General features: G+C 62.5%; 51 protein-coding genes and 1 tRNA gene (1 of these 52 only partly in view). 35 read left to right on the top strand and 17 right to left on the bottom strand.

What is annotated here, in order from left to right:
- The 7 genes from ACTQZK_RS05630 to ACTQZK_RS05600 all read right to left on the bottom strand — a co-directional run.
- Positions 1–121, bottom strand: the 5' end (the start) of a protein-coding gene (locus ACTQZK_RS05630) for an Abi family protein (RefSeq protein WP_441898806.1). 782 nt of this gene lie to the left of the window's left edge; 121 of the gene's 903 nt are visible here — the first part of the coding sequence; the start codon lies at positions 119–121; its stop codon lies beyond the left edge, outside the window.
- A gap of 625 nt (positions 122–746) precedes the next feature.
- Positions 747–1730 carry a glutamine-hydrolyzing GMP synthase gene (guaA, locus tag ACTQZK_RS05625; protein WP_216528470.1) on the bottom strand — a complete coding sequence of 328 codons (984 nt, stop codon included), beginning with the start codon at positions 1728–1730 and terminating at the stop codon, positions 747–749.
- Positions 1731–1989: 259 nt separating this feature from the next.
- The gene (locus tag ACTQZK_RS05620) at positions 1990–2367 is read right to left on the bottom strand and encodes a hypothetical protein (protein WP_428420721.1); all 378 of its coding nucleotides are present in this window, start codon (positions 2365–2367) and stop codon (positions 1990–1992) included.
- Between the two features lie 89 nt (positions 2368–2456).
- Positions 2457–2705 (bottom strand): VF530 family DNA-binding protein, encoded by a 249-nt coding sequence (locus ACTQZK_RS05615; protein WP_216528472.1) that lies wholly within the window; start codon positions 2703–2705, stop codon positions 2457–2459.
- 105 nt (positions 2706–2810) lie between these two features.
- Complete coding sequence (locus tag ACTQZK_RS05610) at positions 2811–4742, bottom strand: heavy metal translocating P-type ATPase (RefSeq protein WP_441898803.1); 1932 nt, start codon at positions 4740–4742, stop codon at positions 2811–2813.
- Between the two features lie 81 nt (positions 4743–4823).
- On the bottom strand, positions 4824–5042 hold the full coding sequence (locus ACTQZK_RS05605) for a cation transporter (protein ID WP_114566043.1): 219 nt from the start codon (positions 5040–5042) through the stop codon (positions 4824–4826).
- A gap of 29 nt (positions 5043–5071) precedes the next feature.
- Positions 5072–5452, bottom strand: coding sequence for an ArsR/SmtB family transcription factor (locus ACTQZK_RS05600; protein ID WP_114566044.1), 381 nt, complete (start codon positions 5450–5452; stop codon positions 5072–5074).
- A gap of 188 nt (positions 5453–5640) precedes the next feature.
- Between ACTQZK_RS05600 and ACTQZK_RS05595 the strand changes: the two genes are divergently transcribed.
- The 3 genes from ACTQZK_RS05595 (at position 5641) to ACTQZK_RS05585 (ending at position 8090) form a co-directional block, all read left to right on the top strand.
- Positions 5641–6150 carry a flavin reductase family protein gene (locus ACTQZK_RS05595; RefSeq protein WP_225749121.1) on the top strand — a complete coding sequence of 170 codons (510 nt, stop codon included), beginning with the start codon at positions 5641–5643 and terminating at the stop codon, positions 6148–6150.
- Positions 6151–6316: 166 nt separating this feature from the next.
- Entirely contained in the window at positions 6317–7051 is a 735-nt protein-coding gene (locus ACTQZK_RS05590; RefSeq protein WP_418830680.1) for an ATP-binding protein, read from the top strand.
- A 67-nt stretch (positions 7052–7118) separates the two neighbouring features.
- A complete protein-coding gene (locus ACTQZK_RS05585; RefSeq protein WP_441898801.1) occupies positions 7119–8090 on the top strand; it encodes a DMT family transporter in 972 nt (323 codons plus the stop codon).
- 86 nt (positions 8091–8176) lie between these two features.
- Here ACTQZK_RS05585 and ACTQZK_RS05580 read toward each other — a convergent pair whose 3' ends face one another.
- Together ACTQZK_RS05580 and ACTQZK_RS05575 are read right to left on the bottom strand one after the other, a co-directional pair.
- On the bottom strand, positions 8177–8830 hold the full coding sequence (locus tag ACTQZK_RS05580) for an SOS response-associated peptidase family protein (RefSeq protein ID WP_441898799.1): 654 nt from the start codon (positions 8828–8830) through the stop codon (positions 8177–8179).
- Between the two features lie 43 nt (positions 8831–8873).
- On the bottom strand, positions 8874–9434 hold the full coding sequence (locus ACTQZK_RS05575) for a hypothetical protein (RefSeq protein WP_114566049.1): 561 nt from the start codon (positions 9432–9434) through the stop codon (positions 8874–8876).
- A 283-nt stretch (positions 9435–9717) separates the two neighbouring features.
- Between ACTQZK_RS05575 and ACTQZK_RS05570 the strand changes: the two genes are divergently transcribed.
- Together ACTQZK_RS05570 and ACTQZK_RS05565 are read left to right on the top strand one after the other, a co-directional pair.
- Entirely contained in the window at positions 9718–10059 is a 342-nt protein-coding gene (locus ACTQZK_RS05570) for a metal-sensing transcriptional repressor (RefSeq protein ID WP_216528477.1), read from the top strand.
- Positions 10060–10317: 258 nt separating this feature from the next.
- Complete coding sequence (locus ACTQZK_RS05565; protein ID WP_441898796.1) at positions 10318–12909, top strand: heavy metal translocating P-type ATPase; 2592 nt, start codon at positions 10318–10320, stop codon at positions 12907–12909.
- A 44-nt stretch (positions 12910–12953) separates the two neighbouring features.
- Here ACTQZK_RS05565 and ACTQZK_RS05560 read toward each other — a convergent pair whose 3' ends face one another.
- A complete protein-coding gene (locus tag ACTQZK_RS05560; protein ID WP_114566052.1) occupies positions 12954–14084 on the bottom strand; it encodes a pyridoxal phosphate-dependent aminotransferase in 1131 nt (376 codons plus the stop codon).
- A 238-nt stretch (positions 14085–14322) separates the two neighbouring features.
- Here ACTQZK_RS05560 and dinB point away from each other — a divergent pair, with 238 nt between their 5' ends.
- Positions 14323–15591: a DNA polymerase IV gene (dinB, locus tag ACTQZK_RS05555; protein ID WP_418830672.1), complete on the top strand. Its 1269-nt coding sequence runs from the start codon at positions 14323–14325 to the stop codon at positions 15589–15591.
- Between the two features lie 129 nt (positions 15592–15720).
- On the opposite strand, the gene ACTQZK_RS05550 is transcribed toward dinB, so the two are convergent.
- Entirely contained in the window at positions 15721–16605 is an 885-nt protein-coding gene (locus ACTQZK_RS05550; protein WP_418830670.1) for a DegV family protein, read from the bottom strand.
- A gap of 267 nt (positions 16606–16872) precedes the next feature.
- Between ACTQZK_RS05550 and ileS the strand changes: the two genes are divergently transcribed.
- From ileS to ACTQZK_RS05535, 3 genes are read left to right on the top strand one after another with little or no spacing between them, the layout of a single operon-like run.
- Complete coding sequence (gene ileS, locus ACTQZK_RS05545) at positions 16873–19722, top strand: isoleucine--tRNA ligase (RefSeq protein WP_441898794.1); 2850 nt, start codon at positions 16873–16875, stop codon at positions 19720–19722.
- Positions 19723–19726: 4 nt separating this feature from the next.
- Positions 19727–20320 (top strand): signal peptidase II, encoded by a 594-nt coding sequence (gene lspA, locus ACTQZK_RS05540; protein WP_181792515.1) that lies wholly within the window; start codon positions 19727–19729, stop codon positions 20318–20320.
- Complete coding sequence (locus tag ACTQZK_RS05535) at positions 20317–21333, top strand: RluA family pseudouridine synthase (protein ID WP_114566055.1); 1017 nt, start codon at positions 20317–20319, stop codon at positions 21331–21333. Before lspA ends, ACTQZK_RS05535 begins: the two co-directional genes overlap by 4 nt.
- A 54-nt stretch (positions 21334–21387) precedes the next feature.
- On the opposite strand, the gene ACTQZK_RS05530 is transcribed toward ACTQZK_RS05535, so the two are convergent.
- Positions 21388–22110: a putative ABC transporter permease gene (locus tag ACTQZK_RS05530; protein ID WP_216528481.1), complete on the bottom strand. Its 723-nt coding sequence runs from the start codon at positions 22108–22110 to the stop codon at positions 21388–21390.
- A gap of 95 nt (positions 22111–22205) precedes the next feature.
- On the opposite strand from ACTQZK_RS05530, the gene hemH reads away from it, so the two are divergent.
- The 3 genes from hemH (at position 22206) to ACTQZK_RS05515 (ending at position 24703) form a co-directional block, all read left to right on the top strand.
- A complete protein-coding gene (gene hemH / locus ACTQZK_RS05525; protein ID WP_216528482.1) occupies positions 22206–23237 on the top strand; it encodes a ferrochelatase in 1032 nt (343 codons plus the stop codon).
- Positions 23230–24453 carry a bifunctional phosphopantothenoylcysteine decarboxylase/phosphopantothenate--cysteine ligase CoaBC gene (coaBC, locus tag ACTQZK_RS05520; protein WP_114566058.1) on the top strand — a complete coding sequence of 408 codons (1224 nt, stop codon included), beginning with the start codon at positions 23230–23232 and terminating at the stop codon, positions 24451–24453. The genes hemH and coaBC overlap by 8 nt, the downstream gene beginning before the upstream one ends.
- 173 nt (positions 24454–24626) lie before the next feature.
- Positions 24627–24703 (top strand) — tRNA-Pro (locus ACTQZK_RS05515).
- 299 nt (positions 24704–25002) lie between these two features.
- Here ACTQZK_RS05515 and ACTQZK_RS05510 read toward each other — a convergent pair.
- Positions 25003–25863, bottom strand: a complete 861-nt coding sequence (locus ACTQZK_RS05510) for a GGDEF domain-containing protein (RefSeq protein WP_441898790.1) — start codon at positions 25861–25863, stop codon at positions 25003–25005.
- A gap of 752 nt (positions 25864–26615) precedes the next feature.
- Between ACTQZK_RS05510 and ACTQZK_RS05505 the strand changes: the two genes are divergently transcribed.
- The 4 genes from ACTQZK_RS05505 to ACTQZK_RS05490 all read left to right on the top strand — a co-directional run bounded on the left by ACTQZK_RS05505 (position 26616) and on the right by ACTQZK_RS05490 (position 31518).
- Complete coding sequence (locus ACTQZK_RS05505) at positions 26616–28298, top strand: hypothetical protein (protein WP_441898788.1); 1683 nt, start codon at positions 26616–26618, stop codon at positions 28296–28298.
- 164 nt (positions 28299–28462) lie between these two features.
- Positions 28463–28945 (top strand): peptide-methionine (S)-S-oxide reductase, encoded by a 483-nt coding sequence (locus ACTQZK_RS05500; protein WP_418830645.1) that lies wholly within the window; start codon positions 28463–28465, stop codon positions 28943–28945.
- Positions 28946–29226: 281 nt separating this feature from the next.
- Positions 29227–31134, top strand: coding sequence for a sensor domain-containing diguanylate cyclase (locus ACTQZK_RS05495; RefSeq protein ID WP_441898786.1), 1908 nt, complete (start codon positions 29227–29229; stop codon positions 31132–31134).
- Positions 31135–31266: 132 nt separating this feature from the next.
- Positions 31267–31518: a GlsB/YeaQ/YmgE family stress response membrane protein gene (locus ACTQZK_RS05490; protein ID WP_441898784.1), complete on the top strand. Its 252-nt coding sequence runs from the start codon at positions 31267–31269 to the stop codon at positions 31516–31518.
- A 56-nt stretch (positions 31519–31574) separates the two neighbouring features.
- Here the strand turns inward: ACTQZK_RS05490 and ACTQZK_RS05485 are convergent, their stop codons facing one another.
- The 3 genes from ACTQZK_RS05485 to ACTQZK_RS05475 form a co-directional block, all read right to left on the bottom strand.
- Complete coding sequence (locus tag ACTQZK_RS05485) at positions 31575–32672, bottom strand: DUF4179 domain-containing protein (RefSeq protein WP_441898782.1); 1098 nt, start codon at positions 32670–32672, stop codon at positions 31575–31577.
- Positions 32662–33156: an RNA polymerase sigma factor gene (locus tag ACTQZK_RS05480; RefSeq protein WP_114566065.1), complete on the bottom strand. Its 495-nt coding sequence runs from the start codon at positions 33154–33156 to the stop codon at positions 32662–32664. Before ACTQZK_RS05480 ends, ACTQZK_RS05485 begins: the two co-directional genes overlap by 11 nt.
- A 148-nt stretch (positions 33157–33304) precedes the next feature.
- Positions 33305–34276 carry a helix-turn-helix transcriptional regulator gene (locus tag ACTQZK_RS05475; RefSeq protein WP_114566066.1) on the bottom strand — a complete coding sequence of 324 codons (972 nt, stop codon included), beginning with the start codon at positions 34274–34276 and terminating at the stop codon, positions 33305–33307.
- 230 nt (positions 34277–34506) lie between these two features.
- Here ACTQZK_RS05475 and ACTQZK_RS05470 point away from each other — a divergent pair, with 230 nt between their 5' ends.
- From ACTQZK_RS05470 to gluQRS, 19 genes are all read left to right on the top strand, one after another.
- Complete coding sequence (locus ACTQZK_RS05470) at positions 34507–36090, top strand: YfcC family protein (protein WP_114566067.1); 1584 nt, start codon at positions 34507–34509, stop codon at positions 36088–36090.
- Between the two features lie 306 nt (positions 36091–36396).
- On the top strand, positions 36397–37845 hold the full coding sequence (locus ACTQZK_RS05465; protein ID WP_441898779.1) for an MATE family efflux transporter: 1449 nt from the start codon (positions 36397–36399) through the stop codon (positions 37843–37845).
- A gap of 235 nt (positions 37846–38080) precedes the next feature.
- The gene (locus ACTQZK_RS05460; RefSeq protein ID WP_181792511.1) at positions 38081–39994 is read left to right on the top strand and encodes an NADH-quinone oxidoreductase subunit 5 family protein; all 1914 of its coding nucleotides are present in this window, start codon (positions 38081–38083) and stop codon (positions 39992–39994) included.
- An 18-nt stretch (positions 39995–40012) separates the two neighbouring features.
- The gene (locus tag ACTQZK_RS05455) at positions 40013–40900 is read left to right on the top strand and encodes an NADH-quinone oxidoreductase subunit H (protein ID WP_114566070.1); all 888 of its coding nucleotides are present in this window, start codon (positions 40013–40015) and stop codon (positions 40898–40900) included.
- A gap of 13 nt (positions 40901–40913) precedes the next feature.
- Positions 40914–41357 carry an NADH-quinone oxidoreductase subunit B family protein gene (locus tag ACTQZK_RS05450; RefSeq protein ID WP_114566071.1) on the top strand — a complete coding sequence of 148 codons (444 nt, stop codon included), beginning with the start codon at positions 40914–40916 and terminating at the stop codon, positions 41355–41357.
- A gap of 1 nt (position 41358) precedes the next feature.
- Positions 41359–42042, top strand: coding sequence for an NADH-quinone oxidoreductase subunit C (locus ACTQZK_RS05445; RefSeq protein WP_441898777.1), 684 nt, complete (start codon positions 41359–41361; stop codon positions 42040–42042).
- A gap of 1 nt (position 42043) precedes the next feature.
- Positions 42044–43132, top strand: coding sequence for a hydrogenase large subunit (locus tag ACTQZK_RS05440; RefSeq protein ID WP_114566073.1), 1089 nt, complete (start codon positions 42044–42046; stop codon positions 43130–43132).
- 8 nt (positions 43133–43140) lie between these two features.
- The gene (locus tag ACTQZK_RS05435) at positions 43141–43497 is read left to right on the top strand and encodes a 4Fe-4S dicluster domain-containing protein (protein ID WP_114566074.1); all 357 of its coding nucleotides are present in this window, start codon (positions 43141–43143) and stop codon (positions 43495–43497) included.
- Between the two features lie 440 nt (positions 43498–43937).
- Positions 43938–44597 carry a CDP-alcohol phosphatidyltransferase family protein gene (locus tag ACTQZK_RS05430; protein ID WP_114566134.1) on the top strand — a complete coding sequence of 220 codons (660 nt, stop codon included), beginning with the start codon at positions 43938–43940 and terminating at the stop codon, positions 44595–44597.
- Positions 44598–44885: 288 nt separating this feature from the next.
- A complete protein-coding gene (locus tag ACTQZK_RS05425) occupies positions 44886–46856 on the top strand; it encodes a VanW family protein (protein WP_418831687.1) in 1971 nt (656 codons plus the stop codon).
- A 54-nt stretch (positions 46857–46910) separates the two neighbouring features.
- Positions 46911–48221 carry a phenylacetate--CoA ligase family protein gene (locus ACTQZK_RS05420; protein WP_225749210.1) on the top strand — a complete coding sequence of 437 codons (1311 nt, stop codon included), beginning with the start codon at positions 46911–46913 and terminating at the stop codon, positions 48219–48221.
- Positions 48218–48643 (top strand): amino acid-binding protein, encoded by a 426-nt coding sequence (locus tag ACTQZK_RS05415; protein WP_123191241.1) that lies wholly within the window; start codon positions 48218–48220, stop codon positions 48641–48643. Before ACTQZK_RS05420 ends, ACTQZK_RS05415 begins: the two co-directional genes overlap by 4 nt.
- The gene (locus ACTQZK_RS05410) at positions 48636–50051 is read left to right on the top strand and encodes a D-alanyl-D-alanine carboxypeptidase family protein (protein WP_225749152.1); all 1416 of its coding nucleotides are present in this window, start codon (positions 48636–48638) and stop codon (positions 50049–50051) included. Before ACTQZK_RS05415 ends, ACTQZK_RS05410 begins: the two co-directional genes overlap by 8 nt.
- Before the next feature lie 24 nt (positions 50052–50075).
- Complete coding sequence (locus ACTQZK_RS05405) at positions 50076–50516, top strand: FHA domain-containing protein (protein WP_216528495.1); 441 nt, start codon at positions 50076–50078, stop codon at positions 50514–50516.
- Between the two features lie 193 nt (positions 50517–50709).
- On the top strand, positions 50710–52464 hold the full coding sequence (locus ACTQZK_RS05400; RefSeq protein WP_225749154.1) for a thiamine pyrophosphate-dependent enzyme: 1755 nt from the start codon (positions 50710–50712) through the stop codon (positions 52462–52464).
- Positions 52457–53068: an indolepyruvate oxidoreductase subunit beta gene (locus ACTQZK_RS05395; RefSeq protein WP_216528497.1), complete on the top strand. Its 612-nt coding sequence runs from the start codon at positions 52457–52459 to the stop codon at positions 53066–53068. The genes ACTQZK_RS05400 and ACTQZK_RS05395 overlap by 8 nt, the downstream gene beginning before the upstream one ends.
- Positions 53065–53502, top strand: a complete 438-nt coding sequence (locus ACTQZK_RS05390) for an amino acid-binding protein (protein ID WP_123191246.1) — start codon at positions 53065–53067, stop codon at positions 53500–53502. Before ACTQZK_RS05395 ends, ACTQZK_RS05390 begins: the two co-directional genes overlap by 4 nt.
- A 5-nt stretch (positions 53503–53507) precedes the next feature.
- Positions 53508–54872 (top strand): phenylacetate--CoA ligase family protein, encoded by a 1365-nt coding sequence (locus tag ACTQZK_RS05385; protein WP_441898773.1) that lies wholly within the window; start codon positions 53508–53510, stop codon positions 54870–54872.
- A 95-nt stretch (positions 54873–54967) separates the two neighbouring features.
- A complete protein-coding gene (gluQRS, locus tag ACTQZK_RS05380; protein ID WP_114566083.1) occupies positions 54968–55909 on the top strand; it encodes a tRNA glutamyl-Q(34) synthetase GluQRS in 942 nt (313 codons plus the stop codon).
- A gap of 33 nt (positions 55910–55942) precedes the next feature.
- Here gluQRS and ACTQZK_RS05375 read toward each other — a convergent pair whose 3' ends face one another.
- Positions 55943–56581 (bottom strand): VanZ family protein, encoded by a 639-nt coding sequence (locus ACTQZK_RS05375; RefSeq protein WP_114566084.1) that lies wholly within the window; start codon positions 56579–56581, stop codon positions 55943–55945.
- Between the last annotated feature and the right edge of the window lie 317 nt (positions 56582–56898).

Raw genomic sequence — 56898 nt, 5'->3', positions numbered from 1 at the left:
AGTAGTTCGTTGCTTTGAGAAATTTAGCGAGTTCGTCTGTATCCTCGCATTCGATTTTACGGTCGTAAACAAGCAAGCTAACAAGTTCATCTATGGTTTTGAATGGCTTATCCTGGGACATGGCGAGCCTTCCGCGGATACAAGGAGGCCCACCGCATTTCAGGACGCTAAGCGTAGCCTTGGGTGGGCGCTGATTTACTTAGTTTAAGTTTGTACAACCCATGGGTCAAGTAAAAGTTTGCCGAGTGTAGTGAAAGGGGGCGCGGCCAAGGTGGAGGATTGCGTTTACTCGCTCAACGTACAGAGATTTACTTCATTGACGAAGCTCATCGCGACCATAAGCGAGGTGGAGCGTATTTTAACCAGCATGATGACGTCGGATCGCGAGACAGTTAAGGTTGCTCTTGCTGGCACGCCTCATGTCGAGCAGAAGGGCGGTAGCAACACTAAGGAAGCGTCCAGGGTTGCATGCACATATCTCTCTTGCTGACTAAGCCTTTGTCTCGATTGCACCCTCGCTGCTTCAAGCGGATCGCGGCCCGAGTCGCAAGAGGCTCGGTTCCACTAGCGGCGATGATTAATTCGGCTTCCTGAGGGCAGCGAAGGCTTGCTTCGTTCTGGTCACGATTCGCGAATTTGTAATATCCTGCAGCTTCAACTGCTGCTACTTCGTAATAGTCTTCATTAAGAAAGTGCCCGAAGAAACCTTCGGGCACTAAAGATAATCTATCGAACAAATGTACGTCTTATTCCCACTCAATGGTCCCGATAGGCTTCGGGGTCAGGTCGTAGCACACGCGGCAGATACCGGGGACCTCGGCCAGAATCCGCGCGGTGATCTTCTTGAGCAGCGACCAATCTAGCTCCGGCACCTCGGCGGTCATGGCATCCACCGTGTTGACCGCGCGGATGATCGCCGGCCACTCGAAGGCGCGCACGCCGTCGCGCACGCCGGTCGCGCGGAAGTCGGGCACCGTCACGAAGTACTGCCACACCTTGCCCTCTAAGCCGGCCGCCGCGAACTCGTCGCGCAGGATGGCGTCGGCTTCGCGCAGCGCCTCCAGGCGATCGCGCGTGATGGCGCCCAGGCAGCGCACGCCCAAGCCGGGACCGGGGAACGGCTGGCGCTCAACCATGCCTTCGGGCAGTCCCAGCTCGCGGCCGATGACGCGCACTTCGTCCTTGTACAGCAGCTTGACGGGCTCGCACAGCTCGAACTGCAGATCGTCGGGAAGGCCGCCCACGTTGTGGTGAGCCTTCACGCCGTCGGACTCCAGGATATCGGGGTAGATGGTGCCCTGCGCCAGGAAGCTTACCTCGTCGCCCACCTTGCGCGCCTCTTCTTCGAACACGCGGATGAACTCGGCGCCGATGATCTTGCGCTTGGCCTCGGGCTCTTCCACGCCGTCGAGAAGCGACAGGAAGCGATCGGTCGCGTCCACGTACACCAGGTTCGCATCCAACTGATTCTGGAACACGTCGACAACCTGCTCGCTTTCGCCCTTGCGCATGAGGCCGTGGTTCACGTGCACGCAGATGAGCTGCTTGCCGATAGCCTTGATCAAAAGCGCCGCCACGACCGACGAATCCACGCCGCCGGACAGGGCCAGCAGCACCTTCTGGTCGCCGACTTGCGCCTGAATGGCCTCCACCTGCTCGTCGATGAACGCCTTTGCCAGTTCGGGCGTGGTGATGCGCTCCATGTCGTCGGGACGCTTGTTGGGATCCATGCGGTCTCCTTTTTCTCGTCGGTAAGCCGGGCGCACAGCCGCAGCCTTGGTTTCACTGGTGAGATTATAGCGGACGAACGGACGTCGAGAAACGGCGCATTGGCGGCGACGGCTCGTAACCGCCCTTTCTAAACGAAATCTTCGCTCTAATTCTCGTTGTGGATAAATTTCGCGCCGCGTTCCCGGTTGCGCGTCCGATGCGTCCGTTCCGCTTGAGCCGATCGCGCAAGCGGGGCAGGGTGCCCGACGCGCGCCGGCTTCAACGGCGTGATGCGATGAGGCGGTCGATGCGCTGGATAACGGGGTAGCCCACCAGCACTCCGGCAACAGAGCCGATGACGATGGCGGGCCAAGAAATCGGCGAAAGCGCCAGCAGGTTCAAACCGCATGCCGCAATCGCGCCAACCAAGCATGCCCGCTTGAGCGGCATGTGCTGCCAGAGAGCATTGACCAAAAGGAAGGCGAGCCCTGCGGAGGCAAGAGACTGGGAAACGGCGCGCACGGGATCTTCGGCGCCGGGCTGAACGAGCGCGGAGAAGGCGAACCATCCGGCCACGAGCGCCCAGCGCAGAACGACTATGGCGCACCGGGCAAGGTTGCGCTTCGCGGGAGGCTCGTTGTCTTCGAGGTCGTTCATGGCTTCATGCTACCTTGGGGAAGGCGGCTTCGTGATCTCGAATGAAAGCCGCATCCGTTTCGTTACCGGTAAGGAAACGGACTCTCGTCCTACTCCTTTCTCCAGAGCCCCGATTCCTTGTACAGCTCCTCCACCTTGTTGCGCGCCCAAGGCGTCTTGCGCAGGAAGTTGAGCGAGCTTTTAAGGTTCGGGTTGTTGCTGAAGCAGTTGATGTGGATGCGTCGGGCAAGCTCGTTCCAGCCGTACTCGTCCACCAGCTCCTCGAGCATTGTCTTGAGCGTGATGCCGTGCAGCGGGTCGTTGGGATGCTCGCGCATCTTCGGGTTGTCGGAGGCCATGGGTCGTCCTTCTCGTATTCGGTTTCGCAAGGTTCCATAGTACAAGAAAGGTCGCCCGCGCCAAAGCGCGAGCAACCTTTCGAATCAACGCGATAGGGAAAGCGCCTAGCGCTTCATGCTTCCCACGTTCATGGCGCGCATGGCGTTCAGGATGGCAAGAACCGCCACGCCTACGTCGGCGAATACGGCCAGCCACATGTTGGCGAAGCCTATCGCAGCCAGGATCAGCACAAGGAACTTCACGCCCAGGGCGAACACGATGTTCTGCCGCACGATCCTCATGGTCTTGCGCGCAAGGCGTATGGCTTGCGCGATGCTCGACGGCTTGTCGTCCATGAGCACCACGTCGGCGGCTTCGATGGCCGCATCCGACCCCATGGCTCCCATGGCAATGCCGATGTCGGCGCGCGTGAGCACCGGCGCGTCGTTGATGCCGTCGCCCACGAACGCCAGCTTGCCCCGTCCTCGACCGTGCGCGTGCGTGCGGTCGAGCAGCTTCTCCACCTCGGCCACCTTGTCTTGGGGAAGCAGCTGTGCTCGGTACTCGTCGATTCCCAGCTTGCTGGCCACGGCGGCGGCTACGTCGGCGCGATCGCCCGTGAGCATGACGGTTTCGCGTACGCCCGCCGCGCGCAGATCGGCGACAGCTTGGGCGGCGTCGGGCTTGACGACGTCGGCTATGACGATGTGGCCGATATAGCTTCCGTCCAGCGACACGTGCAGGATGGTCCCCGTCAAGTCGCATTCGCGGAAGTCTACGCCGCACGAGCTCATGAGCTTGTCGTTTCCAACGTACACCACGTGCTCGTCGATGGTCGCGCGCACTCCGTGACCGCTTTGCTCTTCCGTATCCGCGATGCGCTGCCGATCAAGAGTCCCGCTGTATGCTTTCTTGACGGAAAGCGCAATGGGGTGGTCGGAGTACGCTTCGGCATGCGCTGCGATGGACAGCAGGCGGTCGGGGTCGATGTCGGCTTGCGGGTGCACGGCTACGACGTTGAACGATCCGTCGGTCAGCGTTCCCGTTTTGTCGAACACGACGGTTTCTGCGGATGCGAGCGCCTCCAGATAGTTGCTGCCCTTCACCAAGATGCCCAGGCGCGACGCCCCGCCGATGCCGCCGAAAAACGAAAGCGGGACCGATATGACGAGCGCGCACGGGCACGACACGACCAGGAATACCAGGCCGCGCTGCACCCAGTCCGACCAGCTTGCGCCCGTGAGAAGCGGCGGAGCTACAGCCAGGAGCGCCGCGATGATCACCACGGCGGGCGTGTAATAGCGCGCGAATCGGGTGATGAAGTTCTCGGTGCGCGCCTTCTTCTCGGCCGCGTTCTCCACCAGTTCCAGAATGCGCGACACGGTGGACTCGCCGAACGGCTTGCTCACGCGCACGACCAGCTTGCCCGATAGGTTGACGCATCCCGAAATGATCTCGTCGCCGCTTTGCACCTCGCGCGGCACCGATTCTCCGGTAAGCGCCGCGGTGTCAAGCTGGCTTCGGCCGTCGACTACCACGCCGTCGAGCGGCACGCGCTCGCCAGGCTTGATCACGATCTCGTCGCCGACGTTCACTTCGTAGGGGTCCACCTGCGCAAGCGATCCGTCGCGTTCGACATTCGCGTAATCGGGGGCGATGTCCATCATGTCGGCGATCGACTTGCGGCTCTTTCCTACCGCGTAGCTTTGGAACAGCTCTCCTACCTGGTAGAACAGCATAACGGCGGCGCCTTCGGCCATGTGCGGGTCGCTGTCGGGAAACAGCACGAGCGCGAACGCGCCAATGGTCGCTACCGTCATGAGGAAGTTCTCGTCGAACACCTGCCCGCGCCCGATGTTCCTGGCTGCGCGCAGCAGAACGTCGTAGCCGGCGATGAGGTAGGGGACAAGGAACAGGATGAACTCGATCCAAAGGGCGTTCGTTTCGCTGCCGAGCCAGGTGGCTAGCGGAAGCGTTTCGACGGCAGCGTAGACGAGGACGAACAGCACGATGGCTGCAACGATGCGGTTCCTTGTCCGTCTCTGCTTTTTGTTCATAGGGTCCTTCTTTTCGCGTTTCGGGGCGCACGATGCCCGGCGTCGATCGGCGCCGTGGTGCACCTGGGTTGTCTGGAGGGGCTAGCGCACGATCACGCAGTCAGGTTCGTACTTGCTGCAGATGCGCTGGGCTTCGGCAAGGACGGCATCGAAGCGACCTTCGTCTGCTTCGATCACCAGCTTGGAGGTCATGAAGCTGATCGTGGCGCTTTGCACGCCGTCGATTTCCTTGATTCCGTTTTCCATTTTAGCGGCGCAGTTCGCGCATTCGAGGTCTTGGAGTTTGAACGCTTTGCGCATGTCGCTGTCCTTTCGTTCTTGGTTCGGCTTTATTCGCAGATATGGGTCATGCCTTGGGCGAGCATCGTGTGCACGTGATCGTCCGAAAGCGAGTAGATGACGTTCTTGCCGTCGCGCTGGAATTTCACCAGCCGCGCCTGCTTGAGCGTGCGCAGCTGATGCGACACCGCGCTGTGCGTGGCGCCGATCGCGTCGGCGATGTCCGCCACGCACAGTTCCTGGCCCATGAGGGCGTACAGGATCTTGATGCGGGTGGTGTCGCCGAATACCTTGAACAGGTCGGCCAGGTCGTAGAGCAGTTCCTCGTCGGGCATGCAGTCAAGCGTGGCGTCGATTGCATGTTCGGCATTGCCGCAGGCGCAGCCTCCGTCGTGGGAGCTGGCAAGATGCGGAGCTTCTTCCGTGGACATGGTAACCTCTTTTCATGTGAACAACTGTTCATAAGTATACGGACGCATGCGAGGCTGTCAAGCGTTCGTGAAGCAATCTGCAAAACTCGTCCGTTCTTTTCCGGTAACGGCAGCGGCGAGCGGGCTGCAAGCGTCTCGCAAGATGCGGTATCATGGCGGCGACCGCGGACAAGAGAGAAGGAGCTCGCATGGCATTCGAAGAGATCGACGTCGCTCAGCTGCAGATGAACCCGTTCACCATGATCGGCGACCAATGGATGCTCGTGACTGCAGGCGACGAGCGCGGGTGTAACACGATGACTGCAAGTTGGGGCGGTTTCGGCGTGCTGTGGGGGATGAACGCGGCGACCGTCTACCTGCGTCCTCAGCGCTACACCAAAGAGTTCGTCGATGCCAACGACCGCTTCACGCTGTCGTTTCTGGGCGAGGAGCATCGCAAGGCGCTTGCGTACTGCGGCAAGGTGTCGGGACGCGATCAAGCCGACAAGCTTGCGCGCGCCGGGTTGTCGCCCTACTACGTAGATGGCACGACGGGCATTCAAGAGGCCGATCTGGTGCTCGTGTGCCGTAAGCTCTACGCTGCGGACATGCCGCCCGAGAACTTCATCGCGAAGGAGAACGATGAGCAATGGTATTCCCAGCACGACTACCATTGCATGTACGTCGCGCAGGTTGAGCGCGCCCTTGCCAAGCGTTGACGCCGCCGCGCTCCTCTGACGTCCGTTGCGCTGCCGTGAACGTGTGCAGAACGTGAATGAGGCGGCTCAGTGCGCTTTTTGTTGTGAATACAACGGAATAGAGCACAGCGTCCTGGTACGATCGGCGAACGCTAGGCGGATTGTGCATGAGGAGAAAGATGCTGCCATGATAAGACGAGTTATCCATATAGACGAAGCGGCCTGCAACGGCTGCGGAATATGCGTGAGCGCTTGCCACGAGGGCGCCATCGGCCTTGTGGACGGGAAGGCCCGCCTGTTGCGCGACGATTACTGCGACGGTCTGGGCGACTGTCTGCCGGCGTGCCCTACGGGCGCCATCACGTTCGTCGAGCGCGAGGCGGCCCCGTACGATGAAGCGGCCGTCAAAGCGCGGATGGCCGCCGCACCCGCAGGCGGCCGGTCGGGCGGATGCCCGGGGTCGCTCTCTCGGTTCTTCGCAGCCGAGGAGCCTGCTCCGGTTCGGCCTGCGTTGCAGCAGCCCGACGTCGCGCTTGAGGCCGATGCGTCCTCGACGCCCCCTTCGCAGCTGGCTCAATGGCCGGTCGAGATCAAGCTCGTGCCGGTTCGCGCGCCCTATTTCGAGGGGGCTCACGTGCTGGTGGCAGCGGATTGCACGGCCTTTGCCTACGCTGATTTCCATCGAAGGTTCATGCGCGGCCGTACCACGGTTATCGGGTGTCCGAAGCTCGACGCCGTGGATTACACCGAGAAGCTGGCTGCCATATTCGCTGGCAACGACATTGCATCGGTGACCGTTGCGCGCATGGAGGTGCCGTGCTGCGGCGGAATCGAGCATGCGGCGCGCGCGGCGCTGGAGCTCAGCGGCAAGGACGTGCCGTTCGAGGTCGTAACCGTGTCGGTGCGCGGAGAGCTGCTGTAGCGATCGACGTTCTTGCCGCGCGCGGCGCCGGTTCGTGCTATCGTTCGTCTGCGACGAAAGGTGAAGCATGAAGGCTGGCGCGCGCGGTGACGGGACGTCTAGAGGAAAACGGTTGGGAACTGCCGGCGGGTCGGGCGGTTCTCCCATTGCGCGCGGACATGCGGTTGCGCTCGTCACGGTGCTTATATGGGCGGTCACCTTCGTTTCGACGAAGGTGCTGCTGGAGCATTTCGCGCCTGTGGAAATCCTTTTCTTCCGCTTCGTCATGGGCTTTTTAGCGCTTGTTGCCCTAAGGCCTCGGCGGTTGTCGGTTCGCGGTTTCGCCGAGGAGTGCTGGTTTATCGCGGCCGGCGCTACGGGCGTCATGCTGTATTACCTGCTGGAGAATATTGCGCTCACATTTGTCACGGCATCGATCGTCGGCGTCGTGGTGGCGGCAGCGCCCCTGTTCACCGGTTTGCTTTCGGCGGTGGTTTTCAAGGAGCGGTTGCACGCGCCCTTCTTCTTCGGCTTCTTGGTGGCCATGGCGGGCGTGTGCTTGGTCAGTTTCGGCGGCGCGGAGGCGCTTCCAGCGGATGCCGGAGCGAGGGCAGGGCTAGGGGAGGTTGTCGTAGGGGTGGCGCTTGCCCTTACGGCCGCCGCTACATGGGCGGTTTACTCCCTGGTGTCGAAGAAGATCTCGACGTTTGGATACGACAGTGTGCTGGCAACGCGCCGGACGTTCGCCTGGGGCTTGGCGCTTATGGTGCCGACGCTGCCCCTGCTGGGCTTTTCGCCCGACTGGCCTGCGCTCCTTTTGCCGCAATCCTGGGCGAACCTGGCGTTTCTGGGCTTAGGGGCGAGCGCTTTATGTTTCGTGACTTGGAACGTTGCGGTGCGCGAATTGGGGCCGGTGCGCACGAGCCTCTACATCTACCTGGTGCCGGCGTTGACCGTCATGGCGTCGGCGGTCGTACTGGGGGACCCGTTGACGCCGCCTGTTCTGGTGGGCGTCCTTCTTACGGTGGCAGGGCTTTTCTTGTCCGAGCGGGGAAAGTGAGCGCCGCTTGCGAGATCCTTGCGTCTGATCGGGAGGTTCGCCGGAGTTCCGAGCTTCGTCTGCACGTTGGAGCGGCTCGAGCAAGCTCAGTCTTCGGGCTTTGCGCGCAGGGGCACCTGGCTTCGATCGGCCAGGTCGGCGTATCGTCCGTCCAGCCATCGAGCCGCTTCCTGCGTGTTCAGCACGAGCGGCATGCGGTTGTGCACGTCCGCCACGCATGCGCACGGCTTCGCGGTCACAAGGGCGAAGCGACCTTTTTCGTGAACTGCCGCAAGGAAAAGCGGCTCCCCGTCGGCGCGCTCGAACGCGTACTGGCGCTTCGCGCTTTTCCCCGTCGTCTTGTCGAGGGCGGTTTCGCTTCGGTGGGTTTCGAAGAACGCACGCACGGCGACGATGCACCTTCGTCGGGCAGCGGCGTCTGCCCACATGCCATCTTGGCTTTCGAGGATCGATTCGATGCGCGCGTTGTACACGGTGCCCGACGAGGCCCAAGGAGCATCGAATCCCCAGACCATATCGGTGACGGCAAGCTGCGAGCCCCGACCTGTTGCCGCAATCACCGCAACGGTGGACGAGGGGTAGGCTTCCGCTGCATCGACGGGGCGGGAGAGGTGCTGGCGATACGTTTCGAGCGCATCGAGCATGCTGAGGTCGATGCGCTCCCGCGCAAGCTCCGCCGCGATGGACTCGGCGGCTTTCATGATGTCTGCGCGCTTGAGCGTGGCGAATCGGTGGCACATGGCTGCTCCTTGGCGGGTCGAGCTTTCCGGGCGATGGCTGGCTTTACGCCTCGGCTTCCAGCTTGAACTTGCCGTGCTCGCGGTGGACCTTGAAGGGGTAGACGATAAGCTCGAGTCCCAGCAACAGCAGATGATGCTCGATATTGGCGAAGGGGTTGAGGATCAAAAGCACCGCCAGCACCAGCTGGAACACGCACAAGCCGAGCGGCAGAAGATAAGGCTCTTTCGCTTTGATGGACGCTATGATCTGGTCGAACTCGCCGCCTGCTTTGTACAGGCCCAGCAAACCCCAGATGATTCCGATGAACATGGTGGACTTCGAGCCATGGACGATGGTCGTCATTCCCAGAATGCACAGCACGATGGCGGTCCCCACGCTGCTCTGCGCGGCATCGACGTTTCGCTCGCGCGCCACCGTGACGATGCTGCCCGCGCCCGAAAGGACCATGGGCACGCCGAGAAAATAGGGCAGCACCTCTTCGGCGATATCGGGAAACAGCAGGCATCCGACGCCCACCAAGGGAATGAGCAGCATGGAGACGATGGCCACGCGCGCGCTCGGGCGGCTTTTCTTGATGTCTTGCACGGACTGCACGGTCGACATGGGTCCAGCTCCTTTCGAAGGTGGTCGAGCATTGTATCACGAGCCTTCCGACGGTGGCGCGCATTGTTGAGGATTCGAGAAGTTCATCGTAAGCGCCGGTCTCCGGCATCTTGGCGGATAGGGAGCCCGGGGCGTTTGCGTACGATTCAGCACTGCCGTGCGATGTATTCCGAAATTTCCCATAAGAGTGCTTGACAATACCCCGTGCGGGTATATACTTCGCGTAATCGCATGCCCCCTGGGGGTATGTGCAGAATGGATGCGCCTTCGAGAAAGGACCGTCATGGCAACCGATAAGCGCAACGGCGAAACAAGCGCGCCCGCCGCCGGTTCGTGCTGCTGCCGTCATAAGGACACGCCGCGCTCGGCTGAGTTGCAGGATGACTTGCAAAAGCGGCTCAATCGCGTGATAGGCCAGCTCAACGGCGTGAAATCAATGATCGACGATAACCGTTACTGCGGTGACGTGCTCACGCAGCTTGCGGCGGCGGAAAGCGCCGTGCACAGCGTTTCGGCCATTATGCTGCGCAATCACCTGGAAACATGCGTGGTCGAGCAAATCGAGCGCGGCAACACGGAAGTTATCGACGAGGTCATGCAGCTGCTGAAGAAGTTCTCGCGTTAGCGCGCAGGGCCGACGCGCAGGCCCGCTGCGAACGCCTGACGCGAACGGCTGTCGTGAACATCCGCTGCGAACGGCCGGCGCGCGGGGTCATTGTCGCCCGAAACGTACGGAAAATAACTCGAAAGCGTACGTTTCGGGCGACAATAGGTTCTGCCTCCGCTTCCGCCGAGTCCCTCACGCGGCGCTTCGGCACCCTGTGTTCACGGAGCGTCGGGTTGCAAGGCGGGCGTTTCGGCATGTGCCGGAAAGGAATGCAAGATGAAGCAAACATTTGACGTGACGGGCATGACCTGTGCGGCATGCTCGGCGCGGGTGGAGAAAGCCGCTCGGTCGGTGGACGGCGTGCAGGGCGTGTCGGTCAACCTGCTTAAAAACAGCATGGACGTGACCTACGCCGACGGTTCATCGGCTTCGGACGCTGCCGCCGAAGTGAGCGCCGCCGTGGAAAAGGCCGGATACAGGGCTTTTCCACGCGTCGAGCAAGGCGGAGCTTCGGGCGGTAGTCGGGCTCGCGCCGCCCAGGCGAGCCCCGTTGTCGACGCAGCCGCCGAAGCTGCGCACGTGAGGATGCGCCTGGCCGTGTCGACGGCATTCACGGTTCCGCTGTTCTACCTGAGCATGGGGCACATGTTCGGTTGGCCGTTGCCGGCGTTTCTGCTCGGCGAGGCGAACGTCATCCCGTTCGCGCTCACGCAGTTCCTCTTGCTGCTCCCCGTGGCGTTCGTGAACTTCAAGTTCTTCCGCGTGGGGTTCAAGGCGCTTTTCCACGGTGCTCCGAACATGGACTCGCTCATAGCGCTGGGCTCGACCGCCTCGGCGGGGTACGGCGTGTACGCTCTGTATAAAATGGGGTACGCGCTGGGCGCAGGGGACCTGCACGCGGCGCATGCGGCGTCCATGGACCTGTACTTCGAGTCTGCGGCCATGATCCTGACCCTCATCACGCTGGGCAAGTACTTCGAGGCGCGCGCGAAAGGCAGGACCACCGATGCCATCGCGAAGCTCATGGATCTGGCTCCCAAGGAGGCCGTGCGCCTGACGGACGGGCGCGAGGAGCGCGTGCCGGTGGAAGAGCTGCGCGTGGGCGACGTGCTGGCGGTCAAAGCGGGCGAAGGCGTGCCTGTGGACGGCGTTGTGCTCGAGGGCGCAGGAACGGTGGACGAGTCCGTCATCACGGGGGAAAGCGTTCCGGTTGAGAAGCGGCCGGGAGACGCCGTGACCGGCGGCGCCATAAACCGAACGGGCTGGTTTTCCATGCGCGCGGACCGCGTGGGCGACGACACCGTGCTTTCCGGCATCATTCGTCTGGTGGACGAGGCCACGTCCACGAAAGCCCCTATCGAGAAGATCGCCGACCGAATATCGGGCGTGTTCGTTCCCGTGGTCATCGTAATCGCCGTGGCGACGTTCGCTGCGTGGACGGCGTTGGGATCTCCGCTCGAAACCGCGCTCTCGCATGCCGTTACGGTGCTGGTGATCTCGTGCCCGTGTGCGCTGGGCTTGGCAACTCCCACGGCAATCATGGTGGGCACGGGCCGTGGCGCGCAGCGCGGCATCCTGGTTAAATCGGCGGAGGCTCTTGAGACCGCCCATGACGTGAAAACCGTCGTGCTGGACAAGACGGGCACCGTCACGCGCGGCGAACCGAGCGTGACCGACGCGCTGTGCGCGCCGGATTCCGGCCTTGACGATCTGGCTCGGCTTGCGCTGTCCATCGAGGGTCGCTCGGAGCATCCGCTGGCTTTGGCCGTCGTCGCGTGGGCCGATCGGCGCGGCGTTCAACGTCTTGCCGTGGAAGAGTTCGCGCAGGTGCCGGGCGGGGGCCTGACGGCCGTCGTGGACGGCATGCCTGCGTCGGCCGGCAACGATCGGCTCATGCGCGAGCAGGGCGTGGACGTTTCCTCTTTGGAGGCTGACGCGCAGCGTTTCGCCGAAGCGGGCAAGACGCCGCTCTTCTTCGCATGGGGCGGTCGGCTTGCGGGGGTTTTGGCGGTTGCCGATACCGTGAAGCCTACGAGCGCGGCGGCGCTGACCGAGTTGCGGGCCATGGGCATTCGCACGGTCATGTTGACCGGCGACAACGAGCGCACCGCTGCGGCCATTCAACGCGAAGTGGGAGCCGACCAGGTCATTGCCGGGGTGCTTCCGGATGGGAAAGAGCGCGAGATCCGGCGCTTGGCCCGCCAGGGAAAGGTTGCCATGGTGGGCGACGGCATCAACGACGCGCCCGCGCTTGCGCGCGCCGATGTCGGGATAGCTATCGGAGCCGGTACGGACATCGCTATCGAGAGCGCCGACGTGGTGCTCATGAAAAGCGACGTGCTCGACGTGCCCGCAACTATTCAGCTTTCGCGTGCCACGCTGCGCAACATCAAGCAGAACCTGTTCTGGGCGCTTGTCTACAACACGGTCTGCATTCCCGTGGCGGCCGGTGCGTTCGCGTTCGCCGGGATCAACCTCAATCCCATGATCGCGGCGGCGGCTATGAGCATGAGCTCGGTGTGCGTGGTGGCGAACGCCCTTCGGCTGCGCAGATGGGAGCCGCGTTTTAGCCGGACGGCAACGGCGGCGGCCCGGCAGGCTGCCGATCAGCAAAGCGAATCGGGCGGCGTCGAGGCGCCTGAAAGAAAGGAGACAGCCATGGAAAGAACCTTGCATGTGGAGGGCATGATGTGCCCGCATTGCGTCTCGCACGTGAAGAAGGCCCTCGAAGGGGTGGACGGCGTTGAAGAGGCGATCGTGGATCTGGAGGCAAAGACCGCTGTGGCGAAACTTGGGAAGGACGTGCCCGTCGAGGATCTTGCCGCCGCCGTGGTCGATGCCGGATACGAGGTGACGAAGGTCGATTAGCATTGCGGGAAGGGAGCCGCCGTTCGCAAGGCTCCCTTCCCGCGTTAGCAGCCTACGATGATCTCGCGCAGTGCGCTGATCAATTTCTCGTTGTCTTCGCGCGTGCGCACGGCCACGCAGAAGTAGCGGCCGTCTTCAAGGCCCGGCGTGCTTTCCAGCTTGCGAATCAGGAAGCCGGCAAGCTGCAGTCTGCTGGCAAGCTCTTCGGCGCTTGCGACGCCTAACGTCATGTCCGCTCCGGCATCGAAGGTGCACATGACGTAGTTCGCTTCCGCGGGGAAAATGTCGATACCGGGAATCAGGTTGAGCATGCACTGAAGCCAGGGAATCTCGGAATCCAGGAACTCGCGGGTGCGCTCCAGGTGCCCTACTTCGGTCAGGGTCAGCTCGCCGAGCACTTCGGCGAACATCGGAACCGCGGAGCTGTCGTAGAAGCGCGCGATCTGCGCGATGGTGTCGGGGTGCGCTATGCAGTAGCTGATGGGCACGCCCGGCATGGCGAAGGGCTCGCAGAAGGAGCGAACCACCACCAGGTTGCGATGTTCGGACGTGAGCTCGACCATGCTCTCGCCGCCGAGCGTAAGCTCGATGGATCGTTCGTCCACCACCACCCACGTGCATGCCTCCAGATACGACAGCAGCGTCGGCTGCGGCAAGAGGCGGCTGGTGGGGTAGCCCGGGTTTGCCAGCACGGCGGCGTCGAAGTAGATGCCGTGCCGTTCGGCTGCGGCGGGATCGGGAATGACGAATCCTGCCGGGCTGGTTATCTCGACCACGCGATGCCCGGCGTTTCCCGCCGCCAGCGCATACTCGGCCGGTCCCGGCACGGTGACGCCGACTGTGCACGGCTGGTAGGTTTGGGCAACCGCCCGAACCATGTCGCCGACGGTCGATCCCACGAGAAACGATGCCACGGGCAGCCCGAACCTGCGCGCGAGCACGCTGCGCAGCGTATGAGCCTCGCGGTCGGGCGGATAGTTCAGCTGTCCGGCGGCAAGCGCCGCTTCCATAGCTCGTATGAACGTAGGGGGAGTGCCCAAGGGGTTCGCCGTGCCCGAAAAGTCTATCCAGTTCATTTCGGTGCGCAACTCGTAGGGCGGAGAGAGCAGCTGCTCGGGAAGCGCGGTCACGCAGTCGCGTACGCACCCGCGCGCGACGGTTTCATGCAGCGCCATCGTCCCTCCTTTCCGACTGTCGTCAACGAACCGCAAATGGACTCGACGTCGAAATCCAGGTGAGCGTTTGAAGCGGGCGTTCGAATGCGGTCGCATCCATGCCTTCCTTAAGAGGCAGGGAATGAACATCCTAGCACAAGTTCCATACGCGCGCAGCGGACATGGTAGACTAATTGCGATCATGAATCTCTCGGGCGAACATACCGATTCGGCTTGCAGCGGCGACCAGGGCGCCTCGATGCTGTTGGCCCCCTGGGAAGGCTCTGCCATCCTTCTGGTCGATCTGGACGCGTTCTTCGCTTCGGTCGAGCAACTGGACCATCCCGCTTGGCGCGGCAAGCCCGTTATCGTGGGCGGCGACCCCGACAAGCACGGCGTGGTGTCCACCGCATCCTACGAGGCCCGGCCGTTCGGCGTGCGCAGCGCCATGCCCTCGTCAACGGCGAAGCGCCTGTGCCCGCAGGCCATCTGGACGCGCGGGCATTTCGATCGCTATCGGGCGGTCTCCAATCAGATCATGGATATCCTGAAGGCCGAAACCCCTCGCGTGCAGCAGGTGAGCATCGACGAGGCGTTCATGGACGTGACGCCGACCGCCGTCAACTGCGAGCACCCGGTGCTCGTGGCGCAGCGCATCCAGACGCGCGTGGAAAAGCTTGGCGTGACCTGCTCGATTGGCGTTGGAACCTCCAAGACGGTGGCGAAGATCGCTTCCGACATGGACAAGCCGCGCGGCTTGACCGTGGTGTATCCGGGAAGCGAGCGGGACTTCCTGGCGCCGTTGCCCGTTCGGGTCATGAGCGGCATCGGGGCCGCGGCCGAGGAGAAGCTGCGCTCGCGCGGCATCGTCACGCTCGGGCAGCTGGCCGCAGCCGACGAGACCATGCTGGTAAGGATGTTGGGCAAAAACGGTCGCGTCATGCACATCCGCTCGCTCGGCGGCGACGATGCGCCGGTCGAGCAGGACGATGCGGTGAAGTCGGTGTCCAACGAAATGACGTTCGCGCACGATCTGGTCGATCGGCAGGATGTGGAAGCGGCCATCGCCACCATGGCTGCCAAAGTGGGCCGTCGCTTGCGTCGCAAAGGGCTTGTCGGACGCACGGTTGGCCTGCGGGTCAAATTCGACGATCGGAGCGTGCGCTCGGTTCAGCGGCAGCTGCCGAACCCCTCCGACGACGAGCTGGCCTACACGCCGATCCTATACCGTATGGTGGACGAAGTGTGGCGTCCGGGCATGCCGGTTCGCTTGATCGGCGTTGCGATGACCGGGTTCGACGCCGATGCCGCCGTGCAGGAGAGCTTGTTCGACCTGTCCGAGGCCGCGCCGTCGGACGACGATGCCGCGCCCGTCATCAAAGACGAGGGCAAGCGCCGGGGCCTTCTTGACGCCACCGATCTTGTGCGAAACCGGTTCGGCGAATCGGCCGTGCGGTTCGGGCATGAGCTGCGCAACGAGAAGAACACCACCGGCTCGTCAAGCAAGAACATCGCGGACTACAAGTAGAAGCGCATCCGAAGCGCTGCGTCGAGGAAGGGCGGACGTAGCGGGCGGGTTCTCGTTGAAAAGCGGGCGAACGAAAAAGGCCGGCGGGGCGTCCCGTCGGCCTTTTGGCAGGTTGCGTTTCGCGAGGGGCTAGCGCTTGTCAGCCAAGAAGAACAGCGCCATCGTGCCCGGCCCGGAGTGCGCGCCGATCACCGGGTCGACGTAGTTGATGACCACGTCGCGCACGCCGAAGCGCTCTTTGACCTGCGCGGCGACGTACTCCGCATCCTCCAGGCAGTCGCCGTGCGTGATGAACACCATCTGGTCCTCGATGGGCTTGATCGCCGTTTTCTCCATGTGGTCGACCAGGGCGTTGAGCGATTTCTTGCGCCCGCGCACCTTCTCCATAGGCACCAGATGCCCGTCGTCGTCCACGTGCATGACCGGCTTGATGTTGAGCATCGTGCCCGCCCAGGCGCTCGTTTTCGACACGCGCCCGCCGCGGAACAAGAACATGAGGTCGTCCACCGTGAACCAGTGGGCAAGCTTCAGCTTGTTGGCTTCGACCCAATCCCTGACTTCTTCGATGGCGGCGCCTGCGCGAGCGCGCTGCACCGCGTGCCACACCAGCAGGCCTTCGCCGCCGGAGGCCGCCAGCGTGTCCACGGAGAGCACCGTGCGGTCGGGGAACTCGCCGGCAAGCTGGCCCACCAGAAGCTCCACGGCTTCGTACGTGCCGGACAGGCCGCTCGAGAATCCCAGGTACAGGACGTCGCGACCCTGCTCCAGCAGGCCGCGCATCAGCTGCTCGGTGTCGGCCAGGTTCGGCAGGGAGGTTTTGAACACCTTCCCCTCGCGCATCATGGTGTAGAACTGCGATAGGTCGGTGTGCTCGCCCTTGAGGTAGCTTTGGTACACTTCGTCCTCGCCGTCGACCATGAAGGTGAGGGGCAGGACGTGCAAGCCGAAATCGTCGATCATCTCTTCGACGAGGTTGCTGCTTGAATCGGTGACGATTTCGAAGTTCATCGACATAGTCGCTTCCTTCCTGAAAAGCCAAGCGAACGGCATGTTCGGAAACAAAAGCCGCTCGCTTTGAATTGCAAACACAAGAAGTATACCGGTTCGCGCGCTTTCCTATGTCGCAATTTTGAAAAGTGCGATCGAACTCGCCGTATCCTGCCTTGCTTCCACTATACTATAGCGGTTTGCAACGATTGAAACGCGCGGCGGGCCGCAGGGGATTCTTTGGGTCCGCGCGCCGCATGCATCTTGGACTCTTGAGGAAAGGTACGGCATCCCGTGGCCAATACGTACAAGGAAACGATGAACCTGCCCAAGACCGACTTCGCAATGCGGGCGAACTTGCCCGAAAGCGAGCCGAAGCGTCTTGCGAAGTGGGAAGAGGAGCGCATCTACGAGCGCGTGCTGGAAAAGAACAAGGACGGCAAGCCCTTCATTCTGCACGACGGCCCCCCGTACGCCAACGGCCCCATTCACATCGGTCATGCCTTCAACAAGATCCTCAAGGACTTCGTGAACAAGTCCCACGCGCAGCGCGGCTTCTTCACGCCGTACGTGCCCGGTTGGGACTGCCACGGCCAGCCGATCGAGCACATGGTGGAAAAGACCCTCGGGCCTGAGAAGATGGCCAAGATCGACCAGCCCACGCTGCGTCGCCTGTGCCGCGAATGGGCCGAGAAGTACGTCGACATCCAGCGCGACGGGTTCAAGCGCCTGGGCGTCAACGCCGACTGGGATCACCCCTACCTCACGTTCACGCCGAACTACGAGTCCGGCAACGTGGAAGTGTTCAAGCAGATGTACCTGGACGGCTCGGTCTACCGCGGCCGCAAGCCCATTCACTGGTGCAAGCGCTGCCATACCGCGCTGGCCGAGGCTGAGATCGAGTACTCCGACGAAACGTCGCCGTCCATCTTCGTGAAGTTCAAGCTCGACGTGATGCCGGGCGTGTTCGAGGCCGCCGGAGCCGAGGGCGACGCCTACGTGCTCATCTGGACCACCACGCCCTGGACGCTGCCGGCCAACACGGCCGTGTCGCTTGCCCCCGACGCCGACTACGTCATGGTGCGCGCCGACGGGTCCAACGTGATCTTCGCGCGCGAGCTGGTGGAGCAGGTGGCCGAGATCGCGGGTTGGGAAAGCTATGACCTGGTGCTCGGCGAAGATGGCGAGCCCGTTGCGCTCAAGGGCCGTCAGCTGACCGGCCTGACTTACACGTGCCCCATCCGCCAGGATCTCAAGGGCACGATTATCTACGGCGATCACGTCACGCTCGATTCGGGCACCGGCGCCGTGCACACGGCTCCCGGACACGGCCAGGACGACTACCTGGTGGCGCTCGAATTCGACGTGCCGCTGCTCATGCCGGTGGACGACAACGGCGTGCTGACCGACGAGGCGGGCCCCTTCGCCGGCCTTGACGTCGAGGCGGCCAACCCGGTGATCATCGAGTGGCTGCGCGAGCGCGGCACGCTCGTGGCCCAGAAGACCATCTTGCACAGCTACCCGCATTGTTGGCGCTGCCACGAGCCGGTCATCTTCCGCGCCACCGACCAGTGGTTCGTGTCCATGGACAAGAACGCGCTGCGCGAGAACGCCCTGAACGCCATCGAGAACACGGTGGAGTGGATCCCCGCGTGGGCGAAGAACCGTATCGGCAGCATGGTGGCCGACCGTCCCGACTGGTGCATTTCGCGCCAGCGCTCGTGGGGCGTGCCCATTCCCGTGTTCAAGTGCGCGAAGTGCGGCAGCACGGTTGCTACCGAGGAGACGTTCGACGCGGTCATCGACCTGTTCAACCGCGAAGGGGCCGACGCGTGGTTCACGCGCAAGCCCTCCGAGTACCTGCCCCGCCACGTGAAGTGCGAAACGTGCGGATGCAGCGAGCTCGTGCCTGAAAAGGACATCCTGGACGTGTGGTGGGAAAGCGGCGTGTCCCATACCTCCGTGCTCAAGCATCGCGAGGCCGAGGGCCTGCGCTTCCCGGCGGATATGTACCTGGAAGGCTCCGACCAGCATCGCGGTTGGTTCCAGTCGTCGCTTCTGACCAGCGTGGGCGCTTACGGCGTGCCGCCGTACAAGTCTGTCATGCACTGCGGCTTCACGGTGGACGGCGAAGGCCGCAAGATGTCGAAGTCGCTGGGCAACGGCGTGGATCCGGCCGACGTGATGGCGAAGGCGGGCGCCGACGTGCTGCGCCTGTGGGTGGCCAGCGTCGACTACTCGCAGGACGTGAGCATTTCCGACGAGATCCTGCAGCGCACGAGCGAAGCGTACCGCCGCATCCGCAACACGTTCCGCTTCCTGCTGGGCAGCTTGGACGATTTCTGCTTCGAGCACGACGCCGTTTCCGACTGGGAGGGGCTCGAGCCGATCGACCAGTGGGCGATGGTGCGCACGCGGCATCTGCTTGCCGACGTCGAGGCGGCCTACGACAGCTACCGTTTCCATTACGTGTACCGCAGCGTGTACGACTACATCGTGAACGATCTGTCGGCCGTCTACATGGACGCGACGAAGGACCGCCTGTACTCCGAGGCGCCGAACTCGCCGCGCCGCCGCGCCGTGCAGACCGTGCTCGCGAACATCCTCGAAGTGCTCGTGCGCGTGCTGGCGCCCGTCCTGACGTTCACGACCGACGAGGTGTGGGAGCACTACCCGCAGGCCGAGCGCATGAACGAAGGCCGTCCCTCCAACGTGCAGCTGGCCGGTTGGCCTGAAGTCTCGGACTTCGTGCCCGCCATTCCCGCGGAAGGCGGCGAGCGCATGGCCGAGGACTTCGGCGTGGTGCTGGGCGTGCGCGAAGCGGTGACGAAGGCGCTTGAGGACGCCCGTGGCCAGAAGGTTGTGAACAAGAGCCAGGAAGCCGCCGTGACGGTGACGGCTCCGCGCAGCGTGCTCGACGTGCTGGAGCGCTACGACGCCGCCGTGTACGAAGAGCTGTTCATCGTGGCATCCGTGGCGTTCGTCGAAGGCGACGAGCTTGCAGCCGCGGTTGCTCGCACGGATGCGGAGAAGTGCCCGCGTTGCTGGAACTATCGCGTGCTCGGCGGCAACGCGAGCCATCCTGACGTGTGCGATCGTTGCGGCGACGCGCTCGACGCCATCGGCTTCACGGAAAGCGAGTAGGTTTTTGATCGACGACAACAAAGCCCAAACCGACCGTCTTGAGGCGCAGGGGGCTGTTGCAGGCGCTGCGCCCTCGCATCGCCTGCGCAGCGCCCTGATTCTCGGGGCGGCCGGCTTGGCCTGGCTTGCGCTGGACGTGCTCACCAAAAGCTGGTTTACTGCGAACTACGCGGTGGGGGAGGCTTCGGCGAACTCGCTTTGGGGGATCGTGCGCTTTCATCTGGTTCATAACACCGGGGCGGCGTGGGGCATGTTCGGCGACTCCACGTTCGCCTTGGGGATTATGTCGCTGGTCGTGTGCGCGGTTCTCGTCGTGTATTTGATCGGGTTCTCGCCGACCGCCTCGACGCTTGAGGCTTTGGGCCTTGCGCTGGTGGTTGCCGGAGGACTGGGCAACGCCATCGATCGGTTCGCGTTGGGCTACGTAGTGGATTTCATCGAACCGGTTTTCATCGACTTTCCGGTGTTCAACGTTGCCGACATTGGCGTGACCTGCGGGTTCGTTCTGTTTATTGTGGGCTTGCTGATACGCGAGCGGCGCATGGGCGCTTTGGCGGCCGCGCATGTCGATCAGGTGCAGGAGGGTGGCGATCGATGACGCGCCTGCTGTCCCATATCGTCGCCCCCGAAGACGCTGGCCAGCGCTTGGACGCTCTGCTGGCCGCTCGCGGGCTGTACCCGAGCCGCAGCGCTGCTGCGCGCGCGGTGGATGACGGCGCCGTGTACGTGAACGGTGCGTCCGTTGCGAAGAAGCACGCCGTGGCCGCTGGAGACACCATTGTCTACCAGGTAGAAGACGCAATCGAGGCGGGTCCGTTGGCGGGCCAGCCCATCGATTTGGACATTCGCTTCGAGGACGAGCATCTTATCGTGCTTTCGAAGCAGGCGGGGCTCGTGTGCCACCCTTCCGTCGATCACGATGACGGCACGTTGGTGAACGCGCTCGTGTTTCATTGCGGGGCTGAGAACCTCTGCAATGTGCAGGGCGAGGACGATCGGCTGGGCATCGTGCATCGCCTTGACCGCGATACGACCGGGCTCATGCTGGCTGCGAAAACTGACGAGGCGGGGTACGCCCTCATGGCCGACATCCGCGATCGCGCCGTCGATCGTCGGTACCTGGCGCTCGTGCATGGCATTGTCGCGCACGACACGGGCATGGTGGACGCGCCCATCGCTCGCTCTGCGAACGAGCGCACGCGCATGGCCGTGCGCGTCGCGCCTTCTGCGCGCGAGGCCATTACCACGTTTCGCGTGCTCGAGCGGTTCGAGCCTCGCGCGAAAGACGACGGCTACACGCTTATCGACTGCAAGCTGTTTACGGGACGAACGCACCAGATTCGCGTGCACATGGAGTACGCGAAGCATCCTTTGGTGGGAGATCCCGTGTACTCGTCCAGGTCTCCGAAGGACGTTTCCGCCGATCTGGGGCTTGACCGGCAGTTCCTGCATTCGTTCCAGCTTGGCTTCGCGCATCCGGAAACCGGCGAGGAGCTGCGCTTCTTCGATGCGTTGCCCGAGGATCTCCAGGCGGCTCTTGACGCGCTGTCCGACCGAAGCGAGGGTCGTACGGCAGCCGGCGAAGAGGTTTTCGAGCTGCTTTCGCACTAGAGCCGGGCGCACGATCCGGGCGCGGGGTCGGCTCTAGCGCCCGTTCGCTTCGCATCACTTCCCGTAGACGCTCATGTTATGGAAGTGCTCCTGCATGTAGGGTTGCGGGAACCACTCGTCTAAAGCGCGTTGCTCCCAGGTGACGGCGGGCACACCCTGCGCCCGCTGGCTTTCGCGATCGAGGGCAAGCACGGTGACGGCAATGTTCAGTGCCATAAGCACGCTTGCTGCGGCGGTCAGCGCTTTTGCCGTCGTGGTTCGCGCGTTCACGTGGGAGAACGCGCGCTTGACGAGCGGCATTGCGATGCGAACCCATAGAAGCCCCAGAAGGCCCCACATGACGCCGAACGCGAAGTTCGTGCGTCCTCCGATGCTCCCGAACGTGCCGGCGTAATCCCAGGCTATGGCTCCCCAAAGCACTTCCATGAGCCAGCTTGCCGTGTATTCGATCGCGGATCCCAGCACCATCGATACGATGAAGATGATCAAGTTGTGGGAATGGTGGAAGCGATTCAGGCTTACCGTGAGCAGCACGGCCCCCATGCCGTAAATGGGGGAAAACGGACCCCAGACCAGACCGGCGCGGCTTTCGTAGCCTCCGTACACGATTGCATGGAAGATGGTTTCCACGGCAAGTCCAAACATGCTGCCGGCCACGAACAGCCAGAACAATGTAAAGTAGTCGATCTTCAAATAGCCGAAATTCGGCTTGACCTGTTCGCGGACTTCCTGACCTATCTCCTTGAAGACGCTTGAATTTTGAGGTTCTTTCTCCATTCACCTGCCCTCCGATAAGTCAATGGGCTAAACTATATCAGATTTAGGGGGCTTGAAATTAAACCGTTACACCCCATGTCAATTGCAGGAAGGTGATGAGCATCGTGTCAGCCGGTAGTCGCTGCGGGGTTCTCCTCGTGAATACCGGGACGCCGGCCGAGCCGCGTCCTCGTGCTGTTCGTGCGTATTTGGCCAGGTTTCTGATGGACAAGCGCATAGCTCCGATGAATCGCGTGGCTTGGTGGTTCATTCTGCATCTGTTCATTCTGCCCAAGCGCGGGCGCGCGTCAGGCGAGAAGTACGCGAAGATCTGGACTGACGAAGGGTCGCCGTTCACCGTGGCGCATGAGAAGCTGGAATCGGGGCTGAACGCATCGCTTCAGCAAGAGGGCTTCGACGTGATGGTTCGCTGCGCCATGAGTTACAGCGATCCTACGGTTCGGCACTGCGTGAAGCAGATGAAGGCGGCCGGATGCACGCGTTTGGTGGTTCTGCCCCTGTACCCGCAGAGCGCTTACTCCACCACCGGGTCGGTCTCCGACAGCGTTGAGCGCGCGCTCAAGAAAACGCGCTGGAAGGTCCCGTGCGATTTCATCGACAACTACCACGATCACGTCACGTATATCCGCGCGATAGCGGCTTCCATCGAACATGCGGGCTTTCAGATCGAATCAGACGATCGCCTGCTGTTCTCGTATCATTCGATCCCCCTTGTCGACATCGAGGCGGGGGACACCTACGAGCTGCAAACGGGCGCCTCGAGCTTGCAGATAGCCAGTGAGCTGGGCCTTGATCGCAACCGTTGGACTATCGGCTATCAGTGCCAGTTCGATAAGGGCAGGGAATGGCTCAAGCCGTTTTCGCGCGACACGCTGGCTCGATGGGCGGAAGCCGATGTGGGGCGCGTTTTCTACGTTTGCCCGAACTTCGCCGTCGATTGCCTGGAGACGCTTTACGATATCGAATACGAGTTGAAACCTTTTTATTTTGATCATATTCGCCAGGCGGGGAGGACGCCTGGCTCCGATAGTTTCGTATACGTGCCTTGCCTCGACCGCAGCCGAGCGCATTTGCGCGTTTTATCCGACGTGCTGCGGCCGCATATCGAGGAGGCTAACCATGGGTAAAGACGAGGGCCGCTCTGCGGTCGAGCCCGCGCAAAAAACGGTGTTGTTGGGGGTTACGGGGTGCATCGCCGTCTACAAGTCCTGCGAGATCGTTCGCGCATTGCAGAAAGCCGGCGTACGCGTGAAGGTCGTCATGACCGAGCACGCAACCGAGTTCGTGGGCCCTACGACGTTTCGCGCGCTTACGCATGAGCCGGTGGCTGTTGGGCTGTTCGACGATCCGTCGGATCCCATCCATCATATCTCGCTTGCTCAAGAGGCGGACGTGTTCTTGATCGCTCCGTGCACGGCCAACGTCATTGCGAAAATCGCGAACGGGATTGCCGACGACCTGCTGACCACGACCGCGCTCGCCACCACGGCGCCGTTGGTCATAGCGCCTGCCATGAACGTGAACATGTACGAGAACGGCGCCACGCGTTACAACATCGGCAAGCTTCACATCCGCGGGACGCGCATCATCGAAGCCGGAGACGGCTACCTTGCTTGCGGCGACGTGGGCCGCGGTCGTTTGGCGGAAATCGACGACATTGTGACGGCGGTGCTCGAGGAACTGGGCATGAGCCGTGATCTGTCGGGCAGGCACGTCATGGTGACGGCCGGCCCCACGGTGGAGCCCATCGATCCGGTGCGCTACATTTCCAACCATTCTTCCGGCAAGACCGGATACGCCGTGGCACGTGCTGCTGCCTTGCGCGGCGCGGACGTGACGCTGATTTCCGGCCCGGTGTCCATTCCGGTTCCCGAGGGCGTGCGCGTCGTTCATGTGAAGACGGCGCGCGACATGTTCGCAGCAGCTGAGGAGGCGTTCGAAAGCGCCGACATCGCCGTGTTCGCGGCTGCGGTGGCCGATATGCGCCCGAAGCTGGCGGCCGACCGAAAGCTGAAGAAGGGCCAGTCGGACGCGGAGCTGGGCGTGCTGGAGCTGATCGAGAACCCGGATATCCTGGCGACCCTCGGTGCGCGGAAAACGCACCAGGTGGTCGTAGGGTTTGCGGCTGAAACGAACGACGTGGTGGCGAACGCCGAGAAGAAGCTGGTGTCGAAGCACGCCGATCTCGTGGTGGCGAACCAGGTGGGCGAGGGCAAAGCCTTCGGCACCGACGACAACGAGGTGTGGTTCGTTGACGACGAGGATATCGAGGAGCTTCCGCGCATGTCGAAAGCCCGCTTGGCCGACGCGATCCTGAACAAGGCGGTCGAGTTCCTGCGTTAAAGCGTCGGGAGTTCGAGCTTCCCTGGCCTGCGGGCAAGGGAAGCTCGAACTTTTTAGTGCAAGCGCCAGAAATTTTCAAAAGATGGAAATTCAGGCTTGCAAAGCCTGGGCGATACGGTTAATATAATCTGCGCTGCTTCGGAAGAGCGTGAGTTCGAAGAAGTGAGCATGAACGGGTTGTGGCGCAGTTTGGTAGCGCACTTGACTGGGGGTCAAGGGGTCGCAGGTTCAAATCCTGTCAACCCGACCAGCTATTACAGCAGGTCAGAGGCTTAAGAGCTTCTGACCTGCTTTTCGTTTGGGGTAATTCGCATGTCGACTTTCTTCTCGTAGAATCCTCCCATGACGGTCTCCTTCGGATAGGCTCGTCCTCCGAGGCTGCGGGGACCGGGGGATATGCAGCCTCATCGATGCGGACAAGGCTGGTTGCTGGCCCATGGTCGCGGGATGGCTCCTGTCCGACCTCTCGGGCTTCTGGATGCATGCGCGGGTCGTCGCGGCCAAGCCCCCCGCGCGCATCGCGCTGCAGGCTCGCCCGCTCTCGGCCCGTCAGGGCTGCGGGTCGGCGGGGGCGAGGACCACGCGGTCCTTGCCTTCCTTAGCGCGGTAAAGGGCCTCGTCGGCGCGCGCTACAAGCTGCTCGATCCCGCCGGCTCCGCAGGCGCCGCCGATGCTGACCGACACCCGAAGGTCCGGGGTCTCGGGGAACCTCAGCGCCGCGACCTTGCGGCGCGCCGCCTCGAGCCTGCCGGCCAACGCCGCCGGGGGCATTCCTCGAAACGCTATGACGAACTCATCTCCTCCGAGGCGGACGAGCGGGTCGGAGGGCCTGACGGACGAGGCCAGAGCGGATGCGATCTCCTTCAGGGCGTAGTCGCCCGCTGCATGGCCGAACGAGTCGTTGACCGACTTGAAGTCGTCGACGTCGACGAACGCCGCTGCGTCGAAGCCCTCGAGGCTCTTGATCTGCTCGTCGAAGTACCTCCTGTTGCATGCTCCGGTAAGCTGGTCGAGCCAAAGCCTTTTGCTGTAGGTTTCGACCATCTCGAGGAAGCGGCTTTTGCCGTTGGCGCCGAACAGGGCGTCTTCGCCCACTTTCCTCACGGTCTCGAGCACGTAGGGCGAGCCGTCGACCTCGACGTACGTGGACACGACGAAGAATGCCTCGTTGTCCGCGATCTCGAACTTGGACGCCTGCCCTTTGGACGAGAGCGCCCTTGCGGACGTGCAATCACGGCAACGCCTGCTCTTTCCCCAGATCGCGTGGCATCGTCCCTCGCACGCGACGAGTCTGCCGTCCTCTGACACGTCCCAGGCCTCGGCTGCCGACGCGTCGACAAGCCTGGCTACGTCGAACAGCTCCCGCAGACCGGCCATGAAGCCCGGCAGCTGGTTCTCGGTCAGTTTCATGGAGACCCCCTCTTTCCCGAATGAAGGCGCACGCGAGCCGTGCGGACGGCTGTTTCCTCTGCGCGCGCCGAGGCGACCGGCAAGCGATGGTGCACGGTTTTTGGATTCCCGCAATCTGCGGAAAGGGCGGCGCCCGTCGCTGGGCGATATAAGTTAGTCTAATCTAATTAAAGTAGTTCCAAGGTAGTCGAAGCTCGGTTCACGCTGGGCGGATCCATGAATTCTCCATCGTGAAGGCATGAAGGGCCCGTCTTCGCAGCCCGTTCGCGGTGAGGGGAGCCCCTTCAGCCCGAGCCTGAGAGAGAGTCTCAGCAGGGTGCGCTTCGCCCGTCACGCACGCAGCGGCCGGCCTGGGGCATGGGTGTGCTGCTCGGCTTGGGTGTGCAGGAGGTGCGGTTCGTCCAGGACGCGGAGCGCTTGTTTGGCTTCGCCGGCTGCTCGGCCGCATCGCAGGGTGACTCTTGGCTTCATTAAACCGCCTGGAAGCAGCCAGCCCGTTTGTCAGATTTGTCACGCCCCTTTACCGGGCGGCCATCCCGTAGCGGCTCCGGAAGAGAAGCTCGCTTGCACGTCGAGCACGTGCGACGAGTGCGCTCGGTGTACAATATCGGCATGAACGTTCGCAAACATCAAGCATCGAGTATCCCTGGGCAACGGCAGATGTCGTGTCGTGCTTCAGGGGCTCGGCACGGCGGTGCTTCAGCTGCAGCGGTTGCGCCCTTGCATTCGTTGCGTAGTCCGAGGATTTAGGCATGCTGGTTCAAAGTGAGTCGATTTCAGAAGAGACGCCGGAGCGGGTTCGGACGGTCGAGCGTTGGCGCCCTTATCTCATCGAAAGCTCTATCGTATTGGGCGGGTTCGCGCTGTTCTCGCAGCTTACCCAACATATGCCGTTGGTCGTCATTGCCCTGGTATGGGCCGCTTTAAGCACATTAACCGCCGTTGGAGCGACCTATCAATACACGATTGCAAAGCAATACAAGCAAGTGAAATACAAAGTGGACACGACTCTTGCGCGGCTCAACAAAGGTCGTCTTCTGTGCTTTACGGTATCGTTCCTTGTCTCTGCGGCCTGCATGCTGATGCTCATCTTGCAGTCGCCCCTGTGGTCTTGGTCGAACTGGTTGATAGTGCTGCTCGCCATTCCTCTGTACCGGTGTGTTGCCGCTGCGATCGACAAGACGTCGGGGCGGCAGATGGAGGACGATTATCGGCCTTCGCATGTTTTCTGGTGGAGCGTTCTGCTTACGGCGCTCTTGCTCGGCATAGGCTATGCCGTTGCCGCGGACAATGCGGAAACCCAGCAGACGGTTTCGTTCGCGGAGACGTTTTGCTCGGTAGAGCAGCCTTTCGAGCGATCGGGGGTTGCTCTTTTCTCTGAAGCGGGCGCTATCACCAGGTTCATGAACGCCTTTCAGGCAACTGAGATTGAAGCCGTGAGCACCTTGTCGCCCGAGGTCTGCTTTATCCTCCGCATTGTTTTGCAATTTGCTCCGCTTGCCTCCATCGCGGGCCTTCTGGGCGTTTGCGGAATGCCTAAAGGCGAATTGCTCCGCGCATTTCAAACGCTAAAGGAAAACAACGTCAGAAACGCGGACGTCATCTTGGTTAAAAAATATGCCCTGTTTGGTTGTATCGCTCCGATTATGCTGGTAGTTCTCTGCTTTGCGCTGAATGCCAACACGGGTTTGCTTTTCAATCGCCCGCTCTATCAGTCTGCAAAGTCGATCGTGCATGAAGAGATACTTTCCGCAGCATGCGAGTACGAAGGCAAGTACTATGATAGAAATGTTGTGAAAGAGCTTGTTGCTGTCTACGAGAACCAGCTGAACGAAATAACGGACGAAGCCGCTCCGAACCTCACCAATTTGATCAACGAGGCTTTTAACAAGCGGAAGGAAAACGTCGATTCGTTTCTTTCCAAATGCTACGAGTCCGAAAACAAGCGATACCTGCCAAGCAGAAATGGCGAGTATTCAGAGGAGGAATTGCGCGGCATCTACGTTCAGATACTGAACGAGGGCGTAGACGATACGGCTTTGAAAGAGTGCCTTGAGGAGTATCGATCCCGAATCTCGTCGGTCGAGCAAGCATACGAAGCGGAGCTTGCAACGCATGAGCTCAGGTACGTGCCCGATTGGCTTCAGGAGGCGGATACGGAGAAGGACGCCGCTGTTTTCGACGAGCTTGAGAATCGCATAGTTGCCTTGGATTCCGTCGCGGCCAACTTGGGCGGTTACGCCGGCGAGAATGCCCTGTCGCCCGAAACGTCGAAAACGATTTTCGATACGGTCGCTTCGATTCCCCAGTGGATTATCGACCAGCTGATCAACCGAAATTCCGATAGGGACAAGATCAAGGAAGCGATTGAAGCCGAGCGGGAGAAAGCGCTGAAGTTGCTATCGCATCTTGGCGAGGACGGCGGAAATCGTTGAAACCTGCAGGTTGTCGGCTTAGCGGGGCCGGAGCAGAGGATTGCGGGCTGATTCCGTTGAGTTTGCATGCCTCGCGGCCTCCTCTGGTTTTTCCGGTTCGCAGGGCAGGGCGGTCGCTCTACGGTTATGATAGGCGCGGAGTTCAAGAAGGAGGCGCACCCGTCATGCAAACCATGTATTTCGCCGGAGGCTGTCTGTGGGGCGTTCAGGCATATATGAAGACCTTGCCGGGCGTCGTCGAAACGGAAGCGGGCCGCGCAAACGGCAGCACCGACACGCTCGACGGTCCCTACGACGGGTACGCGGAATGCGTCAGGACCGTCTTCGACGAGCGCGTCGTATCCGTTCCTCGGCTTATGGGGTACTTCTTCGAGATCATCGATCCGTACAGCTTGAACAAGCAGGGGATCGACGTCGGCAAGAAGTACCGTACCGGCGTGTACAGCGAGGATCCTCGCCATCTTGATGAAGCAAGGGCCTTCATCGAAGCGCGCGACGATGCGGCGAGGATCGTCGTCGAGGTGGAGCCGTTGTCGAGGTACGTCAGAAGCGCCGACGAGCATCAGGACAGGCTCGATCGATGCCCGGACGATTACTGCCATATTCCCGTCGAGCTGCTGGCCAAGCACAAGCGAGTTGTTCCCTAGCGCTCGCTTTGCCTTCGCGTGGAATGGCGCGCGCTCGCGCGTCGCGGAGCTAGCTTGATTAGCGGGATCGATGCGATTCGCGCCCGTAAAATACGCGACAGGGTGCGCAGCTCGCGAAAAACCGTCGACTCCGCGCGGTTTCTTTGGCAGCGTTGGTTTACCATGGGAACCGCACCGCGGATATGCGGATGCCGGCTAGGGAAGCGCATCGGTCCAACGACGGGCCAAGCGTCAGCTGTTTCGCGTATCGAAGGGGGAGCCAGGTGAGGCGAGGGATTCTCATGCGGACCAACGTCTTGGTCTGCTTGATCATCGTTGGGGGATTCGTCGTCACGTCTGCGCTGAGCTACCAGGCCAATTACGGAGCCTCCCTTCAAAACATCGAGCAAGTGTCCCGCCTTGCGTCGGGCAGCATGTACCACCAGCTCAACACCACGTTTTCGAAGCCGCTCAACGTGTCGCTCACCATGGCGAACGACAGCCTGCTCAAACTTCTGCTCTCCGAAGAGCGCGACCGCGAGGACGATCCTAGCTACGATGAGACGATCCGAACCTACCTGGGGGAGTACCACGAGCTGTACGGCTACGAATCCGTGTTCCTGGTATCGGCGGATACCGGGCGTTACTACAGCTATACCGGGTCGGATCGCACGATGAATCCTGAAGATCCTGCCAACGATTGGTATTACGACCTGTTGAAAAGCGGCGAAGCCTACGCGGCGAACGTGGATAACGACGACGCAGCGAACGGCGAAGTCACTCTGTTCGCGAACTGCGTGATCCGCGATGCGCAAGGCAACGCGCTCGGCGTCGTTGGCGTGGGCATGCGCATCGAGCATCTGCAATCGCTTTTCAGGCAGTACCACGACGACTTCGGCGTGGACGCCTACCTTGTAGACGCCGCGGGCACGGTGGAAGTGTCCGCGAACCACGACGTCGGGGAGAACCTGAACTACTTCGACGTTCATCCGTTCACGGAGGAACAGAAAGCGGAGCTGACGAGCTGGGATTCCGCAACCGAATCTCTCGGGTTCTGGGCGGGTGAGAACTCGGGCGTCATCCCGGTGGAATCCGACTACGTGGTCGCGCGCTTCTTGCCCGATGCCGGCTGGCATTTGGTTGTCGAAAGAGACACGAGCGAGCTTTTGACAGATCTGCGCTTGCAGCTTGCCGAGACGCTTGCCGTGATCGTCCTCATCGTGGGCGTCATCTTGTTCGTCATCACGTCGGTCATCCGCAACTTCAACCGCAAGATCGTGAACCTGACGCAGTCGATCGAGCGAGAGCGCCGAACCGCGTTCGAGAAAGCCACGCAGCACCTGTTCGAAGACATCTACGAGCTGGACGTGACGAACGACCGCCCCGCGAACGAAGCGGCCGAAGATTATTTCGAAAGCTTGGGCGCGCCTCGAGGCGCTTCGTTCAGCGAAGGGTTGGCCATCATTGCGGAGAAGCAGATCAAAGAGGAATTCCGCGACGGCTACCTGAACACGTTCTCTCCTGACAAGGTGCTCGAAGCGTACGAGGCCGGGCGCGAGGAGCTGCGCTACGAGTGCATGATATCGAGCGGCGGGGAGTACTACTGGCTGCGCATCACGGGGCGCATCGTGAAAAACGACGAAGACGGCGCGGTGCACATGCTGGTGTATCGTCAGAACGTCAACGCCGAGAAGCTGCGCGAGGGCCACATGCGCCGCCTTGCGATGACGGACGAGATGACGGGGCTGTACACCAAGTCTGCGACGGAGCGCGTCATAGGGCAGGCGCTCGAAGAGGATCGTGCGGGCCTGTTCGCGTTCTTCATCTTCGATATCGACGTGTTCAAGCAGGCGAACGACCGGTTCGGCCACGCCTTCGGCGACACGGTCATCAAGTCCTTCACCGGCTCCATCCGCTCGGCGTTCAGGAAAGACGACGTCATCGGCCGTATCGGCGGCGACGAGTTCGTGGCGTTCGCCTCCGTGCCCAACGAGGCGTGGGCCAGGAGGAAGGCCGAGGAGCTTTCGCGCGAGCTGGATCGCGACCATGTCAGCAACGGTAAGACGTGGCACATGTCGGCGAGCATCGGCATCGCGTTCGCCCCTCGCGACGGCTCGGACTTCGATACGCTGTACAAGCACGCCGACCAGGCTTTGTACCGCACGAAGGAGAAGGGTCGAAACGGGTTGACAGTGTACGGGGAGGACTAGGCCGCGCCGATTCCGATCGCCGCGTCGCAGCGGCAACGATTCCATAACGACGGGGTTACCTTTAACCGCTTGACGGGCGGTCGCCCCCTGCCTTTCCTATGCTTATGGTGCAGTCGATGGAAAGGAGCGATCATGAGCGTCATCGTGTGGATAGTCATCGGCGGACTGGCGGGTTGGATTGCAAGCCTCATCATGAAAACCGACGGAGGCTTTCTCAAGAACATCGTTACCGGAGTGGCGGGCGCGCTCGTCGGCGGGTTCCTCATGGACTTCCTCGGGCAAGCGGGGTTCACCGGCCTCAACGTGTGGTCGTTCGTCGTCGCGCTGATTGGGTCCATCGTTCTTTTGGCGGCGATCAACCTGATCACGGGAAAGAAGTCATAGCAAAAGCACGGCCCGCCTCGCAGAGCGGGCGGGCCGCATGCGCGGGGCTTGCCGCCCTACGGAAAGGCAACCTCCGCATTCCCGATCGTGACCGACGCCACCTCGTCAAGGTTGAGGAAGGCATCGAACATGAACGTCTTGCTGCATGCCGTGGCCGAGCCCTGCTCGCGCATGCTGCTTGCGGCGTTGGACGCGTCGATCGACGTTCCGTCCTTCAGGCGCACCGTCATCCTCACGTCGCGGAATCGATCCAGTTCCTCGGACCGCGCTGCGGGATCCTGCTCGAAAGCGCCCTCGTCTTGCCCGATCGCCCCTTGCACCGTGTAGTCCACGGCAAGCGAAAGGGGAGAAAGGGAGATCGCCTCGACGGTGGCGTCCATGCCGTCGACGTCGAGCGCCTGCCCGGCGGGCAGGGCGACGGATGTATCCTCGTAGTCGATGGCGAACTTCATCTTCCACGTCCCTTCGGCCACCATTCGCCTGTCGCCTTCCGGACCGAGCGTGCAAAGATCGCTCAGCTCGACGTGCGCCGTCTTGCCCGCGATGGTGCCGTCGGAGGTGTTCACGGTCATTCGCTGCACGAATCGAAGGGCGTTGTCGGCGGGATCGGGATCGTGGAAGCTGGAGCTGCCTCCGCTTCCCGTAAAGCCCGGTACATGCAGCATGGAGCCGTTTTCGAACCAGAGCGGCAGCAGACCGTTTTCGAGAGGCTCGATGCCTTCGAACGCCGTGCCGTCGTCCTTCTCGACGCGAAACACTAGCGCGTAGCTGCGCGCATCCCCTACGATCGCCTCGGCCGTGATGGTAATGCCGTTCGTCGTGGCGCTTACGCCAATCGGACGCCCTATCTTGTCGATCACCTCGGTTTGCGCAGGAGGCCCCCCGAACACGTCGTCAAACACGTCTTCCATGCTCGAAAGCGCGCCGGATGCGTACGCGCCGCCGCAGATCGCAGCCGTCAAGCACGCGGCAGCCGCTACGGCGACGATCGTCCGGCGGGTCCGCTTTCCACCGGGTTGCGCCGAGGCTGCGAAGGCGCGCTTCCCCGAGCGCTCGGGTTCTTCGCAGGCGGCCGCGAGGTTGCGTGCCAAGCGCGCTTTCTCGTCGTCGGAGAATCGCAGGTCGTCCAGTGCGCGTCGAAGTTCATCGTTCATCGGATTCCTCCTTCAACATGGCGCGCAGCTTCGCGCGGCCGCGGCTTGCGTGCGCCGCTACGGCCGACTCGCTGCGTCCGGTCATCTCGGCTATCTCTTTCAGGGAGTATCCCTCGTAGTAATGCAGGTAGATGGCTTCGCGGTAGTTCTGCGGCAGCCGCATGACCTGGTCGAGCACGTTGCTTTCGGGCGGTTCGGGCGCGGGCGGGTCCGCCATCTCGTCAAGCGGCGCCGACGTTCGCCGAAACCCGCTGCGCAGCACGTCTTTACAGGCGTTCGCCGCGGCGCGAATCACCCAGGACCTCTCGTGCTCGGCGCTTTCGAAGGGATCCGTGCGGCTCATGAGCTTAAACAGCACGTTTTGGCAGATGTCCTCGGCGTCGTGCGTGGATTTCAGGTACGTGTAGCTCAACCTCAGGATAAGGTCCGCGTACGCGTCCACCAGCCGTTCGGCTTCGGCTTGCGCCGGCCGTCTTTTGTCCATGATCCGGTTCGCTTCCTGTCGTGTGGGGCCCGATCGTCGCCGGGCGGCAACGCTGCTTCACCGACAATACGAACGAGATGCGCGAATCCTGACACCCGCGCGAAAGATTTCGAGAAGACGCGCCGAAGATTCCGCGCTCCCGAAGGGTTTAAGAGAACTCCCAGAAATCCTGCATGAGCTCTTTGCGGTTCGCTTTGCCCGTCTTGCGTAGAATGTGGTGCATGTGTACCTTCACGGTACCGGGTGCCAGGCTCATGGCGGTGGCGATGTTCTGGTTGTCTTTTCCCAAGAGCACCAGCCGCAAAACCTCTTCCTCGCGTTTGGACAGGTTGCGCGCGGCGCTGTACGCGCCCAGGTTGTGCTCGATGAACGCTTGAAGCGAATCTCCGCCTTGCGTGGGCGGGTCGGCATGGCGCAGCGAAAGGTTCTTCCATGATCCGCGGCATGCCACGAACGCACAGCAAAGAACCAGCAGGTTTTCTGCGAAGTTGCGTTGCGGCAGGAAGGGGAACAGCCCGTCGGCCACCATGCTCGGTCCGATGACCAGCAGGAAGGTGACGTTTTCCAGCAGCACGAGCGTCACCAGGATCCACAGCGCAAGGTAGAGCTTGCGGAACCGGCGCATGCGAAGGCGCAGCACCTCGTCCTGCGCGCCCACGTACATCACGGCAACGTAGGCCAGCATCCAGTACATCATCAGCTCGCGCATGCTGTAGAAGAGGAACTCCTGGACGTTCCCTTCTTCGACCAACAGCAGCACCGCGATGCTTCCCAGTACGAAAGCGGCTCCCGGAATCCATTGCGCGAACAGCCGGCGCTCCTCGATGTACTCGCACACCACCAGCCAAAAAGCCATCAACGCTCCGCCTCCGATGACGATGGACGCGGCGGGGCTGCCGATGAAAAACGGCGTGGACAGCACGTCGGCGGCTCTGCGCATCATGAAGTCGTCCTGAAAGACCAAGGCGACGTCGAAGAAGTAGAACAGGAAGCCGAAGAACGCGTACAGCAGCGCTTTCGTCCGCGAAACCAAATACGAGGCAAGACACGCCGCCGCCGTCAGAATCACGGCAAGCAGCACGAACAGCGTGTAGTAGAAAAGCACGAGACCCATGTCCATAAAGCGTTCTCCATCGTCGGCCACCTCGGTCGAGCAGAATGGCAACAGTATAGGCTATGCCGCAACGCTGCGCGCGCAAACTCCCGCTGCATCAGCCCTGATCGAGCATCGTCCTTTGGGTGTATTACCGAATTATACCCGCCTGTATCCCCGCGTTATACCTGTTCGGATGAGCGCCGACGGTACATCATGTGCCGCAGCAAGGTCCAATGCCTACGAAAGGGGTCCCCATGTCGACGGAAGCGACTGCACCCGCCCGATCCGTCGGGCAGCGCGAGGGAAAGCCGAAGAAGAGCCGCAAGCTCAGCTTTCCCACCGCGTTCACCATCCTGTTCGCGCTCACTATTGTTGCGGTAGCTGCAACGTGGTTCGTGCCCGCGGGCCAGTACGCGAAGCTCGCGTATAACGCGGATGACAACGTGCTGCAGATCACCAGTCCTCAGAAGCAGGTTACGGAAGTGGCTGCCACGCAAGAGGAGCTTGACAAGATCGGCGTGAACATCGACATCGAGCAATTCACGTCGGGTGCGCTATCCAAGCCCATTTCCGTTCCGGGCACTTACGAACAGCTCGAACAGCAGCCTAAGGGCATCGCCGACATCACGGTGAGCATGGTGTCGGGAACCATCGAAGCGGCGGACATCATGGTGTTCATCCTGGTGCTCGGCGGCCTTATCGGCGTGGTCAACGCCAGCGGTGCTTTCGAATCGGGTCTCATGGCTCTCACCAAGAAGACGAAGGGACGCGAGTTTCTGCTCGTGTTCTTGGTGAGCGTTCTCATGGTGCTCGGCGGCACCACCTGCGGTTTGGAGGAGGAGGCCGTCGCCTTCTACCCGATCCTCGTGCCCATATTCCTGGCGCTCGGCTACGACTCCATCATCTGCGTGGGCGCCATCTTCTTGGCCGGGTCGATGGGAACGACGTTCTCGACCATCAACCCGTTCTCGGTCGTTATCGCATCGAACGCGGCGGGCATCAACTTCACGCAGGGCATCGAATGGCGCGTGGCGGGCTGCATCGTGGGCGCGCTCGTGGTCATCGGCTACCTGTATTGGTACAGCCGCAAGATCAAAGCCGACCCTACGTTCTCCTACACGTACGAAGATCGTGAGAAGTTCGCGCAGCTTTACAACGTGGAAGCGGGCGAGACCGAAGAGGCCAAGGAAAGCGGGTTCACGCTTCGCAAGAAGACCATCCTGGTGCTGTTCGTGATAGCGTTTCCCATCATGGTGTGGGGCGTCGTCAGCCAAGGCTGGTGGTTCCCCCAGATGGCGGCATCGTTCTTGGCGATTGCCATCATCATCATGTTCCTTTCCGGCATAGCCGAGAAGCAGGTGGTTGACGCCTTCATCAACGGAGCGTCCAGCTTGGTGGGCGTGTCGCTGATCATCGGCCTGGCGCGCGGAATCAACCTCATCATGGAGCAGGGGCTCATCTCCGACACCCTTCTGCACTGGTCTTCGGGCTTGGTGCAGGGCATGCAGGGGCCCGTGTTCATCATCGTCATGATGCTCGTGTTCTTCTTCCTGGGCTTCGTGGTTCCCTCGTCGTCGGGTCTTGCGGTTCTGTCCATGCCCATCATGGCGCCGCTGGCCGACACCGTGGGCATCCCTCGCTCGGTGGTCGTGTGCGCCTACCAGTGGGGCCAGTACGCCATGCTCTACCTTGCGCCAACGGGCTTGGTGCTGGCAACGCTTACCATGCTGGACATGAAGTACTCGAAGTGGCTGAAGTTCGTGTGGCCCATGGTGGTGTTCGTGCTCGTGTTCGGCGGCATCCTGCTGGTTGCGCAGGTCCTCATGTACAGCGCGTGATCCAACGCACATCCGCGGGCGCTTCGCAACTGTCGGACAACGGTACGCGCGCCCGATATTCGTCACGGCCCGGCAGCGTTTCGCCGGGCCGTTTTCCTGCGCTCGGCCGGGTTGTCGGACAAAGTTCGTTCCCGTATACTGATGCCTGCTCGGGATGACCCGAGACTCGATGCGTCGAGCCCTTTCGAGGAAGCTCCGCAGCCGAGATCCCGTTAGCCGGGACAACCCGGAACGTTCATCGACCACGTATACGCCCAGATCGTCCGGGCGTATACGTGGTCGTTTTATCGAAAGCGACGAGCACCTATGAGCAAGACCGTACATGAATCGGGCGCGGAGGCGCCCTCGCTCTGCGAAAGCGCCGGATCGGCGGATCGCAAGATCGACCGCATGGGCACCGAGAGCACGTTCAAGCTGCTCCTGGAGTTTTCCGTGCCTGCCGTGGTGGGCGTCATCGTGCAGATGCTCTACAACGTCATCGACGCGGTGTACGTGGGCCATGCCGTGGGCGCGGACGGCCTTGCCGCCACCACGGTGGCAACCCCGATGATGACCGCCATGGTGGCGGCTTCCATGTTGGTGGGCGTCGGCGGCAACGCGCTTGCCGCCATCAGGCTGGGGGAGGGCCGAAAAGACGTCGTCCGACAGGTGCTGGGGAACAGTTTCGTGCTCCTGCTGATCGCGGCTGCGGTGCTCTGGATCGTGGCGCCGTTCGCGCTCGAGCCGGTCTTGCGCTACTCCGGCGCCGATGACGCCGTTTTGCCTCTGGCGATGGACTTCATGGTAGTTATCGTGGCGGGCTGCCCCCTTCAGTTCATCGCGTTCGGCATGAACAACTTCATCCGCACTGCCGGGCATCCGAACCGTGCGCTTGGATCCATGCTGGTGGGCACCGGCGCGAACGTGGTTTTCGGCTACCTGTTCATTGTTGTCTTGGATGGAGGCATGCGCGGCGCGGGCCTTGCCACCGTGTGCTCGTGGGCTCTGTCGGCCCTGTTCGTCATGCAGTTCTTCTTGAAGAAGAGCTCGCCCATGCCCATGACCGTGCCGTCCCTCAAGCTTCGGCCTCGGCTCGCCCTGCGCATTTGCGCGCTCGGCGTGGCCCCCTCCGTCATGCAGCTGGGCTTCGCCGTGTCGTCGGCCGTCGAGAACAACCTGCTCGTGTTCTACGGCGCTTCCGACCCTCTGGGCGTGGACGGTGCGCTGGCCATCATGCGCGTGCTTTCCGCCGTGGGGCTGTTCACGTTCATGCCGGCTATGGGCATTGCCATGGGCGCGCAGCCCATCATCGGGTACAACTACGGCGCGCGCAAGTTCAAGCGCATGAAGCGCGTGCTGGGGCAGGCCATTCTCATGGGCGTGGTCATCACCGTGCCGCTGTGGCTGACCGTCATCGTTGCGCCGAACATGTACGCCCATCTGTTCGGCCTGCCGGAAGCCTACCTGTCCGAAACCGCGTGGGCGCTTGTGCTGTACCTGGTGTTCGTTCCCATCTTGCCTGTTCAGGCTATTGGTTCGAACTACTTCGATGCAACGGGGCAAGCCGTGAAGGCCACCGTGCTCACGTTGACGCGCCAGATACTGTTTTTGATACCGCTGCTGGTGTTTTGTCCGGTATTCCTTCCGTCCGTGCTGCCGATCACCCCGCTGGAAAGCGTTTGGTTCGCGCCGTCTTTGTCGGACATCACCTCGACGTTGCTGGTGTCGCTGTTCCTGTTCTTCGAGATGAAGAGGCTGCGCACGCTGGAAGGGTAGGGGGTTTTCAGGGGGCGGGCGCCCCGTGCGGCTCCCTGAAACCGTTCGCCTAAGACGTGTTGCCGCTTGCGCTGTCGCCGTTTTCCCAAAACGCCCTTTTACCGAGCAAACGCCCCCGACGCGGCCCTAGATACGACCTCCCTGCTTTTCTTTGATAGAGTGCTAGGCAAGCGACACGGGTCGCTTTTATTGTTCGCAAGCAATCGGTAAAGGTGAAGGGGGAAGTTACGTGGCTATGCTCGGGTTTTTAATCCTTTTCCCGCTGGTTGTTGCAGGCGTCCTGTTGGTCGTGCGCAACAATCGAGCGAGAAATGTGATTGTGGGAGCCTCGGCCCTGGTCATCGGACTGGTGTCCGTGTGGCTGGTGGTGGCCTACCTAGGAGCTCCGTGGATAACGTACGAATTCTACTCGCCCGTGGCGGATTACGCGTGCATGGCGATCAGCGTGCTTATCGCGGTCGTCATCTTGTACTTCGGCATCAAGTACAAGAACGTGTGGGCATGCGTCCTGGCCGGTGTGCAGGTGGTCGGGTCGCTCGTGTTCGAGTTCGGGTTCGCCCATGACATCTTGGTGACCGAAGGTTTGTACCTCGACTCGCTGTCGCTGCTCATGGCGTTCATCATCGGCGTGGTGGGCTCCGGCATCTGCGTGTACGCGCTCGGGTACATGGAAGACTTCCAGGCGCATGAGCCGGAAGGCGCCAAGGACCGCCGACCGATGTTCTTCGCGCTCATGTTCGCCTTCTTGTCCGCCATGTTCCTGATCGTGTTCTCGAACAACATGATGTGGGTGTTCACGGGCTGGGAGATCACCACGGTGTGCTCGTTCTTGCTCATTGGGTTCACCCGTACCGAAGAGGCTATCAAGAACGCGTTTCGCCAGATCATCATGAACCTTCTGGGTGGCATCGCCTTCTTGGTGGCGCTGTTCGTCATGGCGATCCAGTTCCAGACGCTGTCGTTTTTGGAGTTCTTGCAGATCGGCATCCAGAACCCTGCGATGGTGGCCCTGCCGGTGACCGCGCTTGCGTTCGCGGGCCTTACCAAGGCCGCTCAAATGCCGTTCCACACCTGGCTTCTGGGCGCTATGGTGGCGCCTACGCCCACCTCGGCGCTGCTGCACTCGTCCACCATGGTGAAGGCCGGCGTGTTCATGCTCATCAAGCTGGCTCCCATCATGATGGCATGCCCCGTTCCGGCGGTCATGGTCATCCTCGTGGGCGGCTTCACGTTCCTGTTCTGCTCGTGCATGGCCATTTCGCAGAGCAACGCCAAGCGCGTGCTGGCGTATTCGACCATCGCCAACCTGGGCCTGATCGTGGCGTGCGCCGGCGTTGGCACCCCCGAGGCCGTGTGGGCCGCATCGTTCCTGGTGCTGTTCCATGCTATTGCGAAATCGCTGCTGTTCCTGTGCGTCGGCACCGCCGAGCACCACATCGGCAGCCGCGACATCGAGGACATGGACCTTCTGTTCGAGCGCATGCCCCGCTTGGCGCGCTTCATGATGCTGGGCATCATGGTCATGTTCATCGCTCCGTTTGGCATGCTCATCGCCAAATGGGCAACGCTCGTGTCGTTCGCCGAAACCGGCCAGGTGGCGCTTATCATCATCTTGGCGTTCGGCTCGGCCGCCACGTTCATGTTCTGGGCGAAATGGCTGGGCAAGCTTTCCGGCATTGCCGCGCAGCCTGAGAACGTCGAGGTCAGCGTGCATAAGAGCGAGTGGGTTTCCATCATGGTCATGGCCGTGCTCGTTATCCTGTGCTGCGTGGGCCTGCCCGTGATCTCCTGGACCGTCATCGATCCGTACGTCTACAGCGTGTTCGGGACCATCGGCCAGGACATTTCCACCACGAACCTGTGGATCGGCTCCATCCTGTCGGCGCTCGTGGTCGTGGTGCTGTTCGCGGGCCTGGGTCGCAGCAAGGCCAAGAAGGCCGACATCTACCTTGCCGGCGTGAGCCGCGACAACGAGGCGCGCACGTTCCGCAACTCGCTGTCGGGCGAATCCACGGCAACCGCGCGCAACTGGTACATGGAGGACTACTTCGGCGAGAAGCGCCTCTCTCCGGTTGGCACCGCGCTGTGCACCGTCGTCATCATCGTGGCGTTCGCGGCTTCGGCCGTGGCCGTTCCGGGACTGTTCTAGGAAAGGGTGTGATTCGACATGTCTTTGCTTTTCGTTCTCATCGGCACCCTTGCCTTCGCCATTCTGGCTCCCATCCTGGGCTGTCTGCTCGCGGGTCTCGACCGTAAGATCTCGGCGCGCATGCAGGGACGCGTAGGCCCTCCGCTGCTTCAGCCGTACTACGACGTGCGCAAGCTCATCGAGAAGGACAACGTGTCCGTCAACTCCACCGAGGGCACGTACGTGACCTGTGCTCTCGTGTTCACGCTCATCGCCGGCGGCATCTTCTTCTCCGGCGGCAACCTGCTGATGAGCGTGTTCGTGATAACGCTGTCGGCCCTGTTCTTCATCGTGGCCGCGTACTCCACGCGCAGCCCCTATGCCGAAATCGGCGCGGGTCGCGAGATGCTGCAGGTCATGGCGTACGAGCCCATGATCCTGTTCATGGCCGTGGCGTTCTTCATGTCCACCAGCCTGATCGGTCCCATCGGCACGTTCAGCTCGGCCGGCGCCCTGCTGCTCGACGCGCCCGTCATCACGAATATATGGCTTGTGTTCCTGGGCTTCCTGTTCGTGCTGACCATCAAGTTGCGCAAGTCTCCGTTCGACCTGTCGTACTCCCACCATGCCCACCAGGAGATCGTCAAGGGCATCACCACCGAGATGAGCGGCAAGACGCTTGCCAAGGTCGAGGTCATGCACTGGTGCGAGAACATCCTGTTCCTGGGTTGGACCGGCCTGTTCTTCGTCTGGAGCAACCCGCTGTCCATCCTGCTCGCGGTGGTCGTGGCCCTGCTCGTGTACTTCCTGGAGATCTGGATCGACAACAACTTCGCCCGCGTGAAGTGGCAGTTCATGCTCAAGTCGGCTTGGATCGTGGCCTTCGTGGCGGGCGGCGTGAACATCGCGGTCCTGGCGTACCTGTAAAGGAGCTGCAGCTATGACGTATGCAACCAAATCACCCTGGGTCATCCACTACGACGGCTCCAGCTGCAACGGCTGCGACATCGAAGTGCTGGCCGCGCTCTGCCCGGGCTATGATGTCGAGCGCTTCGGCATCATCAACACCGGCAATCCCAAGCACGCCGACATCTTCCTTGTCACCGGCAGCGTGAACGAGCAGAACATCAAGGTAGTGCAAGAGATCTACGACCAGATGATCGAGCCGAAGGTGGTCATCGCCTGCGGCATCTGCGCGTGCTCTGCGGGCATCTTCCATGACTGCTACAACGTGATCGGCGGCGTTGACCAGGCCATTCCGGTTGACGTGTACGCACCGGGCTGCGCTGTGCGCCCCGAAGCCATCATCGACGCCGTGGTGCAGGGCCTGGGTATCCTGGAAGAGAAGTCCAAGGCGCTCCAGGCGCAGAAGAAGGGGGCGTGACATGACGCTTGCAACCGAGTTCATCCCGTTGACCGTCGAGGGCCTGCCCGCCCTCGCGGCCGAGAAGAAGGCCGAAGGCTGGCGCTTCGTGCAGCTGCTGGCAGTGAACACCGATGACGGCATCGACCTCATCTACTCCTTCATGAAGGACAGCCTGCTGGTCAACTACGAGATCAAGGGCGTCCAGAAGGGCACGGTCGTTCCCAGCATCACCGACCAGTTCCTGGCCGCGTTCGTGTTCGAGAACGAGACGCACGACCTGTTCGGCGTGGACATCAAGGGCATCGCCATCGATTTCGGCGGCAACTTCTACGCCGTTTCGCAGAAGGAGCCCATGACCATCATCTCGCCCGAGCAGAAAGCCGCGCGCGAGAAGGCTGCGAAGATCGCGGCCGCGAAAGCCGCCAAGGAGAAGGCGGCGGCGGAGGACAAGCCTGCTGCCGACGATGCGGCGGCCATGGAGGCCAAGCTGGCCGGGATGGATCCCGAAAAAGCCGCGAAGGTGCGCGCCGCCATGGAGGCCAAGGCCAAGAAGGAAGCTGCAGCCAAGCAGGCTGCAGCCGAAGACAAGTTGAAGGACCTCGATCCCGAAAAGGCCGCTAAGGTCAAGGCGGCGCTCGAGGCCAAGGCTGCGCGCGAGAAGGCGAAAGCCGACGCCGAGGCAGCGGGAAAGGAAGGTGAGTAGCATGGGAAAGGCGACCGTCATCCCGTTCGGACCGCAGCACCCGGTGCTGCCCGAGCCGCTGCACCTCGATTTGGTGGTGGAGGACGAAACCGTTATCGAGGCGATCCCTCAGATCGGCTTCATCCACCGCGGTCTTGAGAAGCTCGTCGAAACGCGCGACTACAACCAGTTCATCTACGTGGCCGAGCGCATCTGCGGCATCTGCGCCTTCGGGCATTCCATGGGCTACGCCGAAACCGTCGAGAAGCTCATGGGCGTCGAGATTCCCACGCGCGCCGAGTACCTGCGCGTCATCTGGCACGAGCTGAGCCGAATCCACTCGCACGTGCTGTGGATGGGCCTTGCTGCCGACGCGTTCGGCTTCGAGAGCCTGTTCATGCACTGCTGGCGCTTGCGCGAGCGCGTGCTCGACGTGTTCGAGAAGACCACCGGCGGCCGCGTCATCTTCTCGGTCGTCAAGGTGGGCGGCGTGGTCCGCGACATCGACGACGCCCAGTTCGCCGAGATGCGTCGCGTGCTCGAAGGCATCAAGGACGACTACGCGCAGCTGTGCAACGCGTTCCTCAAAGACACGTCGGTGAAGAACCGCACCGTGGGCGTGGGCTACATCAGCCACGAGGACGCCCTTGCGCAGAGCATGGTGGGCCCTTTCGCCCGCGCATCCAACGTCAACTACGACGCTCGCATGCTCGGCGGCGGCGGGTACAGGTACCTGTCCGATTTCCAGCCTATTCTGGACGGCCAGGGCGATTGCTACGCGCGCGTCAAGGTGCGCGCGCTCGAAGTGCTGCAGTCCATCGACATCATCGAGGAGATGATCGCCAAGATTCCTGCGGGCGAGATCGCCGTCGACGTGAAGGGCGCCCCGGCGGCCGGGTCGCAAGCGGCCAACGTGGTGGAGCAGCCGCGCGGAGAATGCTACTACTATGCGCGCGGCAACGGCTCGAAGAATCTGGAGCGCATGCGCATGCGCACGCCAACGTCGCAGAACCTGGCCGGCATGACCACGGCGCTCGCGGGCTGCGACCTGGCGGACGTGAACATGATCGTGCTGACCATCGACCCCTGCATCAGCTGCACGGAAAGGTAGGAGGGACCATGGGAAGCTTCAAGCTTGGAAAGATGACCCTCGGGGGGCTGTTCAAGCAGCCCGAGACCATCCAGTACCCGGTTCAGACCAAAACGCCGCCGCCGGGACTCAAGGGGCATGTGGCCAACGACGTGGCGAACTGCATTCTGTGCGGCATCTGCCAGAAGCGCTGCCCGTGCGGCGCCATCACGGTGGACAAGCCCGGCCGCACGTGGACCATCGACCGCTTCCGCTGCGTGCAGTGCGGCAGCTGCGTGCGCGAGTGCCCGAAGGACTGCCTGACGATGGAGCCTTCGTATGCTCCGCCGGCGGCCAAAAAGCACGTGGACGCCTTCGAGGTGCCCGACACCAAGAAGACGGCGTAGCGTCGAAACCAAGGCGAAACGTTCGAACATGAGGAGCCGCATCGGAAACGATGCGGCTCCTTTGTCAAAACGGATGAGTTTTGCTGGTCCTCGAACCAGGATAATAGCAGGCGGCAAGCTTTTGACCAGGCATGATGAAAAACTCCTTGCGCGAAGCTGCTCCGTTTGGGCGAAAAACCGCCGCAAAACTCGTCCGTTTTGACATGGGAAGCCGTCGCTTCGCCCATTATCCCAGCGAACGTCGATACCGGCTTTGCACCGGCGCTCGTGGACCTCTGCCCGGCAGCGCCTGATGGAAAACCTGTCGAAGCGCGAAACCCTGCGGGGGCCTGGATGAAACCTGCTAAAATGATCCAGTGAATTCAAAGGAAAAGCCGGGCTGCCTTAAACGCGCCCGGTTTTTGTTGAAGCGCGATCGGCAAGCGACGAGGGAAGAGGATATGGCGAAACGCAGCGAGGAAGCAACGATTGAGGACGTGCAGGTTTCTGACAAGATATTCACCGTGCCGAACGTCATATCGTTCATCCGGCTGTGTCTCGTCCCCGTTTTCTTCGTCCTGCTCATGAATGGCTACAACCTGGTAGCCACGCTGCTGTACGCCCTGGCCGCCGGCACCGACTGGGTCGACGGGCAGATCGCCCGTCGCACGAACCAGGTGTCGAAGCTTGGCCAGCTGCTCGACCCCGCCGTCGACCGCATCCTCATGATATCGGGCGTTTTGGGCCTGTTCTTGGTGGGCCGCCTTCCCTTGTGGATCATCCTCGTGGTAATCGTGCGCGACCTGTTTCTTCTTGTTGGAGGCGCGTGTCTCATCAAGCGTTTCCGTATTCGCGTCGCGGTCGTCTATCCCGGCAAGGTTGCTACCACGCTTTTGTTCATCGGGTTCGCCGGCTTGCTTTTGAACTGGCCTTTGCTGCCCGGCCTGGGAATCGTCGACGTTGCCTGGTTGCCCGGATTCAACGCCGACGCCTGCTCGTGGGGCATCTGGTTCGTGTACGCCGGCCTTGTCCTGGCGTTAGCTACCACGGCTTACTACATCGCGTCGGCGCTTCGGCAGCTGCGCGAGGCCAAAGGCGCAACGCCGGAGGGCGGACGATAGCGGATGGATCGACGTACGCCCAGAGAACCAGCGCGCAGGCAGGGAGGCGCTCCAAGGCAGCCGCGTCCGAATCGCGCACCCGATCGCCGCGAGGCTTCCCGGCGATCGTCGCGTCCGCAGACGGGCCGCGATGCCGGGCGTTCGCCGCGTTCGACCCGAGCGTCTTCAGGTCGACCCGCTTCTTCCAGCCGATCTCGAACCAGAGATGCCGGCGCCTACAACGCGCCTTCGCTTTGGACGAAGGACGCGCCGCGGTCCCCGTCGGACGAAAATCTCGCTCTGCGGATCTTGCGTATTCTCGGACGCGCGCTGCTTGCCCTGATCGGCCTATTGGGAGCGGCTTCGCTCGCCCTTCTGCGCGCGATGGTCTCGCTTGCCTCGCGCAGCCGCGCTGCGCTCGCCGTCATGGTGCTCGCCGCGGTCCTGCTCGTCGGCGGCGCGGTTGACTTCGGCCTGAATTACGGCAAGGCGTATCCGGGCGTGCGCGTGGGGGAGATCGACGTCGCCGGGAAAACCGTCGACGAGATCGAGGCATCCATCGAGCAAGCTTACGGGCCGCGCCTGGAATCGAACACCGCCATCGTATACGCCAACGACGATGCCGAAGCGCGCGTGAACGACGAGATGACCGCCGCCCAGGATGCCGCTCTTGCCGAGCAGTTGGCAGTGGAGGAGGCGCGTGCGAACAAGCTGGCATGGACCACGAGCGCCTCCGACCTGGGCGCCACCCTTCCTGCCCGCGCTTTGGCCGAAGAGGCCGTTGCGGCCGGGCGCAGCGACGGCGGCATCTTCGCGCGCATCGGGGCGCTGTTCGGAGGGCGCACCATCCAGCCGCGAGCCGACTACGCGAGCGACCGGCTCGAGCAGCTTGCCTCCGACATAGACGCAACCATCGGCGATCCGCGCGTCGATTTCAACGTGGCGGTCAACGGCGGCGTCGCGACGGTGGTGCAGGGCCACGACGGCTCCATGGTCAACCGAGGAGATTTCGCTCGTTCGCTCGACCAGGCTCTGCTCGCGCAGGAAGCCGGGCAGGGGTCGTTCGTCGCGCGTGCCGAGCATGCGCCGCTGCGCATCGACGAAGCCGCCGCCCAGGCGGTCGCGGATGCCGTGAACCGCGCGATCGCCGACGGAGCGCAGTTCAATTACAACGGATCGACCTGGAAGGCCACGCCCTCGGATATGGGCGCATGGATCGCCACGCGCATCGACGAGGGCGAGGGGTCCTTCGCCCTGTCTGCGTACATAGACGAGGCGCAAGCCAAGCCGTCCCTTCTCACCCACGTGGAAAAGCTCGACACGAACGACCCCGTCCGCGTGACTTTCCAAGCGAACGAAGGGGGTGTGGCGGTGCATACGGACGGGACGGGCACCATGCCGCTCGTCGCCGAAGGCGTCCATGCGCTCAACGACGCCCTGTTCGGGCCGGGCGGCAAAGCGGAAGGCTCGACGCCCGGCGGATCTCCCATAGAGGTATCCATAACCGAAGGCCCGGCGCCCGCGACCCTTTCGTTCGACGAGGCGATGGACCTTGGCATCATAAGCTCGATAGCCTCGTACACCACGCAGTTCACTACGGGCGCGGGGACGGAGAACCGCAACCATAACATCAAGCTGGTGTCCCAGCTGCTCTCCAACTCCGTCGTGAAGCCCGGCGGCTCCTGGTCGTTCAATAAAACGGCAGGGGAGTGCAACGAGGAGAGAGGGTTTTTGGGAGCCGGAGCGATCATCGACGGCCAGTACGACGATGCAGTGGGCGGCGGCATCTGCCAGGTGGCGACCACCATGTTCAACGCCGTGTACGAAGCCGGGTACCCGGTGAAGACGCGCCACAACCATTCCCTGTACATATCCAGCTACCCGGCCGGACGCGATGCCGCGGTCAGCTGGCCCGACCTGGATCTTGTGTGGGAAAACGACGGCGCGAGCGATGTTTTGGTCCGTCTTTCTTGTACAGACGGGTCGGTAACGGCTACACTGTACGGTGTTGATCCCGGCTACCAGGTCGCCTCGGTCGCGGGCGAATGGAGCGAGGGCAAGCACTACTCGACGAAAACGAAGGTTGACGAATCGCTTGCTCCCGGTTCGAGCTACATCAAAATCCGCGGAACCGACGGGCGCAAGATAACGGTCGTTCGCACGGTCAAAGACGAAACGGGCTCCATCCTGCACGAGGACCCGTTCTATTCTGTGTACGATCCCGTGACGGAAGTCGTGGTGAAAGGCCCTGACGCCGATAGCGACGAGACCAACACCTGACGGAGAGATCTCCGCCGACATCCGTATACAACAGTAGGAGAGGTGATTCTCAAGGTGTACTACCAGCCCGAAATCGAGACCATGCCCGTCGAGCAGCTGCGCACGCTGCAGCTCGACCGCATGAAGAAAAGCGTGCAGCACGCATACGATAACGTGGAGTTCTACCAGAAGTCCTTCAAGGAAGCAGGCGTGGAGCCGGGCGACCTCAAGAGCCTCGCCGATCTTTCGAAGTTCCCCTTCGTCGTCAAGCAGGACATGCGCGACGCCTATCCTCGCGGGCTGTTCGCCGTCGGCCAGAAAGAGGTGTCCCGCATTCACGCGTCTTCCGGCACCACCGGCCAGGCGACCGTGGTCGGGCATACGGCGAACGACCTCAAGAACTGGGGGGACTGCTTCGCGCGCGGAATCTACATGGCGGGCGGCGGCCCGGAATCCACCATCCAGGTATCGTACGGATACGGCCTGTTCACCGGTGGCTTGGGCGCGCATTACGGCGGCGAGGCGGCTGGTTGCACGGTCATCCCCACGTCTTCGGGCAACACCAAGCGACAAATCCAGATGATGAAGGACCTCGGTACCGACATCCTGGCCTGCACCCCCTCCTACGCGCTGCTCATAGCGGACACGGCGCGGGAGATGGGCTACGATCCCGCGACCGACTTCAAGATTTCCGCCGGCATCTTCGGCGCCGAGCCGTGCTCTGAGAACATGCGCCAGGAAATCCGCGAGAAGCTGGGCATTCGCTATTGCGACATCTACGGGCTTTCGGAGGTCATGGGACCGGGCGTGGCCGTGGAGTGCTCTGAATCGAACGGCCTGCACCTTGCCGAAGACCAGTTCTACGCCGAGATCGTGGATCCGGACACGCTCGAGCCCTTGCCCGACGGCGAATGGGGCGAGCTCGTGTTCACCACGCTCGTGCGCGAATGCTGCCCGCTCGTGCGCTACCGCACGCGCGACATCACGCGCATCATACCCGAGACGTGCGCATGCGGACGCACCCATCGCAAGATCGACCGCATCGTCGGCCGCTCCGACGACATGCTCATCCTGCGCGGCGTCAACGTGTTCCCGTCGCAGATCGAGCAGGTCATCACGGAATTCCCGGAGATCGCGGCGCAGTACCAGATCGTCCTGACCACGCGCGGCGCGCTCGATCACGTGGAGCTCAACGTCGAGACCGTTCCCGAGTTCCCGTTCGACGAGATCCGCAAGCTCCAGGACCTCAAGCGCCGTCTGGCCTCCGAGCTGAAGAGCAACCTGCAGATTGCCGTCGAGATCAAGATCGTCGAGCCCAAGACCATCGAGCGCAGCGAGGGCAAGGCGAAGCGCATCATCGACCTGAGAGAAGGGAAGAAGGCATGATCTCCCAGCTGACCGTTTTTCTCGAGAACGAGAAAGGCCGCTTGGCGGCCGCTTGCCGCGCCGTTTCCGACGCAGGCATCAACATGCACGCGCTGAACCTGGCCGACACCACCGAGTTCGGCGTGGTGCGCATGCTGTGCGACACGCCCGAAGCCGCCGCCGAAGCGTTGAAGGCGCAGGGCTGGCGCGCCGCCGTCACGCCCGTGCTGGCCGTGCGCGTTCCCAACGAGCCCGGCGGCCTTGCCAAGCTCTTGGAGTTCCTAGACGAGCAGAACGTGAACGTGGAGTACGGCTACTGCTTCTCGGTCAATCAGGACACTGCCGTCGACGTGCTTAAAGTAAGCGACGACGCCGTGGAGCAGAAGCTGACCGATGCCGGCTTCCAGCCGGTTCGACCGGAGGATATCTACCGCATTGACTAGCACCGTTCAACATATCGCCCAGAGCGGGCGCACGCGCATCCTCGCGTGCGCCCTGGCGCTTTTGCTTGCGTTCGCGAGCGCTGCGGCCTTTCCGGCCGTTGCAGCAGCGGACGTGCGCAAAGCGGACGTCGTTTACGGCCAAACCGTCGACGCGCGCGGCTTGTCGGTCGCGCAAAGCCCCAACATCGATGCCGAGTACGCCATCGTGATGGACTCTGCGGGAACCGTGTACTTCGAGCGCAACGCGTCCTCGCCCACGCAGATCGCCTCCATCACCAAGGTCATGACGGGCGTGGTGGCTCTTGATGCGGTGTCCAGCGGCATCGTATCGCTCGACACCCCGATCACGGTGTCCGCAACCGCCGCCGCCGCGGGCGAATCGTCGGCCGGGCTGCAAGAAGGCGACGTCATGAGCCTGCGCACGGCCCTGACGGCGCTGCTCGTCCCGTCGGGCAACGACGCGGCCGTCGCCATCGCCGAGACGGTGGGCGCTGCGCTCCAATCAAGCGGCACGGCATCGGGCGACAGTGCTCAAGGCGCGTTCGTCGCCCAGATGAACGCGAAGGCCGCAGAGCTCGGCTGCACCGATACGGTCTACGAGAACCCCCACGGCCTGGACTTCGACGCGTACGCGGGCAACCTGCACAGCACGGCTGCCGACGTGGCCAAGGTGGTGCAGTACGCCATGAAGAACGAGACGTTCCGCGCGGACGTTTCCCAGGGCGATACCGTCATCCAGGTGACGCGCGGCGGCGCGAAGGCGGACATCAGCCTCGAGACCACGGATGGCTTCCTCGACATCTACGAGTACGCCATCGGCGTCAAAACCGGGTTCACCGCGCTCGCAGGGTTCTCGTTCGCAGGCGCTGCCAACAACGGCGAGAAAGAGCTGTACGCCATCGTCATCAACTCCTCGTCCGAGCCTCAGCGTTTCAGGGATGCGCAGGCGCTTTGCGAGTGGGTGTACCAGCACGAGGTGAAGTACCCGTTGGCCCACAGCAACCAGACCGCCATCATGAACGGAGCCGAGGTTCCCGTAATCGCCGAAGTGGCGCACGAAGGATGGATCGACAAGACCGTGAAGGCCACGCTTGCGGATCCTGCAGCTTCTGCCACGATCTTCGACCTGAACGGCAACGTCAGCCAGTCGCTTTCGTTCGATCAGCTGACCACCGACGTGCGCGCAGGCGACAAGGTGGGCACCATCACGTTCAAGCAGCGCAACGCTGAAATAGCCACTATGGACTTGGTCGCATGCGAAGACGTTGCAGCCCCCAATTTCTTCGAGAGCGTGGGAATCTGGTGGGATCGCTTGTTCAGAGGGTTCTCCGGGCAGAGCACCGTGGCCCAATCCGTGACGATCAACGAAACGCCGCTGGTCGTAGACAAGACGGCCCCCGCCGCGTAAGGCGCGCCGCAGAGAGGAATTGCCATGAGCACCATGTGCCCCGTTTGCAACAATCCGGTTGACGCCCAGGCAGCCGCATGCCCGACCTGCGGGTTCAAGCTTCTTGGCAGCACGCAGCGCTTCGAGCCGGTGGCGCTGTCGGACGACCCGTTGACTTCGGCAGCCCAGCCCCAGGCGAGCGCCGTGCTGCATGTGGTGCGCGGTCCGCAGACCGGCGTCAGCTTCCACCTTGCCGACGCGCCGCTGTCCATCGGCCGCAGCCCCCAGTGCGACGTGTTTCTCAACGACATGACCGTGTCGCGCTCCCATGCGTCGGTCGAGCCTGCGAACGGGGGCTATGTCATCCGAGATTCCAACTCCTTCAACGGAGTGTGGGTGAACAACGCGAGCATCGACGAGCGCCAGCTCGAAAACGGCGACGTCATCCAGATCGGGGCGTTCTGCCTGGTCTACAAAGAGGAGTAACGCGCTCTTTCGCGCGTCGTCGTCCTGAGGCCGAGCTGAAGCCGAGCTTCGCGTTTCAGGGCGACGACGCGCCGTCGGGCGCCCAGCGTCGAATAGCGCGCCGCTCGGAACGGTCTTCCTTCTTTGACCGGGCCGCGCGGCGCGCTTTGCCGTATAATTCCCTGCGGGTCAGCATTCAAGGAAGGTTCGTCTAATGGAATTGATGTCAGGTAACGAGGCGATCGCCCAAGGGGCGTGGGAAGCCGGCGCCCATATCGGCGTGGCGTACCCCGGAACGCCTTCGACGGAAACGCTCGAAGCGTTCGCGAAGAAGGACGGCGTGTACGCCGAATGGGCCGTCAACGAGAAGGTGGCCGTGGAGGTGGGCATCGGCGCGTCTGCCGCCGGCGCGCGCGTTCTCACGACGATGAAGCACGTAGGCGTGAACGTGGCGGCCGACCCGCTGTTCACCGCCGCATATGCGGGCGTGGGAGGCGGCCTGGTCGTGCTGGCCGCGGACGATCCGGGCATGTACTCGTCGCAAAACGAGCAGGATTCGCACTGGTACGCCCGCGCAGCGCATATTCCCATGCTCGATCCTGCGGATTCCGCCGAAGCCCTGCGCTTCACGCGCGAAGCGTTCGATCTGTCCGAGCGCTTCGACGTGCCCGTGTTCATTCGCTCGACCGTGCGCGTTTCGCACACGAAGACCCCGGTGGAGCCTGGCGAGCGCACCGACGTTCCGGTGAAGGCCTACGAGAGCAATCCTGCCAAGTGGGTGATGATGCCCGCATTCGCGAAGCCGCGCCGCAAGGTGCAGCTCGACCGCATCGACGCGTTGCGCGCGTGGGTCGAGGAATGCCCGTACAACAACGTCGTGCATAAGGAAAGCGCCGTCGGCGTGGTCTGCGCCGGCGCGACGTACCAACACGTGACCGAGGCGCTGCCTGACGCGTCGGTGTTCAAGCTCGGGGTAACGTGGCCGCTGCCCGCTCGTGCGCTGCGCGACTTCGCTGCCAGCGTCGATGCGTTGTACGTGGTCGAGGAAGCGTCCGAATACCTGACCGACTCCGTGCGAGCGCTCGGAATAACGGTTGCCGAGTTCGAGAACCCGTTGCCGCGCGACGGCGAGCTTTCGCCCGGTCTGATTCGCGCCGCGTTCGGACTCGACGAGCCTGCGCACGCATCCATGCCCGAAGGCCTTCCAGGCCGCCCGCCTGCGCTGTGCGCCGGGTGCCCCCACCGTTTGGTGTTCAAGGAGCTTTCGCGTATGAAGGCCGTGGTCACGGGCGATATCGGATGCTATACGCTCGGTGCGCTGCCGCCCCTTTCCGCCATGGACACCACCATCGATATGGGCGCGTCCGTTTCGATGTCGCACGGCTTCGAGCTGGCGTGGGCCGGAACCGACCATCGTCCCGTCGTGGGCGTGATCGGCGATTCGACCTTCGCGCATTCGGGGCTTTCGGCGCTCATCTCCACCGTGTACAACCAGGGCGGCGGAACCGTTTGCGTGCTCGACAACCGTACGACCGCTATGACGGGCCGTCAGGGAAACCCGTTCAACGGCGAAACGCTTCAGGGACGTCCGTCGCGCGAGATGGACTTGGAGGGCATCGTGCGCGCGCTGGGCGTGGAGGACGTTCGCACGATCGATCCCAACGATGCGAAGGCCGTGCGCCGCACGCTCAAGGAGGCCGTGGCGAACGAGGACCTTTCCGTGCTGGTGTTCCGCAGCCCGTGCGTGCTCATCGATCGCATCAAGAATCCGGTGTACGCCGTAAGCGACGCCTGCACGGCGTGCGGCGTTTGCTCGACCTTGGGCTGCCCTGCCATATCGAAGGATCCCGAAACGGACCATGCGATCATCGACGCCGGCCAGTGCGTCGGGTGCGGCCAATGCGCGCAGTACTGCGCCTGGAAGGCCATCGCGCAACCTGCTCTGGAGAAAGGGGGCTGCCATGAATAAGGCGACCACAGTGCTCCTGTGCGGCGTCGGCGGGCAGGGAACCATCCTCGCCGCCGATCTGCTTGCCCATGCGGCTTTGGAATCCGGCTTCGACGCCAAGGTTTCGGAGATTCACGGCATGTCTCAGCGCGGCGGCGCGGTTACCACGGTGGTGCGCTTCGGGCGCGACGGCGTGCAGTCCATGGTGGCTGACGAGGGGTGCGCCGATTGCGTCGTGTCGTTCGAGACGACCGAGGCGCTGCGCAACCTTTCCTTCGTGCGCGAAGGCGGGTACTTGCTGGTGGCCGACGAGTCCATCCAGCCTTTGCCCGTGCTCATCGGACGTGCGTCCATGCCCGAGAACGCCCGCGAAACGCTGGCCGACGCGGGTGCCACGCTCATTTCCGCCGGTGACATAGCCGCAGGCGTCGGCAGCCCGAAGTCGGTTAACGTCGTGCTGCTGGGCGCGCTTGCCACGCGTTTGGAGTTTCCGCAGGACGCATGGGAGCGGGTCATCGCAAAGCGCGTGCCGCCCAAAACCGTCGAAGCGAACCTGGCCGCGTTTCGCGCCGGCTTCGCCTTCGCCGAGGAAGCGGTCGAGAGCAGGGAAGGGGATCGAGCATGAGCGTACAGCAGATCAGCGTGTTTCTTGAGAGCAGGCCGGGGCATCTGCGGCGCGTGCTGGACGCCTTCGAGGCCGCTCACGTCAGCGTTCGCGGATACAGCGCGTCCGACACGGGAGACTACGGCATCGTGCGCTTCATCGTGAGCGATCCGGACAAGGCGTTGGCCGTGCTCACCGACATGGGCGCCGCCGCCACGAAATCGGAGGTGCTGTGCGCGCGCCTGGACGACACGCCCGGCGAGTTGGCGCGCGTCATGGGCGTCATGGCCGATTGCGGCATCAACGTCACGTACAGCTATTCCCTCATCTCCACTTACATCGCGCTATCCGTCAAGGATCTGGCACGTGCCGAGGAATTGCTGGCCGGCGAACCGGTGGAGCTCATCGGGCAGGACGATCTCGCGCAGCCGCTTGCGCCCGCTGAAGGGCGGTGAACGTCATGGCCGATATGACCGTCAAGGGCGCGGCGCTGGCTGCCGCCCAAGCCGGGGACTTCTCCAGCCTGCCCATCCACAACCCTGCCGTCGAGTGCGCCTCGCGCCAGGAGATTCGCGCGCTGCAGCTCGAGCGCCTGATCGAGCAGGTGCGTTGGACGTACGACCGCGTGGCCTGGTACCGCGAGCGCATGGACCGCGACGGCGTGAGCCCCGATGACATCAAGACGCTTGAAGACGTTCGCAAACTCCCCTTCACCGACAAGTCGGTCCTGCGCGACACGTTTCCGTACGGGCTGTTCGCCGTACCGCTCGACCAGGTGAAGGAGCTGCATTCGTCCTCGGGCACCACGGGCAAGCCCATCGTGGTCGGCTATAACGATCATGACATGGAGCTGTGGGCCGACTGCATCATGCGCCTTGTGCAGATGGCGGGCGTCGTGCCGGGCGATCGAGCGCAGATGGCGTTCGGATACGGCATGTTCACCGGCGGCTTCGGCTTGCACTACGGGCTGCAGAAGCTTGGCTGCATGATGATTCCCGCAGGGTCGGGCAACACCGAGCGCCACATCGCCATGATCCAGGACTACGGCACCACCGTGCTCGTGGCCACGCCTTCCTACGCCCTGCACATGTGCGAGGTGGGAGAGCGCATGGGCTTCGATTGGGAGCGGTCCACCCTGCGCGTGGGCCTGTTCGGCGGCGAACCCTGCCCGCCGGGCCTGAAGGCCGAGATCGAAAGCCGTATGCACATCGTCTGCACCGACAACTACGGTCTGACCGAAGTCATGGGTCCAGGCGTGTCGGGCGAATGCCTGGCGGCGCGCGACATGCAGCATATTGCGGAGGATCACTTCCTGTGGGAGGTCATCGATCCCGAAACGGGCGAGCCCGTCGCCGATGGGCAGATGGGCGAGCTGGTGCTCACGCCCCTTGGCAAGCAGGCTATTCCCGTGCTGCGCTACCGCACGCACGACCTGACGCGCGTGGTCACGGAGCCGTGCGCGTGCGGGCGCACGACGGCGCGCATGCAGAAGGTGCGCGCTCGCTCGGACGATATGCTGATCATTCGCGGCACGAACGTGTTCCCCAGCCAGGTGGAGGACGTCCTCACCGGTATCGAAGGGGTCACGCCGCACTACCGCATCGTGGTGGACAACGAGGGCGGGCTCGACCGCATGGCGGTGCACGTGGAGCTCAAGCCCGAGGCGTTCAGCGATTCTTTCGAGGAGATGGATCACTTCCGCCGCGCTATCGAGGAGAAGCTCAAGGGCGTGCTTCTGGTGGGCGTGCGCGTGAAGCTGGTCGAGCCCGGCGGCATCGAGAGGTCCCTGGGCAAGACGAAGCACGTCGAGGATCGACGCAAGTAGATCGAACGCGGGAGGCCCGTGCATGCACGTCGGCCTCCCACCGGCATTGCGGTGCGGTAGCCCGCACGCGGGAAGGACCAACGGGAGATCAGCCCATGCAAGCAGCCCCTTCGCATACCGAGGTCGTCGGGAGGTTCGCTCCTTCTCCGACTGGGCGCATGCATGCGGGCAACGTGTTCGCGGCGCTCGTGGCGTGGCTTGCGGCGAAATCGCAAGGCGGACGGATTGTCCTGCGCATAGAGGATCTTGATGCCGAACGATCGAAACCGCAGTTCATCGATGCCGTGCAACGCGATTTCGAGGCGTTAGGACTCACCTGGGACGAAGGGCCGTACTTCCAGCATGATCGCACGGAGGCGTATCGGGCCGCCTTCGATTCGCTGGCTGCGCGCGGGCTCGTGTACCCCTGTTTCTGCACGCGCGCCGATCTGCATGCGGCATCAGCGCCTCATCGTGGCGAAAAGCCCGTGTACCCGGGAACCTGTCGTGCGTTGACGGCTGAAGAGCGCGCCGCTCGGCGCTCCCAGCGCGTCCCGGCGCAACGTCTGTCGGTTCCCGATCAAACCGTATCCTTCGACGATCAGATACAGGAGACGTACCGTCAGAACCTGGATCGCGAGTGCGGCGATTTCCTTATACAGCGCTCGGACGGGGCGTTCGCGTACCAGCTGGCCGTGGTCGTAGACGATGCGGAGCAAGGGGTGAACTCGGTCGTGCGCGGCGTCGATCTGCTTTGCTCCACGCCGCAGCAGCTGTATCTGCAGGAACTGCTCGGTCTGGGGCATCCTGTGTACGCCCATGTGCCGCTTATCGTTGCGGAAGAGGGGCGGCGCCTTTCGAAGCGCGATCACGACGCGGCGCTCGATGCTCTTTTGGATCGGTTCAAAACGCCCGAGGGAGTTATCGGCCATATTGCGGGAATCACGGGGCTTGCCCCCACGTGCGATCCGGCGTCGCCCGAAGAGTTGCTGGCCTTGTTCGATCTCGACAGGATTTCAACCGACCTGAAGGATCTTACCCAGATACGCTGGCGATAGAGCGTATCGGCTTGGCGCGGAGGGCGCAGGTGCTTAGAACCCGTAAAGCAGTTTCGCAATACCCATCTCGTTGAACAAAAAGAAATGCCCCGCAAAGGTGACGGCCAGGTACAGGGCGGGTTCGCGTGCGCTCGGAAGACGCTCTGAGACGAAAACATGCTTGCTGCGCGCCGCATTCGCGCGATTCGACCAAAGTCGATACAGCGCGAAGCCCAAAAGCGCGCCGAGCGTGTTCAGTATCAGGTCGTCGATGTCGGTCGCGCGATGGTTGAGAAGCTGGCTCAGCTCGATGGCGAGCGAAAAGAAGAAGCCCATCGCTCCTATGGTGAACGCCCGGTCAACTCGCTTCCAGACGAGCGGGATCGAAAAGCCCAAGGGGAGGAACAGCACGACATTGAGAGCGCATCCGATCGGGTCGGCGGCAAGAAACGGAATCAAGTATAGGTCATTCGGCCCCCAGCTGGCCGTTTGCCGCAGCAGGTCGTACAGCGTGCCCGATCCCGTGACGTACAGCACGGCAAACACGTACAGCACGAACGCGAAAGCGGGCGCGAACTCAACGGGAATGGAGCCCGTTCGTCGTGCGTGGGCATGCCGTATCGCGTAGGCTACAAGAAACGGCGCGAGCACCGTCGCCAGCTCGTACGCGGCCAGCAGCGCGCTTTCGACCATCGTGTCCGTACCTTTCGACCAGATTCATCTCTCGAACACCGTATCCTAGCAGCTTGCTTCGACGTTTGAAGGGGCGGGTGCCGCAACGTTGAGGATCGTTAAGGATTTCGTTGCCGAAACCGTCGCGGGAACGCTCTTCAAGATCCGGACGCAAACCAGGGCTGATGGTTTCGGCTGTGCGATAGGAGGCTGGCTTGCAACCCCGGGGGGCGCCCCCCCCCCCCCCGCGGGGGGGGCGCCGCCCCCCCCCCCCCCCCCCCCCCCCACCCCCGCTCCAACCCCCCACCCACCCCCCCCACCCGCCCCCCCCCCAAGTG

The organism is Paraeggerthella sp. LCP19S3_G8, assembly GCF_052119225.1.
Lineage (GTDB): Bacteria > Actinomycetota > Coriobacteriia > Coriobacteriales > Eggerthellaceae > Paraeggerthella > Paraeggerthella hominis.
The sequence above is the reverse complement of the archived record's forward strand: the minus strand, read 5'-3'. Positions and strand labels throughout refer to the sequence as shown.

Bases quoted from the DNA above. Each gene is read 5' to 3' on its own strand.
- ACTQZK_RS05395 (WP_216528497.1), top strand. From the start codon at position 52,457: ATGAATAAGGCGACCACAGTGCTCCTGTGCGGCGTCGGCGGGCAGGGA.
- ACTQZK_RS05495 (WP_441898786.1), top strand. From the start codon at position 29,227: ATGCGGACCAACGTCTTGGTCTGCTTGATCATCGTTGGGGGATTCGTC.
- hemH (WP_216528482.1), top strand. From the start codon at position 22,206: ATGAGCATCGTGTCAGCCGGTAGTCGCTGCGGGGTTCTCCTCGTGAAT.
- guaA (WP_216528470.1), bottom strand. From the start codon at position 1,730: ATGGATCCCAACAAGCGTCCCGACGACATGGAGCGCATCACCACGCCC.
- ACTQZK_RS05590 (WP_418830680.1), top strand. From the start codon at position 6,317: ATGATAAGACGAGTTATCCATATAGACGAAGCGGCCTGCAACGGCTGC.
- ACTQZK_RS05440 (WP_114566073.1), top strand. From the start codon at position 42,044: ATGGGAAAGGCGACCGTCATCCCGTTCGGACCGCAGCACCCGGTGCTG.
- ACTQZK_RS05390 (WP_123191246.1), top strand. From the start codon at position 53,065: ATGAGCGTACAGCAGATCAGCGTGTTTCTTGAGAGCAGGCCGGGGCAT.
- ACTQZK_RS05610 (WP_441898803.1), bottom strand. From the start codon at position 4,742: ATGAACAAAAAGCAGAGACGGACAAGGAACCGCATCGTTGCAGCCATC.
- ACTQZK_RS05600 (WP_114566044.1), bottom strand. From the start codon at position 5,452: ATGTCCACGGAAGAAGCTCCGCATCTTGCCAGCTCCCACGACGGAGGC.
- ACTQZK_RS05500 (WP_418830645.1), top strand. From the start codon at position 28,463: ATGCAAACCATGTATTTCGCCGGAGGCTGTCTGTGGGGCGTTCAGGCA.
- ACTQZK_RS05375 (WP_114566084.1), bottom strand. From the start codon at position 56,581: ATGGTCGAAAGCGCGCTGCTGGCCGCGTACGAGCTGGCGACGGTGCTC.
- ACTQZK_RS05475 (WP_114566066.1), bottom strand. From the start codon at position 34,276: ATGGACATGGGTCTCGTGCTTTTCTACTACACGCTGTTCGTGCTGCTT.
- ACTQZK_RS05585 (WP_441898801.1), top strand. From the start codon at position 7,119: ATGAAGGCTGGCGCGCGCGGTGACGGGACGTCTAGAGGAAAACGGTTG.
- coaBC (WP_114566058.1), top strand. From the start codon at position 23,230: ATGGGTAAAGACGAGGGCCGCTCTGCGGTCGAGCCCGCGCAAAAAACG.
- ACTQZK_RS05565 (WP_441898796.1), top strand. From the start codon at position 10,318: ATGAAGCAAACATTTGACGTGACGGGCATGACCTGTGCGGCATGCTCG.
- ACTQZK_RS05490 (WP_441898784.1), top strand. From the start codon at position 31,267: ATGAGCGTCATCGTGTGGATAGTCATCGGCGGACTGGCGGGTTGGATT.
- ACTQZK_RS05580 (WP_441898799.1), bottom strand. From the start codon at position 8,830: ATGTGCCACCGATTCGCCACGCTCAAGCGCGCAGACATCATGAAAGCC.
- ACTQZK_RS05510 (WP_441898790.1), bottom strand. From the start codon at position 25,863: ATGAAACTGACCGAGAACCAGCTGCCGGGCTTCATGGCCGGTCTGCGG.
- ACTQZK_RS05605 (WP_114566043.1), bottom strand. From the start codon at position 5,042: ATGCGCAAAGCGTTCAAACTCCAAGACCTCGAATGCGCGAACTGCGCC.
- ACTQZK_RS05485 (WP_441898782.1), bottom strand. From the start codon at position 32,672: ATGAACGATGAACTTCGACGCGCACTGGACGACCTGCGATTCTCCGAC.
- ACTQZK_RS05530 (WP_216528481.1), bottom strand. From the start codon at position 22,110: ATGGAGAAAGAACCTCAAAATTCAAGCGTCTTCAAGGAGATAGGTCAG.
- gluQRS (WP_114566083.1), top strand. From the start codon at position 54,968: ATGCAAGCAGCCCCTTCGCATACCGAGGTCGTCGGGAGGTTCGCTCCT.
- ACTQZK_RS05550 (WP_418830670.1), bottom strand. From the start codon at position 16,605: ATGTCGATGAACTTCGAAATCGTCACCGATTCAAGCAGCAACCTCGTC.
- ACTQZK_RS05455 (WP_114566070.1), top strand. From the start codon at position 40,013: ATGTCTTTGCTTTTCGTTCTCATCGGCACCCTTGCCTTCGCCATTCTG.
- ACTQZK_RS05505 (WP_441898788.1), top strand. From the start codon at position 26,616: ATGCTGGTTCAAAGTGAGTCGATTTCAGAAGAGACGCCGGAGCGGGTT.
- ACTQZK_RS05415 (WP_123191241.1), top strand. From the start codon at position 48,218: ATGATCTCCCAGCTGACCGTTTTTCTCGAGAACGAGAAAGGCCGCTTG.
- ACTQZK_RS05535 (WP_114566055.1), top strand. From the start codon at position 20,317: ATGACGCGCCTGCTGTCCCATATCGTCGCCCCCGAAGACGCTGGCCAG.
- ACTQZK_RS05445 (WP_441898777.1), top strand. From the start codon at position 41,359: ATGACGCTTGCAACCGAGTTCATCCCGTTGACCGTCGAGGGCCTGCCC.
- ACTQZK_RS05430 (WP_114566134.1), top strand. From the start codon at position 43,938: ATGGCGAAACGCAGCGAGGAAGCAACGATTGAGGACGTGCAGGTTTCT.
- dinB (WP_418830672.1), top strand. From the start codon at position 14,323: ATGCTGTTGGCCCCCTGGGAAGGCTCTGCCATCCTTCTGGTCGATCTG.
- ACTQZK_RS05480 (WP_114566065.1), bottom strand. From the start codon at position 33,156: ATGGACAAAAGACGGCCGGCGCAAGCCGAAGCCGAACGGCTGGTGGAC.
- ACTQZK_RS05620 (WP_428420721.1), bottom strand. From the start codon at position 2,367: ATGAACGACCTCGAAGACAACGAGCCTCCCGCGAAGCGCAACCTTGCC.
- ACTQZK_RS05450 (WP_114566071.1), top strand. From the start codon at position 40,914: ATGACGTATGCAACCAAATCACCCTGGGTCATCCACTACGACGGCTCC.
- ACTQZK_RS05570 (WP_216528477.1), top strand. From the start codon at position 9,718: ATGGCAACCGATAAGCGCAACGGCGAAACAAGCGCGCCCGCCGCCGGT.
- ACTQZK_RS05615 (WP_216528472.1), bottom strand. From the start codon at position 2,705: ATGGCCTCCGACAACCCGAAGATGCGCGAGCATCCCAACGACCCGCTG.
- ACTQZK_RS05460 (WP_181792511.1), top strand. From the start codon at position 38,081: ATGCTCGGGTTTTTAATCCTTTTCCCGCTGGTTGTTGCAGGCGTCCTG.
- ACTQZK_RS05575 (WP_114566049.1), bottom strand. From the start codon at position 9,434: ATGTCGACCGTGCAGTCCGTGCAAGACATCAAGAAAAGCCGCCCGAGC.
- ACTQZK_RS05400 (WP_225749154.1), top strand. From the start codon at position 50,710: ATGGAATTGATGTCAGGTAACGAGGCGATCGCCCAAGGGGCGTGGGAA.
- ACTQZK_RS05435 (WP_114566074.1), top strand. From the start codon at position 43,141: ATGGGAAGCTTCAAGCTTGGAAAGATGACCCTCGGGGGGCTGTTCAAG.
- ACTQZK_RS05385 (WP_441898773.1), top strand. From the start codon at position 53,508: ATGGCCGATATGACCGTCAAGGGCGCGGCGCTGGCTGCCGCCCAAGCC.
- ACTQZK_RS05465 (WP_441898779.1), top strand. From the start codon at position 36,397: ATGAGCAAGACCGTACATGAATCGGGCGCGGAGGCGCCCTCGCTCTGC.
- ACTQZK_RS05470 (WP_114566067.1), top strand. From the start codon at position 34,507: ATGTCGACGGAAGCGACTGCACCCGCCCGATCCGTCGGGCAGCGCGAG.
- ACTQZK_RS05595 (WP_225749121.1), top strand. From the start codon at position 5,641: ATGGCATTCGAAGAGATCGACGTCGCTCAGCTGCAGATGAACCCGTTC.
- ACTQZK_RS05560 (WP_114566052.1), bottom strand. From the start codon at position 14,084: ATGGCGCTGCATGAAACCGTCGCGCGCGGGTGCGTACGCGACTGCGTG.
- ACTQZK_RS05405 (WP_216528495.1), top strand. From the start codon at position 50,076: ATGAGCACCATGTGCCCCGTTTGCAACAATCCGGTTGACGCCCAGGCA.